Source organism: Allorhizobium sp. NPDC080224 (genome assembly GCF_050281005.1).
Classification (GTDB): domain Bacteria; phylum Pseudomonadota; class Alphaproteobacteria; order Rhizobiales; family Rhizobiaceae; genus Allorhizobium.
The window spans coordinates 1-57,671 of sequence record NZ_JBNNWJ010000006.1 but is presented as its reverse complement, the minus strand read 5'-3'; the positions used below and the strand labels follow the sequence as shown (position 1 = coordinate 57,671).

At 55.9% G+C, this 57,671-nt stretch carries 51 protein-coding genes, 1 tRNA gene and 2 pseudogenes (1 of these 54 running past the window's edge); 19 read left to right on the top strand and 35 right to left on the bottom strand.

Annotated elements, in window-relative coordinates:
- The 9 genes from ACQKP1_RS23175 to ACQKP1_RS23135 all read right to left on the bottom strand — a co-directional run.
- Positions 1 to 12: the beginning of an FGGY-family carbohydrate kinase gene (locus ACQKP1_RS23175; RefSeq protein ID WP_427277200.1), read on the bottom strand. It extends 1,611 nt beyond the left edge of the window; 12 of the gene's 1,623 nt are visible here — the first part of the coding sequence; it begins with the start codon at positions 10 to 12; its stop codon lies off the left edge, out of view.
- A gap of 16 nt (positions 13 to 28) precedes the next feature.
- A complete protein-coding gene (locus ACQKP1_RS23170; RefSeq protein ID WP_427277199.1) occupies positions 29 to 730 on the bottom strand; it encodes a class II aldolase/adducin family protein in 702 nt (233 codons plus the stop codon).
- Positions 727 to 2,160, bottom strand: a complete 1,434-nt coding sequence (locus tag ACQKP1_RS23165) for an FGGY family carbohydrate kinase (protein WP_427277198.1) — start codon at positions 2,158 to 2,160, stop codon at positions 727 to 729. The genes ACQKP1_RS23170 and ACQKP1_RS23165 overlap by 4 nt, the downstream gene beginning before the upstream one ends.
- Before the next feature lie 68 nt (positions 2,161 to 2,228).
- Positions 2,229 to 2,873, bottom strand: a complete 645-nt coding sequence (locus tag ACQKP1_RS23160) for a nucleoside triphosphate hydrolase (protein WP_427277197.1) — start codon at positions 2,871 to 2,873, stop codon at positions 2,229 to 2,231.
- A gap of 45 nt (positions 2,874 to 2,918) precedes the next feature.
- Complete coding sequence (locus tag ACQKP1_RS23155; RefSeq protein ID WP_427277196.1) at positions 2,919 to 3,767, bottom strand: sugar phosphate isomerase/epimerase family protein; 849 nt, start codon at positions 3,765 to 3,767, stop codon at positions 2,919 to 2,921.
- A gap of 11 nt (positions 3,768 to 3,778) precedes the next feature.
- Positions 3,779 to 4,765 (bottom strand): ABC transporter permease, encoded by a 987-nt coding sequence (locus tag ACQKP1_RS23150; protein WP_427277195.1) that lies wholly within the window; start codon positions 4,763 to 4,765, stop codon positions 3,779 to 3,781.
- Positions 4,762 to 5,793 carry an ABC transporter permease gene (locus tag ACQKP1_RS23145; RefSeq protein WP_427277194.1) on the bottom strand — a complete coding sequence of 344 codons (1,032 nt, stop codon included), beginning with the start codon at positions 5,791 to 5,793 and terminating at the stop codon, positions 4,762 to 4,764. The genes ACQKP1_RS23150 and ACQKP1_RS23145 overlap by 4 nt, the downstream gene beginning before the upstream one ends.
- Positions 5,786 to 7,300 (bottom strand): sugar ABC transporter ATP-binding protein, encoded by a 1,515-nt coding sequence (locus ACQKP1_RS23140; RefSeq protein ID WP_427277193.1) that lies wholly within the window; start codon positions 7,298 to 7,300, stop codon positions 5,786 to 5,788. The genes ACQKP1_RS23145 and ACQKP1_RS23140 overlap by 8 nt, the downstream gene beginning before the upstream one ends.
- Positions 7,301 to 7,440: 140 nt before the next feature.
- The gene (locus ACQKP1_RS23135; protein ID WP_427277192.1) at positions 7,441 to 8,418 is read right to left on the bottom strand and encodes a substrate-binding domain-containing protein; all 978 of its coding nucleotides are present in this window, start codon (positions 8,416 to 8,418) and stop codon (positions 7,441 to 7,443) included.
- A 246-nt stretch (positions 8,419 to 8,664) separates the two neighbouring features.
- On the opposite strand from ACQKP1_RS23135, the gene ACQKP1_RS23130 reads away from it, so the two are divergent.
- The 7 genes from ACQKP1_RS23130 (at position 8,665) to ACQKP1_RS23100 (ending at position 17,485) form a co-directional block, all read left to right on the top strand.
- On the top strand, positions 8,665 to 9,723 hold the full coding sequence (locus ACQKP1_RS23130; RefSeq protein ID WP_427277257.1) for a LacI family DNA-binding transcriptional regulator: 1,059 nt from the start codon (positions 8,665 to 8,667) through the stop codon (positions 9,721 to 9,723).
- A gap of 258 nt (positions 9,724 to 9,981) precedes the next feature.
- Positions 9,982 to 11,064: a glycosyltransferase gene (locus ACQKP1_RS23125; protein WP_427277191.1), complete on the top strand. Its 1,083-nt coding sequence runs from the start codon at positions 9,982 to 9,984 to the stop codon at positions 11,062 to 11,064.
- A complete protein-coding gene (locus ACQKP1_RS23120) occupies positions 11,061 to 12,551 on the top strand; it encodes an ArnT family glycosyltransferase (protein ID WP_427277190.1) in 1,491 nt (496 codons plus the stop codon). Before ACQKP1_RS23125 ends, ACQKP1_RS23120 begins: the two co-directional genes overlap by 4 nt.
- 22 nt (positions 12,552 to 12,573) lie before the next feature.
- Entirely contained in the window at positions 12,574 to 13,308 is a 735-nt protein-coding gene (locus ACQKP1_RS23115; protein ID WP_427277189.1) for a glycosyltransferase family 25 protein, read from the top strand.
- A gap of 81 nt (positions 13,309 to 13,389) precedes the next feature.
- Positions 13,390 to 14,742 (top strand): O-antigen ligase family protein, encoded by a 1,353-nt coding sequence (locus ACQKP1_RS23110; protein WP_427277188.1) that lies wholly within the window; start codon positions 13,390 to 13,392, stop codon positions 14,740 to 14,742.
- Positions 14,739 to 16,001 carry a glycosyltransferase family 4 protein gene (locus tag ACQKP1_RS23105; RefSeq protein WP_427277187.1) on the top strand — a complete coding sequence of 421 codons (1,263 nt, stop codon included), beginning with the start codon at positions 14,739 to 14,741 and terminating at the stop codon, positions 15,999 to 16,001. The genes ACQKP1_RS23110 and ACQKP1_RS23105 overlap by 4 nt, the downstream gene beginning before the upstream one ends.
- Before the next feature lie 56 nt (positions 16,002 to 16,057).
- Complete coding sequence (locus tag ACQKP1_RS23100) at positions 16,058 to 17,485, top strand: mannose-1-phosphate guanylyltransferase/mannose-6-phosphate isomerase (RefSeq protein WP_427277186.1); 1,428 nt, start codon at positions 16,058 to 16,060, stop codon at positions 17,483 to 17,485.
- Between the two features lie 77 nt (positions 17,486 to 17,562).
- On the opposite strand, the gene ACQKP1_RS23095 is transcribed toward ACQKP1_RS23100, so the two are convergent.
- Positions 17,563 to 17,823, bottom strand: coding sequence for a hypothetical protein (locus ACQKP1_RS23095; RefSeq protein WP_427277185.1), 261 nt, complete (start codon positions 17,821 to 17,823; stop codon positions 17,563 to 17,565).
- 240 nt (positions 17,824 to 18,063) lie between these two features.
- On the opposite strand from ACQKP1_RS23095, the gene ACQKP1_RS23090 reads away from it, so the two are divergent.
- From ACQKP1_RS23090 to rfbA, 6 genes are all read left to right on the top strand, one after another.
- Positions 18,064 to 18,630, top strand: a complete 567-nt coding sequence (locus tag ACQKP1_RS23090) for a sugar transferase (protein ID WP_427277184.1) — start codon at positions 18,064 to 18,066, stop codon at positions 18,628 to 18,630.
- A gap of 64 nt (positions 18,631 to 18,694) precedes the next feature.
- Positions 18,695 to 20,587 (top strand): polysaccharide biosynthesis protein, encoded by a 1,893-nt coding sequence (locus tag ACQKP1_RS23085; protein ID WP_427277256.1) that lies wholly within the window; start codon positions 18,695 to 18,697, stop codon positions 20,585 to 20,587.
- Complete coding sequence (locus tag ACQKP1_RS23080; RefSeq protein WP_427277183.1) at positions 20,571 to 21,500, top strand: NAD-dependent epimerase/dehydratase family protein; 930 nt, start codon at positions 20,571 to 20,573, stop codon at positions 21,498 to 21,500. The genes ACQKP1_RS23085 and ACQKP1_RS23080 overlap by 17 nt, the downstream gene beginning before the upstream one ends.
- 98 nt (positions 21,501 to 21,598) lie before the next feature.
- Positions 21,599 to 22,615 (top strand): UDP-glucose 4-epimerase GalE, encoded by a 1,017-nt coding sequence (galE, locus tag ACQKP1_RS23075; protein ID WP_427277182.1) that lies wholly within the window; start codon positions 21,599 to 21,601, stop codon positions 22,613 to 22,615.
- 146 nt (positions 22,616 to 22,761) lie between these two features.
- Positions 22,762 to 23,832, top strand: a complete 1,071-nt coding sequence (gene rfbB, locus ACQKP1_RS23070) for a dTDP-glucose 4,6-dehydratase (RefSeq protein ID WP_427277181.1) — start codon at positions 22,762 to 22,764, stop codon at positions 23,830 to 23,832.
- Positions 23,833 to 23,854: 22 nt separating this feature from the next.
- The gene (rfbA, locus tag ACQKP1_RS23065) at positions 23,855 to 24,739 is read left to right on the top strand and encodes a glucose-1-phosphate thymidylyltransferase RfbA (RefSeq protein ID WP_427277180.1); all 885 of its coding nucleotides are present in this window, start codon (positions 23,855 to 23,857) and stop codon (positions 24,737 to 24,739) included.
- 35 nt (positions 24,740 to 24,774) lie between these two features.
- Here rfbA and ACQKP1_RS23060 read toward each other — a convergent pair whose 3' ends face one another.
- From ACQKP1_RS23060 to ACQKP1_RS23005, 12 genes are all read right to left on the bottom strand, one after another.
- Entirely contained in the window at positions 24,775 to 25,908 is a 1,134-nt protein-coding gene (locus ACQKP1_RS23060; protein ID WP_427277179.1) for a glycosyltransferase family 4 protein, read from the bottom strand.
- Positions 25,898 to 26,680, bottom strand: a complete 783-nt coding sequence (locus tag ACQKP1_RS23055) for a glycosyltransferase (RefSeq protein ID WP_427277255.1) — start codon at positions 26,678 to 26,680, stop codon at positions 25,898 to 25,900. Before ACQKP1_RS23055 ends, ACQKP1_RS23060 begins: the two co-directional genes overlap by 11 nt.
- A 64-nt stretch (positions 26,681 to 26,744) precedes the next feature.
- A complete protein-coding gene (locus ACQKP1_RS23050) occupies positions 26,745 to 27,686 on the bottom strand; it encodes an NAD-dependent epimerase/dehydratase family protein (RefSeq protein WP_427277178.1) in 942 nt (313 codons plus the stop codon).
- Between the two features lie 2 nt (positions 27,687 to 27,688).
- Positions 27,689 to 29,170, bottom strand: a complete 1,482-nt coding sequence (locus tag ACQKP1_RS23045; protein WP_427277177.1) for a glycosyltransferase family 4 protein — start codon at positions 29,168 to 29,170, stop codon at positions 27,689 to 27,691.
- A gap of 14 nt (positions 29,171 to 29,184) precedes the next feature.
- Positions 29,185 to 30,171 (bottom strand): glycosyltransferase, encoded by a 987-nt coding sequence (locus tag ACQKP1_RS23040; protein WP_427277176.1) that lies wholly within the window; start codon positions 30,169 to 30,171, stop codon positions 29,185 to 29,187.
- Positions 30,168 to 31,007 carry an alpha-1,2-fucosyltransferase gene (locus ACQKP1_RS23035; protein WP_427277175.1) on the bottom strand — a complete coding sequence of 280 codons (840 nt, stop codon included), beginning with the start codon at positions 31,005 to 31,007 and terminating at the stop codon, positions 30,168 to 30,170. The genes ACQKP1_RS23040 and ACQKP1_RS23035 overlap by 4 nt, the downstream gene beginning before the upstream one ends.
- Before the next feature lie 78 nt (positions 31,008 to 31,085).
- Positions 31,086 to 31,763 carry a class I SAM-dependent methyltransferase gene (locus ACQKP1_RS23030; protein WP_427277174.1) on the bottom strand — a complete coding sequence of 226 codons (678 nt, stop codon included), beginning with the start codon at positions 31,761 to 31,763 and terminating at the stop codon, positions 31,086 to 31,088.
- Between the two features lie 84 nt (positions 31,764 to 31,847).
- Positions 31,848 to 32,561, bottom strand: coding sequence for an FkbM family methyltransferase (locus tag ACQKP1_RS23025; RefSeq protein WP_427277173.1), 714 nt, complete (start codon positions 32,559 to 32,561; stop codon positions 31,848 to 31,850).
- 5 nt (positions 32,562 to 32,566) lie between these two features.
- Entirely contained in the window at positions 32,567 to 33,454 is an 888-nt protein-coding gene (locus tag ACQKP1_RS23020; protein WP_427277172.1) for a hypothetical protein, read from the bottom strand.
- A complete protein-coding gene (locus ACQKP1_RS23015) occupies positions 33,455 to 34,312 on the bottom strand; it encodes a hypothetical protein (RefSeq protein WP_427277171.1) in 858 nt (285 codons plus the stop codon). It abuts the gene before it with no gap.
- Positions 34,309 to 35,637, bottom strand: a complete 1,329-nt coding sequence (locus tag ACQKP1_RS23010; RefSeq protein ID WP_427277170.1) for an ABC transporter ATP-binding protein — start codon at positions 35,635 to 35,637, stop codon at positions 34,309 to 34,311. Before ACQKP1_RS23010 ends, ACQKP1_RS23015 begins: the two co-directional genes overlap by 4 nt.
- Positions 35,627 to 36,412, bottom strand: a complete 786-nt coding sequence (locus ACQKP1_RS23005; RefSeq protein ID WP_427277169.1) for an ABC transporter permease — start codon at positions 36,410 to 36,412, stop codon at positions 35,627 to 35,629. Before ACQKP1_RS23005 ends, ACQKP1_RS23010 begins: the two co-directional genes overlap by 11 nt.
- A gap of 569 nt (positions 36,413 to 36,981) precedes the next feature.
- On the opposite strand from ACQKP1_RS23005, the pseudogene ACQKP1_RS23000 reads away from it, so the two are divergent.
- From ACQKP1_RS23000 to tnpC, 3 genes and pseudogenes are all read left to right on the top strand, one after another.
- Positions 36,982 to 37,775: pseudogene (locus ACQKP1_RS23000) on the top strand (transposase); the annotation flags it as partial.
- A 118-nt stretch (positions 37,776 to 37,893) separates the two neighbouring features.
- Positions 37,894 to 38,586, top strand: a complete 693-nt coding sequence (gene tnpB / locus ACQKP1_RS22995) for an IS66 family insertion sequence element accessory protein TnpB (protein WP_427277168.1) — start codon at positions 37,894 to 37,896, stop codon at positions 38,584 to 38,586.
- A gap of 73 nt (positions 38,587 to 38,659) precedes the next feature.
- Positions 38,660 to 40,171 carry an IS66 family transposase gene (gene tnpC, locus ACQKP1_RS22990; protein WP_427277167.1) on the top strand — a complete coding sequence of 504 codons (1,512 nt, stop codon included), beginning with the start codon at positions 38,660 to 38,662 and terminating at the stop codon, positions 40,169 to 40,171.
- A gap of 478 nt (positions 40,172 to 40,649) precedes the next feature.
- Here the strand turns inward: tnpC and ACQKP1_RS22985 are convergent, their stop codons facing one another.
- Positions 40,650 to 42,203, bottom strand: coding sequence for a hypothetical protein (locus ACQKP1_RS22985; RefSeq protein ID WP_427277166.1), 1,554 nt, complete (start codon positions 42,201 to 42,203; stop codon positions 40,650 to 40,652).
- A gap of 785 nt (positions 42,204 to 42,988) precedes the next feature.
- On the opposite strand from ACQKP1_RS22985, the gene ACQKP1_RS22980 reads away from it, so the two are divergent.
- Entirely contained in the window at positions 42,989 to 43,705 is a 717-nt protein-coding gene (locus ACQKP1_RS22980; RefSeq protein ID WP_427277165.1) for an acetyltransferase, read from the top strand.
- Between the two features lie 865 nt (positions 43,706 to 44,570).
- Here the strand turns inward: ACQKP1_RS22980 and ACQKP1_RS22975 are convergent.
- The 10 genes and pseudogenes from ACQKP1_RS22975 to ACQKP1_RS22930 all read right to left on the bottom strand — a co-directional run bounded on the left by ACQKP1_RS22975 (position 44,571) and on the right by ACQKP1_RS22930 (position 54,081).
- The gene (locus tag ACQKP1_RS22975) at positions 44,571 to 45,239 is read right to left on the bottom strand and encodes a class I SAM-dependent methyltransferase (RefSeq protein ID WP_427277164.1); all 669 of its coding nucleotides are present in this window, start codon (positions 45,237 to 45,239) and stop codon (positions 44,571 to 44,573) included.
- A complete protein-coding gene (locus ACQKP1_RS22970; protein ID WP_427277163.1) occupies positions 45,236 to 45,958 on the bottom strand; it encodes a WbqC family protein in 723 nt (240 codons plus the stop codon). The genes ACQKP1_RS22975 and ACQKP1_RS22970 overlap by 4 nt, the downstream gene beginning before the upstream one ends.
- Complete coding sequence (gene rffA, locus ACQKP1_RS22965) at positions 45,955 to 47,112, bottom strand: dTDP-4-amino-4,6-dideoxygalactose transaminase (protein ID WP_427277162.1); 1,158 nt, start codon at positions 47,110 to 47,112, stop codon at positions 45,955 to 45,957. Before rffA ends, ACQKP1_RS22970 begins: the two co-directional genes overlap by 4 nt.
- Positions 47,113 to 47,530: 418 nt before the next feature.
- A complete protein-coding gene (locus ACQKP1_RS22960) occupies positions 47,531 to 48,325 on the bottom strand; it encodes a class I SAM-dependent methyltransferase (protein WP_427277161.1) in 795 nt (264 codons plus the stop codon).
- A 127-nt stretch (positions 48,326 to 48,452) separates the two neighbouring features.
- Entirely contained in the window at positions 48,453 to 48,815 is a 363-nt protein-coding gene (locus ACQKP1_RS22955; protein WP_427277160.1) for an EamA family transporter, read from the bottom strand.
- A gap of 7 nt (positions 48,816 to 48,822) precedes the next feature.
- Positions 48,823 to 49,824 (bottom strand): glycosyltransferase family 2 protein, encoded by a 1,002-nt coding sequence (locus ACQKP1_RS22950; protein ID WP_427277159.1) that lies wholly within the window; start codon positions 49,822 to 49,824, stop codon positions 48,823 to 48,825.
- 457 nt (positions 49,825 to 50,281) lie between these two features.
- Positions 50,282 to 51,409 (bottom strand): GDP-mannose 4,6-dehydratase, encoded by a 1,128-nt coding sequence (gmd, locus tag ACQKP1_RS22945; protein ID WP_427277158.1) that lies wholly within the window; start codon positions 51,407 to 51,409, stop codon positions 50,282 to 50,284.
- Positions 51,410 to 51,451: 42 nt separating this feature from the next.
- Entirely contained in the window at positions 51,452 to 52,516 is a 1,065-nt protein-coding gene (locus tag ACQKP1_RS22940; RefSeq protein WP_427277157.1) for a GDP-L-fucose synthase family protein, read from the bottom strand.
- Between the two features lie 304 nt (positions 52,517 to 52,820).
- Positions 52,821 to 53,429: pseudogene (locus ACQKP1_RS22935) on the bottom strand (site-specific integrase); the annotation flags it as partial.
- A gap of 79 nt (positions 53,430 to 53,508) precedes the next feature.
- Positions 53,509 to 54,081: a hypothetical protein gene (locus tag ACQKP1_RS22930; protein ID WP_427277156.1), complete on the bottom strand. Its 573-nt coding sequence runs from the start codon at positions 54,079 to 54,081 to the stop codon at positions 53,509 to 53,511.
- A gap of 365 nt (positions 54,082 to 54,446) precedes the next feature.
- Between ACQKP1_RS22930 and ACQKP1_RS22925 the strand changes: the two genes are divergently transcribed.
- Positions 54,447 to 55,634 (top strand): IS481 family transposase, encoded by a 1,188-nt coding sequence (locus ACQKP1_RS22925; RefSeq protein ID WP_427277155.1) that lies wholly within the window; start codon positions 54,447 to 54,449, stop codon positions 55,632 to 55,634.
- A gap of 44 nt (positions 55,635 to 55,678) precedes the next feature.
- On the opposite strand, the gene ACQKP1_RS22920 is transcribed toward ACQKP1_RS22925, so the two are convergent.
- Positions 55,679 to 55,768 (bottom strand) — tRNA-Ser (locus ACQKP1_RS22920).
- 520 nt (positions 55,769 to 56,288) lie between these two features.
- Entirely contained in the window at positions 56,289 to 57,179 is an 891-nt protein-coding gene (locus tag ACQKP1_RS22915) for a LysR family transcriptional regulator (RefSeq protein ID WP_427277154.1), read from the bottom strand.
- Between the two features lie 110 nt (positions 57,180 to 57,289).
- On the opposite strand from ACQKP1_RS22915, the gene ACQKP1_RS22910 reads away from it, so the two are divergent.
- Complete coding sequence (locus ACQKP1_RS22910) at positions 57,290 to 57,553, top strand: helix-turn-helix domain-containing protein (protein ID WP_427277153.1); 264 nt, start codon at positions 57,290 to 57,292, stop codon at positions 57,551 to 57,553.
- Positions 57,554 to 57,671: the final 118 nt, after the last annotated feature.

The following is a 57,671-nucleotide window of genomic DNA, read 5'->3' as shown; positions in this document are numbered from 1 at the left end:
TTGTCGCGTCATAAGGCTCATCTCCGCATCATGCTTCAATCGATGCACGCGGACGTGGCACATCATTGGAGCCTTCCGCCTCTGGCCCAAGCCCATAACTCATGCGCTTCATCTGATTAAGAACACGGGCCATTTCATCATCTGAGAGGATCGGCGGTTCGCCAAGCGTCAGCACCTGGACATACATGCGTGACAGGGTCTCGACCTCGATCGCCAGCCACAGGGCCTGCTCAAGGTCCTTGCCAAGCGAGATCTGGCCATGCTGGCCAAGCAGGCAGGCAAAGCGTCCATCAAGCGCCTTCAAGGCATGATCCGACAGGGCCTGGGTACCGAAGGTCGCGTAGTCGGCGCAACGAACCGTCGTGCCGCCGGCAACCCCGACCATGTAGTGGAAGGCCGGGATCGTCTTGTGATGGCAGGCAAGTGTCGTGGCGTAGAGCGAATGGCAGTGCAAGACGACATTCATATCTGTGCGGTTCTTCAGGATATCCCGGTGAAACCGCCATTCAGACGATGGCCGGCGGCCAAGATAGGTGCCATCAAAATCCATCTCGACCAGATCATCCGGTGTCATGATGTCATAGGGCAAGGACGACGGCGTGATCAGGAACCCGTTGGACGTTCTGACCGACAGATTGCCGGCCGTGCCCTGATTGATGCCTGTGGAATTCATCCTGCGGCAGATGTCGACCATCTTTTCGCGCAAGGCCTGGTTATCGCTTACGGTCATGGGTTTTCCTTTCCAGTCTTTCTGGCGGCCCGACGCCAGTCTTGGTGATAGGTGGTGATGAGGTCATGCGGTGCTTCAAGCGGCTCGGGCCTTGAAAGATGCAGGCCTTGCGAGGCGAGGCTCTTGTCGTGCGAGGCAAGCAGTGCCGCCCCCGTTGCAACGCCATAGGCATCGAGGTTGAACAGGGTCTCAGCCTCTCCCCGAAACGCCTGAGCCAGGCGGGCAAAGAGGGGATCCTTCAGATAGCTGCCATCGAGGACTGCTGTCCCATAGGCTTGCAAAGCCTCAAGGCATTCGACGCTAAGAAGCGCCATATAGATCAGTCCGAGCGCACGACGCTCACGATCGTTTTGCGGTTCTGGGCCGATGATGCAGCCTTGGCCCGCACTGCCGGGAAAAAACCCGTCACCCTCACCAAAGCTTGGAAGCGCCATGGTGCCGCGGGCCATCAGCCTGATTGCGGTTTCTTGATCGGTGGCCAGGCCAGCACTCACGCCGGCGACATGAACGAATTCACGTCCGCCCATGGCAAGGGCGCCAGCGACGGGTTGCCCAAAGACGTCGCTGTTGATCGTCATGCCGGCGGCCTCGTTCAAACCTTCAAGCGGCGTCCTTGCGCTCATGCCGACAATCCAGGTGCCGGTCGACAAGATTGCAGCATCTGACAGACCGGCTGCCTGATAGCGGTAGAAATTGGCGCTGCTGTCATGGATGCCGGTGAGGACATCAAGCGATGGCGGCAGGGCAAAGCGGCTTGCCAATGAGGGCCTGACCTTGCCAAGGCTCGACCAGGCCGGCCGGAAGGGCGGCAGAAGTCGTTGCCAGTTGCGGGCGATCACGATCGGTGTCGGCCGATCATCCGGGATATTCCAAAGATGCGACTGCGCTCCAAGGCAGGTCGCTTCCGAGACGGCAATGCCCGTCATCTTCCAGGCAAAATATTGCGGCAGGCACAAAAACGCACGTCCCGCTGAAAAGCGTTCGGACTCCGCCATCTCCATCCAGAGGAGCTGTCGTGCCTGATGGGTCGCGCCATGCATGACGGCACTGCCCCGATCATGAAACGAACCCGCAAGCGGGGCATAGGCGTCGAGCACCTCCAGGGGCAGCGGCTGCTCATAGTCGATCATCGGCAGGACGGATCCATCCCCTTGATCGGGATCATCACCGACCAAGACCCCGCCTGAGCCATGGGCTGTCGCAACGAAGGTTCCTATCTGGTGCCTGCGGGACAGAACCGAAAGCTCGTCAAACACCCAGTCAGACAAACCCTCAAGGTCATGATGGCGCCAGGGAGGACCGGCGCGCGTCGGATTTGCGATTGCGAGCGTCTCAAGCACATCGCCCGTGGCGGTCATGGCGTTCAGCTTGACATTGGTCTTGCCGATATCAAGGACGCAGATAGAGGCTGAGGCTGCCTGTTCAGCCATGACCATGATCTCTCACGAGACGAAACCACCCAGGCAGGGCAGTGCTTGTCATCACGGCATCCTTTCGCTCAGTTCCTCAGCTTAAGATCCGGCTTCGAGCTTGAGGTGACGATCACCACCCCGTTTGGCAGGTCGTTTTCCTCCACCTTGGCGCGGATCTCATCGGGGGGGAGTCCATAGCCCTGCCAGCGCTCGACAAGCCGCTGGCGAAGTTCAGCCTCGTCAACATCCACCAGCACGGTGAAGTCGAAGAGTGGTTTCAGGCTGTCCCAGGGTCGCTGTTGAAGCAGGAGATAATTGCCCTCGCACAAGACAATCTCCACCTCGTGCGGGATCAGCCTGGCACCAGCCCTTGCAGTCTCGAGCTGACGGTCAAAGACCGGCACGGCAATCGCGTCTTCAGTATTTTGCTTGAGCCGGCCCAGCATGTGCTTCAGACCATCAACATCGAAAGTGTCAGGCGCCCCCTTCCTCGAGCGCCGTCCCATGATATGGAGAAGGCGGTCGTCGAAGTGATAGCCATCCATGGGAAAGACGGCAGCAATCCCTGATCTCTGTCGATTGATGGCAAGCGCTGCAGCGTCGGCCAGTGTCGACTTGCCAGACCCAGGCGCACCGGCAATCGCGACCAGCAGACGCCGGCCACCGCTCAACGAGTGCCGCTTAAGTATCTCGCGGACCAGGACCTCGACTGAACCATCGATTGTCGCCATCAGATCTTCCTCCGCTTTGTCACTTGCAGCATCCAAATCCACTGCTCAGATCAGCCCGTATTGGGCGGCCTTGTTGCGCAGGAAGGGAAGCCCGTTGCCCATGACCTCTTCCATGTCACGTGCCACCGGACGCCAGACGGCAAGCCCATAAGCGACTTCCGGCGGCATGTTGATGAAGCTTTCCATGGCAAGTCCGCCCTTGAAGCCGATGGCCGCAAGCGTGGCATAGATCTCGTCCCAGGGCACGTTGCCGTAGCCCGGCGTGCCACGATCGCTCTCGGACAGATGGATGTATTTGAGGTGCTCGCGGGCAACCAGGATGCCGTTTGCGGCCCCCTTTTCCTCGATATTCATGTGATAGGTATCGAGATGGACAAAGACATTGTCGGCACCGACGCGCTCCACGACATCGACCGCCTGCTGTGCAGAATTGACCAGATGGTTTTCGTAGCGATTGACGGCCTCGACACCAAGCTCGATGCCGAAACGTTTCGCATGGCTTGCCGCCTCCGACAGCACCCTTGTGATATTGTCATACTCACCCTGCGTTGGCGGAACGCCGGTGCGCTCACCAATGCCGCCATAAATGACGCCTGACAGAGCTTCTGCGCCCATTTCAGCCGTCTTTTCGATGGCCTGTTTCAAATGCTCGATCGCGGCATCCGGGCGAACAGAGGCCCAGGCAGCCTCAGGCAGGCCGAGCGAGCAGACGGCCCGCAAACCGTTCTTTTCGAGAAGTGCCCGGGTGTGGGCCGCATCGACGGCCGGCGCATTCAAAAGTGCTATTTCAATGAAATCCATCTTGTAATGGGCAGCACCGGCAATGGCTTTTTCAGCACCGGCCCGATCCCAGTTCATGGTCCACATGCTCGTATGGACGCCAAAACCCTGCATGATCATCACTCCTATCTGTTTTTCTTAAAGAACCTGACGGAGGTCCAGCGCAGCACCATCACGGTGATGAGCAGCAGACCCCAGACGGCTGTTGCGAGGTGCTGATTGGCACCGAGAAGATTGAGCCCCGAGGACAGCAATTGCAGCACGATCAGCGCCACGAAGACCGGGACCACCCGGCCGAAACCGCCAAAGGGATTGATGCCGCCGAGAAAGCAGGCAAGCACGGTGATCAGGAGATAGGATTCTCCATGCCCGATCCGGACCGAATTGAAGCGGGCCAGCATGATGATGCCGGCAATGGCGGCGATTGCGCCCGAGAGCACATAGACGAGGACGAGCACCTTGCGGGTATTGATGCCGGAATAGCGTGCAGCCTCGATGTTCGAGCCGATCATGTAGGTGGCAAAGCCAAGGCGGCTGCGCGACAGGATGATATGGGTGACGGCAACGCAGGCAATCAAGATCAGAAGCGGGATCGGAACGCTAAACAGGCTTCCATGGCCGATCGGCGCGACAAATGCCGGAAAGCCGGAGATATCACCACCGCGGGTCAGAAACTCACCAAGGCCACGCAGGAAGATCATCATCGAAAGCGAGACGAGGATCGGGTGAGCGCGGGTAAAGGCAATGACGAGGCCCATGACGAGACCGCTTGCAGCACCAACGGAAACGCCAAGCAGCGAACCAAGCACAAAGGCGATCGGGCCGGCATCTGGCCCCCCATTCGTCTGCAGGACCCAGGCTAGCGTCAGGCCGGCCACATTGGCGGTAAAGGTGATGGCGAGGTTCAGACCACCGGTGAGGATGGGCAAGAGCATGGCAAGTGTGAGAATGCCAAGCTCTGGCAGCTGGAAGGCGACCGAGCCGAAGGTCGCAGCCGTGAAGAATTGCGGCGAGGTCAACCCAAAGACAACAAGCACGATCAGGAGTGCTGCCAAGGGGCCTGCCATATCGGCACCCAGAACCTGTTTGAAGCTTGAATAAAGCCGCATCATTTCGGACCTGCCTTCCTGTCGTCATCTGACGGGCTGCCGTTGCGCAATCCCGCTCCACCAAACAGGCCGTCGAGGCGCAGGCTTGAAAGTGTGATAGCGCCAAGGATGATGGCACCGACGATCATCTTGAAGGCGAAGGGCGAAACACCCATCAGGTTCAGACCGTTCTGGGTGATCGAGACCAGGAGGACACCGAGCACACAGCCAAGTACCGAACCCTTGCCGCCGCCCAAGCGCGCACCGCCGAGGACCACGGCTGCCAGCACGTCCAGTTCGCGGCCGTAAAGGGCATTGGGCACGACTTCCTGGGCGTAATGGGCCTGCATCAGTCCGGCGATGCCGGCCATCAGCCCGAGCCAGCCAAAGGCGATATACTGCATGGCCCCGATATTGATGCCGAAGCGGCGCGCCCCTTCCGGATTGTCCCCGAAGGCATAGAGCTGGCGGCCTGTGGTGGTGCGGGTCACGAAGAACCAGGTAGCAACGACACAGACCAACATGACGATGACCGGCAAGGTGATCTCGGCCCAGCTTCCGTCTGCCATTTCGCGCTCGAAGACGATGACGCGCGTGGTCAGCCAATCAGGCAGATTGTAGATCGACACACCCCGAGTGAAGAACATCAACAAGCCGAAATAGACGTTGAAGGTCGCGATGGTGGCGACGATCGAAATGATCTGGAAGCGATGAATGAGAAAGGCGTTGATCAGGCCAAGCGCAATGCCGAAGAAGGCTGCAAGCAGGAAGCCTGACACCCAGTCGCCACCCCCAAGCTGGGCGAGCGCTAGAGCCGTCGCATATTGAACGACCGAGGCTGCCACCGCAAAGGAGATATCGATACCGCCCGCAATTAGAACGACCAGCAGGCCGACGGCGAAGATGATGTTGACCGCGCTGATATTCAGGAGGTCGAACATATTGCCGAGCGTCAAGAAGCGATCGGTGAGCAGGGAAAGGGCCAGGCTGATTGCGGCAATGACGAGGATCAGCACCAATTCGGTCGGATGAGAGCCGAGAAGCTTACGCATAGACCGCCTCCTCGATCTCATGGAGGCTCGTCATACGCGGATCAAAGCTTGCCTTGATCTCTCCCTTGTCCATATGCAGGACGCGGTCGGCGTTGAAGTAGACTTCCGGCACTTCGTCGGAGATCAGGATGATCGAAAGGCCGCTTAAAGACAGCTGAGCCACGATCTCGAAGATGCCGGCTCTTGCCCCGACATCGACCCCGACGGTCGGGGCATCGAGGATCAGGACGCGCGGATCGGTGGCCAGCCATTTGGCAATGGCCACCCTTTGCTGATTGCCACCGGACAGGGTGGAGATGGCATCTTCCGGCAGGCCGATCTTCACGCCGAGATCGGCAATCCAGCGCTTGACCAGCGAGGCTTTGCGATCGGGCGCAATCAGGCCACCGCGCAGGATCCTGTTTAGCGAGGCCATGACCAGATTGTCGGCGATCGATTGCGGCTGGTTGAGCCCGAGCGCCAGGCGGTCCTCGGAGAGATAGGCAATGCCGGCCTTGATCGCATCCCGATTGGACGAGAAGGACACCGGTTGGCCATCGAGAAAAACGGTCCCGGCATGGGGGCGGTGCATGCCAAACAGCGTCAATGCAAGCTCGGTGCGACCAGACCCGAGAAGCCCGGTGATCCCCAGCGTTTCGCCACGACGCAGGTTGAAGCTGATGTTTGAGAACTCGCCGCGACGGGAAAGCCCTTCGACGGACAAGACGACATCATTCCCCTCAACCGAGCGCGCACGCACGCTCTGGTCGAAAGTCCGGCCGGTCATCAGCTCGGTGACCCTGGACTGGGTCATGCCTTCGACAGGGAAAACGCCGACGAGCTTTCCATCGCGAAGCACGGTGATGCGCGAGGAGATCTCGAGCACTTCTGCCAACCTGTGGCTGACAAAGACCACGGCCACGCCGGATGACGAAAGATTGCGGACGATCTGAAGAAGATAGTCGGTTTCGGACTGGGTGAGCGAGGCCGTCGGCTCGTCCATGAAGACGATGCGGGCCTCACCGACCAGCGCACGGGCAATGGCCACGATCTGGCGCTGGGCAATGGCATAGTCTTTCAGCGGCCGATCGACATCAAGAACAACACCGAGACGCTTCAGCGCGTCTTCGGCAATCTTCCGGATGCTCGAATAGTTGACGAGACGCGGACGAGCACCGGCCAGCGTCTCAAAGGCGATGTTTTCGGCGACCGTCATTTCGGGAAAGAGAGCAAGATCCTGCCAGATCACCTTGATCCCGAGGCTTTGCGCCTTTGCCGGGCTCATCTGCGCAATCTCTTCGCCGTCGAATTCGATTAAAGCACCGCTTGCCGGACGATAGACACCGGTGATCACCTTGATCAGCGTGCTCTTGCCGCAGCCGTTTTCGCCGGCCAGGCAATGAACTTCTCCGGGCATAACGTCAAAGGAAACGTCGTTCAGGGCCCGAACGCCTCCAAAGGTCATGTTGATGGCACGCAGCGAAAGCAGCGGCCGGGCGGTGCTGCCCTGATCCGTCGCAATGGTCATGATACTGGCCTGTCTTGCAAAAATTCTGATGAGGTCCGGTGTCCGACCAAATTGTAGGGCCGGACACCGGTATTCAGCGAAGGTCCGCCATCTGCATGAAAAGATTGCAGACCGGGATCCGGGGAGGCCTTTCGCTGGGTTTAGAGCCCCATGGCTGCGAGTTCGTCGACCGTATCCTTGTTGATCGCGAGCAGCTGGTCGACGATGATGTCGTTGCCGACGGGCTGGATTACGCCGAGACCTTCGATCTCGTCGCCTTCCTTGATGCTTTCGCCCTTGATCAGGCGATCCGCCATGGTGACGAAGACTTCGCCGGCCTGCTTCGGGTTCCACATGAAGCCGCCAGTGATCGCGTCCGACTTGATCAGTTTCTGGCCCTGGCCGGGAGAGAAGGGACCGATGACGAAGATCTCGCCGGTCTTGCGGCGCTCTTCGACGGCACGCCCTGCCCCGATCGGACCCTGGCTACCAAAGGCGAGGAAACCTTTGAGGTCAGGATGCGCGGCAATCAGGTCAAGCGCTGTCGAGCGGCTCCTGTCGACGTCTTCGGCCACACCGTAGCGGTCACCGACGAGCTTCATCTCAGGATGGTTTGCTTTCAGATATTCGATCGCGGCATCGGCCCAGGCATTGTGGAGCGGCACGGTCAGCGAACCGACATAAACGGCATACTCGCCCTTGCCCCCGGTTTTTTCGGCCAGAAGCTTGGCATGGGCTTCACCGAAACCGGTCGAAGAAGCGAGCTCGAAATTCCAGTCGGCCCCCTTCTGGGAGGGCGATTCATGCGTGACGACCTTGATGCCGGCGGCTTGAGCCTTTTGCAGCACAGGCTCGAGCACCTTGGCATCATTGGGGACGACACCGATGACTTTGACGCCCTGGGCGATCAGATCCTCGATGGCGCGCACCTGAAGGGCGGGATCGGCGCTGGTCGGGCCGACCATGAAGGCGTCGAGTCCGAGCTTTTGTCCCTGCTCCTTGATGCCAGCCTCCATGGCATTGAACCACGGGATACCACCGATCTTGACGACGACGCCGACCTTGTCGGCGGCCGTTGCAATGGCGGCGCCACCAAGCGAAAGCGATGCAGCAAGGGCTGCCACGATAAACTTTTTCATGTCCATTCCTCCTCTTTCGGGATCGTCGCAACGATCCAGGACCGTGGCACTAAGCGCCCGGCCTCTCCCGTTTCCTCAAGGCCTTGAATATCCTCAAGCCTCCCAATCGCCTCCTCCGGCGAACCATAGTGCACAATCGATATTTCTTTTTTGCACAATCGATGGTGCAATCAATATCCGCCAGCGCTAGACTTTCGTCAAGAGGGGAATTTTTCTATGGAGAGCATCGAGGGAGACGAAGACCAGATGACGGAAATGACGAAGAAGAAGGCGACGATCTACGACCTCTCGGTCCTGTCGGGCTGTTCGCCCTCGACGGTCAGCGCGGTTCTGAACGGCAGCTGGCGCAAGCGCCGCATCAAGGAGGCGACCGCACAGCTGATCCAGGGATTGGCAGACGAGCATGACTATACGGCAAACCTTCAGGCGAGAGGCCTGCGCTCCTCGCGGTCAGGGCTTGTCGGGCTCTTGCTTCCCGTCCACGACAACCGTTATTTCTCGTCGATGGCGCAAAGTTTCGAGGCTGAGGTCAGAAGCCGGGGCCAATGCCCGATCGTCGTCAGCGCCTGCCGCGATCCGGATGAAGAACGCCAGATCGTCGAAACGCTGATCTCCTATTCGATCGACGAACTCTTCATTGCCGGCGCAACCGATCCGGATGGCGTGCACGAGATCTGCGCCAGGGCGGGCCTTAGACACGTCAATATCGACCTTCCAGGCACCAAAGCCCCGTCGGTCATCTCGGATAATTTTGAAGGCGCACGCATGCTGACGCGGGCGATCATCGAGCGCGCCCAGGAAGAGGGGCCACTTGATCCCGATGAAGTCTTTCTCTTCGGCGGCCGCGACGACCATGCAAGCCGTGAACGTATCCGCGGTTTCAGAGACATCAAGAACGCGCTTCTCAAAAGCGACAACGAGGCCTGCATCCAGCCGACGGGCTATTCACCCGGCATGACGGCACGGGCCTTCGAGACCTTTTATGAAAGCCATGGCAAGCTACCACGCTGCTTTTTCGTCAACTCGTCAATCAACCTTGAGGGCCTGATCCGCTTCTTGGGCCAGCATCCACACGAGACCTTCGCCGATATCATCGTCGGCTGCTACGATTACGACCCCTTCGGCTCCTTCCTCCCCTTCCCTGTCTACATGATCCGTCAGGACAGCGAGGCGATGATCGAGGAAGGCTTCAAGATCCTGAAGACGCCACGCCCACCGGCCATCACCCATCTCGTCCAGCCCATGCTGGTCAAACCACGAACAGCGCTCACCGGCCCGCTCGATGCTTTGAAGGATGTCGACTGAGGCACAAGCAACAAACACAACCTTAAAGAGCCGCGAGACGACGATCAAACCTCCTCAACAGACAAGACGCCTGCAGCCTGTTGCTGCATTAGCGCGCAGATGCTACCGAGCCACCGGGAACAAGGGATGGGCTTTGAAGCCCAGACGGGGTCGATGGAAGATAGCATGCGCAGCAGTCACTTCAGGCAGTTCATGACAGAGGCAGACATCCGTGCAAAAGGCTCTCTCGCGCCGCTCAACCGTCTATAGGCCAAGCCGGTGTCTTCAAAAAGCATCTCGATCATTGCCCCGACCTATAACGAGGTCAAAAACGTCGTGCCCTTCGCAGAGCGCGTGAAGAGTGCACTTGCCGATCACGACTGGGAACTGCTCTTTGTCGACGACAATTCGGCCGATGGCACCGCTCAAAAGGCATTTGACTATGGCAAGATCGAACCGCGCGTTCGTCCCGTCATTCGCTTTGCCGATCGTGGTCTTGCGAAATCCAGTATCCAAGGCCTGCTGAGCGCCAGGGGCGATCTGCTCTGCGTCATGGATGCCGACGGGCAGCATGACCCTTCCGTGGTGCTCGAGATGGTCGAGTGCATGGAGCGCGAGGGCCTTGACATCGTCAGTGCTGCCCGCCGGCTGGAAGACGACCAGACCATGGAAGGCCTCTCTCCGCCCCGCCGTCGCCTCTCGCAGATCGGCAACGCCTTGAGCAGCTTCGTGATCGGCCGAAAACTGTCCGACCCCTTGACGGGCTTTTTCCTGATCCGCCGCGATCGCTTCCTGAAGCTCGCACCCGAGCTCGGCGATCCGGGTTTCAAGCTTCTTCTGGACATCCTCTACACGGACAAGACCCTGCGCCATGGCGAAGTCTTCTTCGATTTCGGCACCCGCCTGCACGGCACATCGAAGCTTGACAGCCATGTCCTTTGGAAATTCGCGACCTTCCTGATGAGCAAGATGACGCGAGGCATCCTGCCGGCGAACCTCATCTCCTTCCTCTTCGTCGGCGGATCTGGGGTCTTCGTCCACTTTGCCGTGCTTTATGCCGCACTTGGTCTATCTGCATCCTTTGCGACGGCACAAACGGTGGCAACACTGGTTGCAGCCACCAGCAACTTTCTCTTAAACAATCTCCTGACCTTCCATGACCGGCGGCTGCGGGGACCGCGCCTTGTGTCCGGCTATCTCAAATTCCTTGCGGTTTCGGCCGTCGGCATCGTCGCCAATGTCTCGGCCGCTACCCTTGCCTACGAGAACCTCATCCACGTGGTCTTCATCGCAACGCTTGCGGGCATTGCGATCGACACTGTCTGGAAGTTCGTTATCGCCAACAGGTTCATCTGGAAATGAGCAGTAACACCGCTCAAAGCCCCCTGCCCTCACAAACGGTGATCAACGCCGTCTGGATCCTGCTATGCGCTGCAGTCTGCCTGCAAATCCTTGTTCAGCTTGTCCATGTCTCGATGTTCTTCGACGGGGGCATCTACGCGACTGTTGCAAGAAACCTGGCCGAGGGACGCGGGACAATGTGGGCGCCACATTTCTCAGAAACGCTCTTTCCGACCTTTGCCGAACATCCGCCGCTGATGTTCTGGCTGCAGGCGATCGGCTTTTCCCTCTTCGGTGACACGATCGCGGTCGAGAAGGGCTTTTCGCTGCTCACCTTCGTCATTTCAGCTGCGCTGCTGTTCAAGATTTGGATGCGGCTCAACAAGGATGACGTCGCCGTCCAGAAGGCCTTTCCAATTGCCCTTCTCATGGCCCTAATTGCCGGCAGGGTGAACTGGGGCTTTGCAAACAATCTCCTCGACAACCTGCTTGCCGTCTTCTCTCTGTCTGCGGTCCTACTCCTGGTCATCGCTTACGATCGACCAAGTCCCGCATTTTCCACGAAGCGCCTCGCACTCGTTACACTGGCAGGTCTCGCTATCTGCCTGTCGCTGATGACCAAGGGACCGGTCGGGCTCTTCCCGCTCGCCGCCCCCGCGATCTACTGGCTCGTGTTCCGCAGACCGGCATTCTTCACCATGGTGCTCGACAGCGTGGTCATCCTTTCTGTGATAGCGCTATTCGTCGCGACGCTCTACGCCTTCGACGCATCACGCGAAGCCGTGGAACGCTATGTGACCGCTCAACTTGCGTCGAGCTTGAGCGGAGCGCGTGGCCATTATGGCGGGGGGCTCTACGTTTTTCGCAAGATCCTGGGCGTCAACGGCTATTCTCTGGCAATCCTGGCGCTTGCCGCACTGGCAAGCTGGCGCTTCAAGCTCGGCAGAGGCGGCAGCTTGACTCGAAACCAACGCTTCAGGCGCGCCACCTTCCTGATCCTGATCGGAATGTCCGCGTCGCTCCCGATCGGGCTTAGCCCCCGTGTTGCCAACTTCTATTTCAACACCTCGCTTCTCTTCTACTCCGCTGGTTTCGCAATCCTGGTTGCACCGGTAATTATGGAAGGGCTGTCACGACTGCGAGACCAGCAGGCAAAGGTTCTCAGCCTTGGTGCGGTCGCACTTTTAACGGCTTCGATTGTCATCGTCACTGTCAATATCGGACGGTCAGGCGACGATCGACGCACGATAGAGCAGGCGAACGCCATCGAAACCCTGGTTTGCGCCAATCAAAGGACCTGCAAGCCGTCAATCAGCGCCTGCGAGAATGCCTGGCAGGATTGGGCTCTGCACACATACATGCAACGCTTCTACAAGATCAGCATTGCCAAGCAGGCCGATCTTGATGCCGAATATGTTATTGCGGACGCCAGCTGCGGTGCCTTACCCGGTTATCGACAAACCGAGACTGACATCACTCCTTATGTGCTCCTGAAGCGCGAGTCGTAAGCGGATGATCAGGAATACGGTCATGAGCATGCGAATATTCGCGATCAATCTCGATCGATCCGTCGATCGGTGGCAAAAACTGTCGGGCCGGGCAAGCGAGCTTGGCCTTGACATCAAGCGAGTTTCAGCCGTCGACGGCAAGTGGACAGCCGAAGAAGCACGCGAAGCGACCGACAACATCGCTTTCCGCCGCAATACCGGTCGCCTGATGCTCTCTGGTGAATATGGCTGCTACCGAAGCCATATAAGGGCGCTGGAAACATTCATCGACACCGGTGCCGATGTCGGCCTGATCATTGAGGACGATGTCGAGTTGAAGGCCGACCTACAAGACCGGGTAATGGCTGCTTTCAACGCCTTGCCAGATGCCGACGTCATCAAGTTCTTCAACCATCGGGTGGTTGGCTTCAAGAGAAGTGCGACGTCAGCACTCGGGGATAAGTTTGGTCGCGCCATCCACGGACCTCTCGGATCTTCGGCATGCTATGGCGTGACAAGGCGTGGGGCAAAGCTCCTCGTCAACCATTTGACCGTCATGCGCTATCCCTGGGATGCAGCCCTCGAGCGCGGCTGGGACCACGGTGGGAACGTCTATATGTCACGCCATAACGTCGCGACGATTGCCCAAGGCGGGACGACGATTGCAACGCGCGACATCTACAGATCAGTCAAGTTCCCGAGCTGGAAACGGCTCGGCACCTATCTCAGGCGGCTGCGAGACGACGTCGTCAGGCTGAGATATGCTCTTCGCGCTTGAGCGATGCACAGGATACGCACCGCGACCACTCACCAGACGCTACGAAATCATGCAGGCACAAATACGATTCGGAACGGAAACATGAAGCCCTATCTAGACCGCTTGTGGCAAGTCTCAGACTTCCTGTTTCTCGCAGGGCTGGCCATCGCATTGTTTCTGGGAAGCAAGGTCACGCCACTTCTCGTCGTCGCCGGCGTTCTGCCCATTCCTTTTCTGATGCACGCTCTCAAGTACAGGCACTACCACGTCTCAATCTGGGCGCTGCTAATCCCGTTCGGCATCTACTTCGCCTACGGACTTCTCACCCTCTTTTTCTTCACTGGCCTTGAGGCTTCAGATCCTCGTCCCGTCAATCCAAGCCTTGAGTCCTATGCGATCGCGATTGCCATGCTTGTCGTCGGGCTCGTTCGCGGGCTGCAGGTGAGACACCTCGCAGACTTGTTTCGCAGACTTATGCCCTGGCTGCTCGTCGCTTGTTTCCTCATTCTCTCATACATGATGATTGCAGGAATCCGGGATGCCTGTCGTGTCCGCGGCCTTGCGCCCTGGCCATTCATCCCTGCCCTTCTGTTCTCGACGCTGACATTCATCTGTCTGGTCGGCTGGGAAAGATTGACCGCGAGTGAACGCTGGCTCCGCCTCGCCCTCATGGCGCTCAGCATCGTGGTATCGACCACCTATACCGGCTCTCGCGGGGTCGCCGTCGCCCAGCTCGGCGTATTCGGCATTCTCTTCCTAATGGGGCTGTTTCCTTCCATGAGAGGCCGGATCCCTCGTTTTCATCATCTAGCCGCTGCAGCGAGTACCGGGCTGATACTCTCTTTCCTGGTCGGAATCGCAACCGACTGCGGACCGGCCTCCCGCTTCTCCTCGACATTCGAGACCCTCGAGACCATGGCATCGCAGTTTACCGCCAGCGGCGAAGAAACAGCCACCCCAGTCGCTCCAGCGCCAGCGACCGGAGATGAATCTGCCACGACTGCACCAGGACAAGGCACCGAGACAGGCAGCAACGATCCTGCAACAGTCTCGAAGGATGAAGCGATCGGACATCGTCTGGCAATGTGGCAAGCGTCGGTCGAAGCGATCCTTGAACGCCCTCTACACGGCCATGGCTCGCTTTATCTTCAAAAACTGATACACGCGACCTATGGCTATGAGCACAATCACAATCAGTATCTGACCTGGTTGGTGACGGGCGGGGTCTTTCAACTGTCGCTCGGCCTGCTCTTCCTTGCAATCCCCTGGTTTGTGTCGAAGGGTTTGTCGACGGTCGACAGGATCCTGATGACAACAGGCGTATCGCTGTTCTGGGGCATGGCCATGATGTTCGATTCATTCCTGAACCTGAAATTCTACACACATTATTTCTGCCTGCTCTGCGGCGTACTCTATGCCCTGTCAAACAGCATGCAGGATGAGGAATCCACATGAGCGGACCTCTCTATTTCGATCTCACCGAGGCATTGCTCTCTACGTCGGGCAAGCGCACGCAGTATTACGGAATCGCCCGCACCGTCCACGAGATTGGTCGAGAAGCTGCCCTGCTCAAGGACGATATCCGGTTTGTCGTCTTCTCCTTTGGCATGCGGCAGTTCTACGAAATCACCTGGCGCAAGCGACAGGACGGTAGTGTCGAGTTCGATCTGCCGAAGGATGTCGGCCAGAAATGGGTAAGGTCGTATTTCGGCAAGAACTCGATCCTGCCGTTCATCTTCCGCCTCCTGAACCGAGCAACACAAAGGAAAAACAGGAACAACTGGCTGAAACATGCGGGACATCTAATGCCCGTCGCGATCGATAGCGGCATTTTCTTCTCGGCCGCCCGCCCCAAACTGATCGTCGACATGGTCAGGGCACTCCGCGACAAAGGATCAATAGCATCCATTGTACCCCTGCTGCACGATTTTATGCCCCTGCATGACGGAGCAACGAAACGCTTCCGCAAGCTCGATCGCAACTTCCTGGCGGACAACCGCTTCCTGATCGAGCAGGCCCGTCAGATCCTGACGAACTCGAACTTTACCGCAAAAGAGCTTAAAACCTTCGTCGATAAGGGCATGCTCCCAGATCCACGCGGCCCCGTGAATGTGGTGCAGCTCGTTCACCACTGCCCTGACGGCACCGAACAGTCAGAGATTACCGTACCAAATGAACCCTACATCCTGACGGTGGCGCTTAATCTCGGCCGGAAAAACATCGAGGTTGTTCTGGAGGCTCTGCGACTGCTGAAGGCCGACGGAAAACCTGCTCCGAAGCTTGTCATCGCCGGCTCTCACAGAAAGCGCCTGCGCCGTTATGCATCAAGGCCAGTGTTCAGCGACATTCACGAACGACTGATCTTTATCGACAATCCCAACCAGACCGACCTTGTAAATCTCTACAAGGGAGCGCTTGCCCTCGTAATGCCAAGCAAGCTCGAAGGCTGGGGTCTGCCAGCCGGCGAAGCGCTCTGGTGCGGCACGCCAGCGATCTGCTCAACAGCGGAAGCGCTGCGAGAGGTTTGCGGCGATCTGGCCCTTTACTTTGAACCAGATGACGCATCTCGTCTTGCGGAGATCATCGAGAAGCTAGAGACGGATATCAAATTCCAGCATGAGCTTCGGAAACGCATCAACGAGGCGAGGCCGACACTAAGAACGTGGAATGCTGTGGCACGGGAGACGCTGGCTTCTATGCAAGCTTTGCGGTAGGGACCCGCCTCGCAGCACGACAAAACAGCGACAACGCATCTCAAAGGCATAAAAACATGAGCAACAAGATCGTGCCGGTCATCATGGCCGGCGGCAAGGGAACAAGGCTTTGGCCTCTGTCGCGCGCAGCCGCTGCGAAGCAGTTCATCCGGTTCCTCGGCGATGAAACCTTGCTGCAGAAGACGCTGGCCCGCGTCTCCGACGCGACGATCTATGAAGCCCCTGTCATCGTGACCAACGAGGACTTCCGCTTCCTCGTCGCCGAACAGGCCCGCGAGATCGGCGTTTCGCTCGACGGCATCATCCTGGAGCCGGAAGCACGCAACACCGCGGCCGCTGTCGCAGCCGCTGCGCTCATCGTCGGTGAGCGCCATGGCAGCGAAACGCTGATCCAGATCCTGCCATCAGACCACGAGATCACCGTCGATGACACCTATCGCGGCTGCGTGCAAAAGGCGGCCCACGCCGCACGTAACGGCAAGATCGTCACCTTCGGCATCACCCCCACCGAGCCCGCAACCGGCTACGGTTATATCGAGATCGGCGACGACCTCGGAAATGGTGTAAACAAGGTCACGCGTTTCGTCGAAAAGCCCAATGCCGAGGTCGCCGAAGAGATGCTTGCAAGCGGCAATTATGCCTGGAACTCAGGCATGTTCGTCTTCTCAGCCGGCCAGATGATCGCGGAGCTCGAGACGCTGGCGCCGGATGTTCTCGCAGCCGTCCGGACCTCGATCGAAAAGGCCAAGGGCGATCTCGACTTCACACGCCTCGACGCGGAGAGCTTTGCGGCAAGCCCGAGCATCTCGATCGACTATGCCGTCATGGAAAAGACGCCGAACGCCGCCGTCGTGCCGGCTCCAATCATCTGGTCTGACCTCGGCAGCTGGGATGCGATCTGGAAGCTCGCGGAAGGCGATCAAAACGGCAATGTGGTCAATGGCAATGCCACCGTCTCCGATACCAAAAATTCGCTCGTCATGTCGCGCAACGCCCATCTGGCCGTCCAGGGCATGGAAGGTGTCGCCGTGATCGCTTCGGAAGATGCCGTCTATGTCGGTCGCCTCGACCGGGCCCAGGATGTCGGCAATCTCGTCAAGATGCTCGCCGCCGACAAGAAGACGGCGCATCTCACCGAAAACCACCCGACGGCACTTCGTCCCTGGGGTGGCTATACTTCGATCCTCAACGGCGATCGCTTCCAGGTGAAGCGTCTCTTCGTGCACCCGGAAAAGAAGCTTTCGCTGCAGAAGCATCACCACCGCGCCGAACACTGGGTCTGCGTCAAGGGAACGGCAGAGGTCACCATCGACGACAAGGTAACCGTCTTGCACGAGAACCAGTCGATCTACATCCCGCAAGGGTCCGTGCACCGCCTCGCCAATCCCGGCAAAATCCGGCTTGAGGTGATTGAGGTCCAGACCGGTTCGTATCTCGGCGAGGATGACATCATCCGCCTAGTCGACGAATTCGGCCGTAGCTGAGTTCTTGTCAGCTGCAAAGCTGCTGCTAGCAGTTGCGAAATTGCAGAACGAGCATCCTCGCCTACAGTCAAGATGGGCTAATAAAAAAGACCATCCTGGTCTTCTTCCGACCCACGAGAGGCAAACGAGTAAACAATTAGCAGGAAAAAAGTCAGCGTCAGAAAAACAAGTTCGACAAACTTCAGACTTTCTGACCTAACGTTCGGTTTGAAAGTTGTCTCGGCGGCAGCCGGCGCGATCGCATTTTGAAGGAGGAGATTGGTCAGTTGACGATTCTCTTCCGCGTCCGTCCCATCGGCATCCGCCACGACAGACTCTACAGATGATTTTGCTTTCATAGGACGCCTCGCGCACAACGACAGACACACAATAACTAAAATGCAGTCGAATTAACAACAGAATATGCGTGGCCCGAAATTCGGCCAGATCGCTACCATTTCTTTCAAGGCCGAAATAAACATTTTCACGATTTCATCCCGAGGTACCCAATGTGCATCAATCAAAGCTGGCCGTCCGTAGAGATAATTCTAATACCGCAATGATGACAGGACAGGATCTTTGTTAAGCAGGCTTAAGAGATGAGATCTAAACGAATTTTCGACATCATCGTTTCGGTCGGTGCAATATTTTTATTCTCACTACCTATGGCTATGGTGGCCATCGCTGTGCGAATCTCCTCGCCAGGACCGGCATTATATTGGTCGAAACGTGTAGGACGAGAAAACCAGATATTCCTAATGCCAAAATTTCGAACAATGCGAACGGATGCACCCGTCGTCGCGACACATCTGCTAGGCGATCCGGGTAGTTATCTCACGCCGATTGGCAGCTTCCTTAGGAAAACCAGTCTCGATGAACTCCCGCAGCTATGGTCAGTATTACGCGGAGACATGAGTCTGGTCGGCCCCCGACCCGCGCTGTTCAATCAGCATGACCTAATTGCCGGACGGACCGAGGCAAATGTGCATCTTCTCACGCCAGGTCTCACCGGATGGGCTCAAGTCAATGGTCGAGACGAACTCGCTATCCCGCTGAAAGTGGCATTCGACGCCGAATATCAACAGAAACAGAGCTTCGTCTTCGACCTCCGCATATTGTGGCTCACCGTAATCAAGGTTATCTCGGCACGAGGTGTTTCTCATTGAGAAGCGATCATGAAACCGGAACTGGCTTTGCATTGTGACAGAGATCGAACTCAATGAGCATCCCATGGTGCGCTTGTTGCGGGAGGTAATCATCCGCACACCTCGCCGCTGGAAGCGTGTGGTATTGATCGTTATCGATTCCCTTTCTCTGATAGTGGCGCTTTGGGGAGCCTATGCCCTTCGGCTCTCCGACTGGACGCCAGTCTTGACCAATGAGCGGCTATTGTTGGCCGTGCTCGCACCTGTGGTGGCAATCCCGGTCTTCGCGCGCCTTGGCCTCTACCGTTCTGTTATCCGCTACCTGCCTGAGGCAGCCATCTGGACAGTCATTCAGTCCATGGTGGTTTCCACAATGTGCTGGGTCATTATTGTCTTCCTCATGGAGATGGCCGGCCAAGGAATTGTTCCGCGATCGGTGCCGTTCTTGTACTTCATTCTCGGCACGATCTTGATCTGCACGACCCGCTTCCTGGCAAAGTGGGTGCTGAACGTTGGAACTGGAATGCGCCGCGATGAAGAACCGATCTTTATATACGGCGCTGCATCGTCGGCTGCCCAACTCGCGCACACGCTACGCGGACATGGCAATCGCTATGTCATGGGCATTATAGACGATGAGCCCGCAAATCACGGAAGGGATGTGGCCGGATATCGTGTTTTTCCGCCACAGCAACTCCCGGGCCTGATCGAACGCTACGGCATCCGGGAAATTGTCCTGATCATGTCATCTATTACGCCCCACAGCCGGCAATCAGTTATTGCGCGCGTTACCGGACACGGTGTCAAAGTCCGAAGCATTCCTGACATTTCGGACATCGTCGATGGTCGCTACATCGTCAACCAAATCCGCGAAATAGAACTTGACGAGCTGCTGGGACGTTCCTTCGTGCCGCCAGATCGCGAGCTACTGGCACAGGCATTGGCTGGCAAGACAGTTATGGTGACAGGCGCCGGAGGATCCATTGGATCGCAGCTGTGTCGCCTAATTGCCAATTGGAATCCGTCAAAACTGGTCCTTTTCGAAGCGAGTGAGTACGCGCTCTACCGTATCGAACAGGAGCTCGCACATCGAAATGGTCCGATGTTGGTGCCGGTATTGGGTTCGGTCACGGACGAGCGGCTGGTGCGCAGAACGATGCGAGAACACAAGATCGACGTCGTCTATCACGCAGCAGCGTACAAGCATGTGCCTTTGGTGGAATCCAATGTGCTGGAAGGCATAAGAAACAATGTGTTCGGCACATTGACCGTTGCTCGCGTCGCCGCGTCTGAACAAATCTCCAACTTCGTCCTTATCTCATCGGACAAAGCTGTCAGACCGACCAATGTCATGGGAGCAACAAAACGCTGGGCAGAGCTCATCGTCCGCCAAATCGCCTTGGAGGCGCGAGACGCCGACAAGCCACAAGTCTTCTGCGCAGTCCGCTTCGGCAATGTTATCGGATCGAACGGCTCGGTAGTCCCGCTTTTCAAGGAACAGATTTCCAAAGGCGGACCCGTAACCGTTACCGACCCGGACATGACACGCTATTTCATGTCCATTCCAGAAGCGGCCGAGCTGATCGTGCAAGCTGGAGCCCTGTCGGAAGGCGGCGACGTTTTTCTACTGGATATGGGCGAGCCCGTTAGAATTGGCGATCTTGCGCAGAACATGATCCGCCTCGCTGGCTTTAAAGTGAAAGACAAGGCTGATGCGGAGAGTGGCATTGCCATCGAAGTCGTTGGCAAGCGACCCGGAGAGAAGCTTTTTGAAGAGCTTTTCTATGATCGCGACAATGCCAAGCCCACGCGACATCCTAAAATCATGCGGGCCGATGCATCAGGGATTGCGGACTACGGGATAACACTGGCATTAGAAGAGTTGCTTGAGAGGGTGAACGCAGAGGACGCCGAAAGTGCTAAGGCGAAGCTCTTTGAGCTGATCTCGCGGGAGAAACACCGTGACGAAGCCACCTAATCCGTCAGAAGCGAGCATTGTTGTCACCGGGGCATCAGGCTTCGTAGGTCAAGCCCTCGTCGCTCATCTTAGAAAGCTGGGCATTTCGCATAGGGCGCTCAGCCTCAGACCGTCCGGGGATCCAGCTACTGTATCCGGTTACGATAAAGCGCGTGATTGGGTACCCTTTCTTGCTGGCGCTGATACCGTGGTCCACCTCGCAGGTAGAGCGCACGTCATGAGAGAGACATCGAGGCACCCTCTGGAGATCTTTCGTGATGCAAATCTGCTGACAACGGTCCAGCTTGCAAACGCTGCCGTACTGGCGGGCGTCAAGCGACTCGTCTTTGTCAGCACCGTCAAGGTTCATGGGGAGTTCACCGAACCAGGCGCCGCATTCAAAGCGGATGACCCTCTGGAGCCGATGGGACCTTATGCGGTCTCCAAGGCGGAAGCTGAGTTCGCTTTGCGGAAGATAGAGGCTCAAAGCGGGTTGGAGGTCGTCATCGTGCGTCCGACACTCGTCTACGGCCCCGGCGCGAAGGGCAACATGGTACGAATTCAACGCTGGGCAGAGCTTGGTTTACCTTCGCCGTTCGCCAACATTGGGAACCTCCGCTCACGAGTGCATGTGACCAATCTTTGCGATGCGCTGTTGCTAGCGGCGCAGCATGCCGACGGTAAGGGCAGGGCGTTTCTGGTCAGCGACGGCATTGACGTATCCACGCATGCGATGCTTGAAGAGGCATTTTCGATGAGGGGGAAAAAGCCTGTATGCCTTTCTCTTCCAACACGATTCTGGAGCGTTATGAACCATGTGCCGAAGCTGAAGGATGTCTATCAAAAGCTGTTCCTGAACCTCCAGGTTAATATCGAGGATACGAGGGCCATCCTCGGCTATCGACCTGTTTCTACAGCGCTTTTGCCGAGATAGCGCTTCTACTCACGATGCTGCGGCCTTTGCAAAAAGCGGGTCCGATACGTTTCAATCGTTGGATCGAGCGATCCCAGACACCATAATAGGCGAACGGAATGCATGTCAGACAGAACATACTGCTAACCGGCGGAACCGGATACATTGGTAGCCACACCGCCTGTGAGCTCCTGTTGCGCGGTTACGACGTAGTCATTCTAGACAATCTGGCAAACAGCACTGCCAGCGTTGTAGAGCGGATCGAAGAAATTAGCGGCAAGAAGTGTTCGTTTGTTGAGGGCGACATCCGAGACAGGAAGCTGATCGTCGACACACTCCAGAAATTCGAGATATCTTCGGTCATTCATTTTGCCGGCTTGAAGTCTGTCAGCGATTCTTTCGATGACCCACTATCCTATTACTCCACTAATGTCGCGGGCACGGTCGTTCTCATTGAAGCGATGCAGGAAGTGGGTGTTACGAGGCTCGTTTTCAGCAGCAGCGCGACTGTCTATGGCGTGCCGCAATCCTTGCCGGTAGACGAACTCCACCCAACTACACCTGTCAATCCTTATGGTCGGAGCAAGCTTCAGGTTGAAGATATTCTGCGGGATATCTCCGAATCCTCACCGACCTGGTCGATTGCGTGCCTTCGCTACTTTAATCCGGCTGGTGCCCATGACAGCGGCCTGATAGGCGAACAGCCCTCCACTCGTCCGAACAACCTGCTGCCTGTGGTCGCTGAAGTTGCCACCGGCCAGAGGTCAAAGCTGCTCGTCTTTGGCACCGACTACCCTACGCCCGATGGCACGGGGGTCCGGGACTTCATCCATGTCATGGATCTTGCCGAGGGACACGAAGCGGCACTTCGATATATTGCAGGTCGGACGGGATTGGAGACATTCAATCTTGGTACAGGAACCGGGTACAGTGTGCTCGAGATGACTGCAGCCTATCATCGGGCGAGCGGACGGGACATCGCAATCGAATTTGCACCTCGAAGGCCGGGAGACGTCGCCTCCTGTTACGCAGATACGGACAAGGCCCGCAGAATGCTGAACTGGCAGGCGCGGCGTAACCTTGACGATATGTGTTCCTCCTCATGGAGATTCGTATCTCGTGCGGCAGGCACCTAGCAAACGGGGCTGGCCAGTGACTTGACGCTCTGGGAAACGTGCTTGAGCGTCCTGCACTGTTGACGATCAAGCTGGCATCCATCTGGATTTGCCGGCTACTCACACGGCCAGTTAACTCAGACGACTAAGATTGGAGTTTCTAAAACATGATCCTGGTAACTGGCGGCGCTGGCTTTATCGGCAGTAACTTCGTCCTGGACTGGTTCCAGCACAGTGATGAACCCATCATAAATTTGGACAAACTGACCTATGCTGGGAATCTGCAGAACCTCAAGTCGCTTGCGGGCGACGACCGCCATCGCTTCGTGAAGGGCGACATAGGGGACATCGAACTTGTCAAAACAATCCTCGCACAGGAACGACCACGCGCGATCATAAATTTTGCCGCCGAGTCTCACGTTGATCGCTCTATTCTCGGACCGGAAGAATTCATCAGCACGAATATTGTCGGCACATATCGACTTCTGGAGGCCACCCGATGGTATTTCACCCAGGCACCAAGTGCGTTGCAGGAACAGTTTCGCTTCCTCCACGTCTCCACCGATGAAGTCTATGGTTCCCTGAGTCCAAGCGATCCTGCTTTCGCCGAAACCAACAGGTACGAGCCGAACAGCCCATATTCGGCAACGAAAGCGGCATCCGATCACATTGTCCGGGCGTACCACCACACCTACGGCATACCTGTTCTGACCACGAACTGCTCGAACAATTACGGGCCCTACCACTTTCCTGAAAAGCTGATCCCGCTTTGCATCCACAACGCCTTGGCCGGTAAGGAGCTGCCGATCTACGGTGATGGCCAGCAGATCCGCGACTGGCTCTATGTGAAGGACCACTGCAGCGCCATCCGCTGCGTTGTGGAGCGCGGACGCGTCGGCGAAACCTACAACGTCGGCGGCTGGAACGAGATGGCAAATATCGACGTCGTCAAGACAGTCTGCTCTGTCCTCGACACCCTTAAACCGAAAGCGGACGGCTCAAGCTACGCCAGTCAGATCGTCTTCGTTAAAGACAGACCCGGTCATGACCGGCGCTACGCCATCGATGCATCGAAGATCTGCGAAGAACTCAACTGGAAGCCAGCCGAAACCTTCGAAACCGGCATCCTGAAGACCGTCAGATGGTATCTCGACAATCCGGACTGGATTGCAAATGTGACAAGCGGCGCGTACCAAAACTGGCTGAACCTCCAATACGGCAATAGCCCGCAGCCCTGAAACCTCGAAAGACCAGCAGACCATGTCCACACGTAAAGGCATTATACTGGCGGGCGGCTCCGGGACCCGCCTGCATCCGGCAACGCTGGCCGTGTCCAAGCAGCTCCTGCATGTCTACGACAAGCCGATGATCTACTATGCCCTGTCTACGCTGATGCTTGCGCGCATCCGAGAGGTTCTGATCATCTCGACACCACAGGACACGCCTCGCTTTTCCACCCTGCTCGGCGACGGCAGCCGATGGGGTATGAACCTGTCCTATTGTGTCCAACCCTCTCCTGACGGGTTGGCGCAAGCATTTGTCCTGGGGCGCGATTTCATAAACAAAGCACCTTCTGCATTGGTCCTCGGTGACAACATTTTCTATGGCAACAATTTCCAGGAGTTTTTGAGGTCCGCAACATCCCGTAGCTTGGGAGCCTCAGTGTTCGCTTATCATGTGAACGATCCCGAGCGCTACGGCGTCGTCGAGTTCGACAAGCAACGCAAGGCGATATCGATCGAAGAAAAGCCCGCGAAGCCGAAATCCAGTTATGCCGTGACAGGCCTGTATTTCTATGACGAACAAGTTTGCGACATCGCGGCAAGCATAAAGCCCTCCCCGCGTGGCGAACTGGAAATCACCGACGTCAACGCCCGCTACCTCGCCATGCAACAATTGCATGTCGAGATCATGGGACGCGGCTACGCCTGGCTGGATACAGGAACACACGACTCCCTGCTCGAAGCGTCGCAATACATAGCGATCGTTGAAAAGAGACAGGGCTTGAAGGTCGCATGTCCCGAAGAGATCGCTTTCCGAAACGGCTGGATTGACGCCGAGACGCTCGAAGGTCTGGCCCAACCTTTGGCCAAGAGCGGATATGGGGAGTATCTCATGAGAGTACTTGCTGAGTCGCACACTTAATTTGTGTGCGAAAAACTGCCCGCCGACACCACACCTCAACGCGTCACGAGGGAGCGGTAAAGTTTTACCGTCTCAATCTGCACTATTTCGGTCGAGAACTGCTGAGCTGCCATTGCTCTGCCTCTGGTTCCCATAACCTGCCGCGTCGCCTGGTCGACTATCAACCGATGCAATGCACTTGCCAGAGAAGGCATGTCGCGAGGTGACACAAGAATGCCGTTGACACCGTCGCTTACGGCCTCCCTGCACCCTGGGACATCTGTAGTCACGCATGGTAGCCCGGCCGCCATGCCTTCGAGCAAAGCTTTTGGGAGGCCTTCGCGATAGGATGGAAGGCAAACCACCGCTGCCTTGGCAAGCACAGCCGGCATATCGCTCCTGAAGCCCCAGAACTCTACCAAAGCCTCCTCTCGCCACCTGCGAAGCGTTTCCTCGTCGATCGAGGCGCGATTGCCAGGATCCAAGCCGCCGACAACGACAAAGCGTGCTGTAACACCGTCCCGCTTCAACAACCTCGCCGCGTCGACAAATTCACCGATGCCTTTGTCCCACAGCAACCTGGCAGGAAGCACAATCAGCGGAATGTCGGCGGCGACCTCGTTTTGCGTATATCGCGCCATATCGACACCGGCGCCCCGAATGAGCACCGCCTCGCGCGAGCGGACATAGCCAAGGCTGACGAAACTTTTGAGATCATCTTTGTTCTCAAACACTACGCGGCTTTTAGACGGGTTGAGAAGAAGCTTTAGAGCAAGGCCTATCGGAAACCGAAGCAAGCGCGCGACAAGGCCGTTCGAGCTGAATATGAAGCCGCCTCCGACGACAGCGTTTACAATCGGGACCCTGCCCGTCAGCCTAGTTGCGAGACTGCCAAGAATGATGGGCTTCAGCGCGACATTGTGCACGATTGAAGGCCGTTCATGCCGCAGGATTTTGCAAAGCCTGAACAATGCCACAAGCGCAAGGAGCGGATTTACCGACTTGCGATCCAAGGCAAGATGAATGACCTTCAGTCCAGCGGCTTCGATCTTCTCCCTGTGCTCGGCGACATGTGTCACCACCACGACGTCAAATCCCTCCCGAGCGGCCGCGACAGCGCGATCCAGAAAATGGGAGCAGAAGAACCAGTCAACAGAAACAAAGAGAAGGAGCTTTGGTCTATCTTTCATGAGTGCCACTCGATCTGGGTTTCAGATAGCGCCTTATGCCGGGAGCCCAGCGTGCCATGAGGCACTTGCCAAGTGATACCAGCAAACCTCCTACATTCCTGAAGGAAGGCCGCAGAAGACATTCCCTAAGCCAGTGCGAAGCCACTTCGGCGTAGCCGAGGGATGACATGATCGATTGATTTTGGTGGAGCCGATAGTGCAACAGGATGTCGGGAAGGTTTCCCATTCTTGCCCCTTGTCGCTCTGCTCGCAACCATAGATCTGTGTCCTCTGAGACAAAACCACCAAGGTAGCCTCTCATGTCTAGCAGAAACTGTTTTCGCAACATCACAGCGGGGTGGCAGAGAACTGTTCGTCTCGTCAATGCCCGAGAGATCGCCTTTGCGGATAGGGGGAAAGACATGCCTCCAATCTCACGGCTGTCTTCGTCGATGATAGCGACCGCTGATCCCAGAACATCTAGGCCATCGCGCTCCATCGCGGCAAGCAATGTGCTGAGCCTGTTCGGAAGGCACACGTCATCAGAGTCCATGCGCACCAGATAAGGTGTCATGGCCTGATCTGCGAGAAGGTTGAGATTGAAAGACAGCTGCCCGATCGATGACCGAGAGAGACGAATGCGAGGATCATGTGCGGCGTATTCCAGGAGCTTATGCCACAATGAGTCGTCACAGGCGTTCGCGCCAATCAAGAATTCAAATCTTGGCTCGTCTTGGGAAAGAACACTCTCGATAGCCTGGTCAAGCCAAGGATTATCCCGGTTGACGGCCATGATGAATGATGCACGAGGCTTACCCGTCTCGCGTTCACCAAATGCAGGCTGAGATTCTGATGGCTCAACCATTTGACGCGAACATCGCCTTCATAGCAGACCACATTTCCGCAACACGTTCTTCAAAATGTTCCTTTGGACACCAACCGGTTTGGGAAAAGAGCTTTTCATAGCTCAAGACATTTATAGGCACATCAAAACCTCGCGCCGGAAGCTGCTGTACCTCCAATGTGAGATTGTCCGCCAGAGCACGCTGCCTAAGGAAATCAAGTATATCGAGATTGGAGCGGCCAATCGATGTCCCGAGGTTGTACGCCTCCCCAAGGCTACCCATGTCAAGCACCGCAGCGATCCCGGCCGCTACATCATTGACATGGATATAGTCGCGAGTCGTCAGACCATCCCCGAATATGGCAATCGGCTCGTCTCTCAGAGCGTGACCGATCGCTGTGGCAATGAAGCCCTGCCCCGTAAATGCACGCTGCCCCACCCCATAAACATTCGATGGACGAACGATGGCGACGGGCAGAGATCTGAGCAGATGGAACATCAGAGCGTAGCGCTCGATAGCCAATTTGGTGATACCATATGGCGAAACAGGTCTGGTCGGAGCATCTTCCGAGATCGGCAGTTGATCTGCGACACCATAAACAGTGCCGCCGGATGATGTCACAATCAGCTTGCGCAAACCTGCGAGACGTTCCGCTTCCTCCAATAGAACCAGCACCGGCTGGAGGTTGGCGACATGATCACCCACCAGGTCTTTCGATCCCAACACGGGGGGCGTCGCATGAGCGAGAGACACAATCTCACCCACACCTTCAAGATGATAGCGTAAAGATATTCTGTCGACCAAATCGCAAGAAGCGTAAGCTGCGGCCTGGGGCAGTTCATCCGGACGATCGCGCCGACGCCCCAGCACAAGAACATCTCTGCCGCTCGACAGCAGGGCTCTCACAACATGTCGGCCAACAAAGCCGTGTCCGCCGATAACGCAGGTCCGCATTGTCACCGTCCGCAGTCGGACGACGAGGATCCGATCAGTATGGCTTCATAACGCTTTGTAATCGCTGCCCAGGTGAAACGCTCTCTCCAAGCATCCTGTCCAACCCTCCCCAAGGCAGAGAGCTTTGCCGGATCTTCAATCACTTTGGCAATCTGAGCCGCAAGTACGGGCGGAGCCGCTCGCGTATAGCCGCGCTCGTCTTTCTCTGCCTTACAGATGATACCAGCGCCAGTCCATGCCGCAATTTCCTCAGCATTGCCAACAGGCACTGAGAGAAACGGCGTTCCGGCGGCGACCGTTTCGTAAAGCACCAGCGGCGAGTATTCGATGTTCGAAGCGAAGACGAACAAATCTGCAGCCATGTAAGCTTGCACCAGTTCGCGTCTGTCAAAATCAGTGGTGAGAAGCAGCCTATCTTGGCCCAACTGATGCGCTTCGGCTTTCCAATAGGACAGCGGGTTGCTCGCCTCTCGAGCACTCGCCGGCAGGAAGCGCATCAATCCCGTGCCGTCCAGCCACGGTCCGATCCGGCGCAGAAGGCGCATCCTGATGCCGATCCACCCTTCTTCAGACCAAATCGTAGCCACCCTCCCACAAACAAATCTTAGTGACAACAACCGCTTCATTCGCCGAGCAATAAGCGTGCGGACGCCAGTCAGACCTTCGATCTCGTAAATTCCTCGCAACCGACCGTAGGGGCCACAAAGCTCCGCAACTTCGCGCTGATTCGAAGTGCCGACCCTAACACGATCTGGCTTCACAACGACCACTGGCCCAGGCGGAGCGTTCCCGTTCATGATGAAAGTAACATGACGCCGTTCGGTCCGGAGGCGGACAAAGGCCTCCAAGAGTTCACGATGCCCCTTCACGCCCGTCAGACTGCCTACGGTCAAAAGCACTGCGCTATCGGCAGGTATGCCATGCCGAGTTCTGAACTCCCGATCCCGCTCGACCCCAAATTCAATCTCGCTTGCTCCGTTGGGAAGAATCGAGAAGTTCGAGATTCCATGCTTGCGCGCAAAATCAACATCGCGATACTGCTCTGCATAAAAGATCAGATGATCGAACTTTCGCAGCACCTCTGGCAGTGCTTCAAAATACTCTCGGTAGCTAGGTTCGTATAATCCGGAAAAGCCGCAGGGAATGAAGACCTTGCGGCAGGTGATCTCGTCCAGCACCGGCCATAGCGCGTCGAATGTCCATTGCTGGGCAGCCTTGATCATGATCGCGTCACCATCAAACGCACGCACGAAATCTTGGTAGCGGTCGAGTTCTCCGTCCATCCCGCGCACTAGATTACCCGTGATGCCAAATTCGACAATGCGCACACCATTATGGCTATCGAAATCTCTATTCGCTAACCGTGTCGTTGCGACAGTGACTTCGTGTCCACTTTGCACAAGTCTCTCGGCGATTTGGCGCATGACCTCTTGAACGCCACCGATGCTGGGGAAATAGAATTCGCTACAGAATAGGAAGTGCATGAGAATTCTCCCGCTCAGCGCACTAGGTTGGCGAGTCGCCTGACCGCACCGCGGGCACGCTGAAGAAGCGGTTTTGCCCACTCCGATCCCGTCAGATGCATCATCCGTTGATAGCGAATGATGTTAGATCGTTCAGCGGCCTTGCACTGCACTTCGGGATCATCCGCACCGATCGACTTGGCTGCGTTGGCGATGATCGCTGCCATGGCCGTGATATCGGTTTTTTCTGACAATCGATGCAAGGCAGAATGGGTATAAGCCGCCAAGTTCTCTGCATGGATGTCCCCAACCGAACGGCCACTCGCAAGCGCGAGGTTTTCAGCACTGATGGTGACAAGACGATCCAGAAAAGGGTTCGGACCGGTGCGCGACATACTTTGCGGCACCTCCCTATAGATCAGCAGTCGCTCCTCCAGATTCGCGATCCGCCCCTTGCGCGCCATGCGGGACCAGAGTTCGTAGTCCTCGGGCGGCTGCCGACTGGGATCTGTCGTATAGCCGCCGACGCTCAGGACCGCATCGCGCCTCATCATGACCGAACTATGGACGAACGGATTGTTGAACAGCAGATCGAAAGCCAGCACCTCGTGCCGTGTCGGGTGGTCGTGGGTCCGATCCGTCGGTTCATCACCGACCCAGATCTCCGCAGCGGTCCCGAGCAAAATGCAGTCAGGGTTGTTGCGCATGTAGTCCAGTTGCCGGGCAAACCGCTCGGGATGGCTGAGATCGTCCTGGTCCTGCCGGGCGATAAACTCGCCGCGCGCCAGCGATATGCCTTTGTTGAGGGTGGCAGCAAGGCCCATGTTGTCCTGATGAATGACCCGGACGCGAGGATCGTTGACCCAATCGAGTAATCTGCCGGATTCATCCTTTGACCCGTCATTGATGGCCAGAACTTCGAAATCCGTGAAGGTCTGCGACAGCACGGATTGCAACGCCCTCTCGAGATCAGCGGCCCCGTTGTAGATCGGCATGATGACCGAGATTTGCGGCACACTCATAGGCGCACCCAATCCCCGGGCACCAAGTCGCGCGTATCATGGGTCGCTGCGCTGAACCATTGCTGCGGCGCCACAATGATCTTGTCGGAATGCGGGTTAAGCCAGGCACCCCACCAGCTGAATGAACTGTTGGCGATAATGTGGTGGCGACAGGCCATCATCAAGGCCATGTCCCAGGCACCACTATCCGGACCATTCGCATCTACGAGAACCATCTCCTGATCGATATGCAGGTTGTCTCTCACCCAATCGAGATCATCAGAAAACACAAAGAATCGCGGCGCTGGGCACCGTTCTGCAATATGGGTCACCGCGCGACGGTAATAGTCGAGCGAACAGACACCGTGATACTGCGCCGTATGGGCGTTGGTCACATAATCGCCACGGCGGATATGGAGCGAGACCGCAGATGCGCCGGATTCGCGGATCTTGCGGCGAACCTCCGCATTCCCGTCATCGACAGGAGCGCGCAAGACAAACTCCTCACGCAGCAGACCAGCGACATCTGCGAAGTATCGCGCGCTCTGGAAGTATCCGTCGAGATAGGCTGGATCTTTCACGGCGAGAATACGCGGATCATAGGCGAAGGACGCCTCCTGAAAGCGGTTCATGGGTAGCCCGAATCCCGCAGCCTGCATCAGCCGCCGAACGAAAGTCGGGGGTGCAGCGAAAACGCCGGCACGCGCCAGTTCGTCACGGGTTGCAGGTCGCGCACGGATTGCCCAGGAATCCAGCTCATAGCGCCGGAGGTCGTAATGCGTGAAGGCACTGACATCGAGCAGGAGCTCCGCATTCAAACGATGAGCAACAGCACGACCCGTTGCGAACTGGAACATCTGATTTCCCAGTCCACCCAGCAGCTTCACGATAATCAAAGATCCGTCCTTTTCCGTCTATCCTGGCGCCGGCCGTATTCAGCCGGGTTTTCTGGCCTTCATGTTGAGCGAGATATACTCACCGAATGGCTGGTTGGCCAGCGACGCATCCACCACACCCGGTATGAAATGAGGTTCATGTGGATACTCGCTGCAGTCAACATAGCCGACCTGTTCCATGAGGTGCCGCAACCAGCAAAAATTGTAGCCGGTCTTGTGGTAATCGTATGGCGTCGACTGCCCCCCATAGATTAGTCCGATCCAAGGAGAATTTCCCGGAGTCTGGAAATGCTGCGGGTTCTCCGAGTAAATTTTGACGATGCGGTCAATGTCCGGAACCGAAATCCGGATTTCGCCTCCAGGCATCAGGACATCGAACCAACGCCGCAGGATCGGCATGATTTCCTCGTGACCGAAATGCTCCATGACATGGCAGGCATAGATCTGGCTAGCGGAATTGCTGGGAAAGCGCTTCAGGAAACGAATGTCGTCCACGACATCGACGCCCAGCGTGTGCATCACGTCGACATTGACATAACCCGGCAGTCCGACGTTTCCGCATCCCAGATGCAGACGATAGGGCTTTTCAAAGTCGTCAGGCGACTTTCGCGTCGCGCCCGCCAACATCGACAGCCTGCTGGACTTTACCCTGTGTAGGAGGTTGTAGAGATAGATGCGTTGCTTCTGTGTCGTGACCGCCCTTACCAATTTTCGCATGACTTGCTCCCCATATCCCGATGGAGCAATCATTTCGAAAAAACGTAGCAACCGCAACCGCGAAAGAAGGGTGCATACACGGCGTCAACGACGGCGCCAATTCTCCCAGACATATGGGTAGTCATAAGTTCTTTCGTGGGTCCGCTCCAGACGCTCTTGAATTAGTCTCATTCGCTCGTCTGAATTCTCGACAAAGTCGTGGAACTGGACCTGGATATTGTCGATCCTCTCCACACAGCCCGTCGCCAACATGTGGTCAAGGAGGTCGTATTCTCCCCCTTCGATGTTGATCTTTAGAAGACCAACATGCTCTACTCCATTTTCTCTCATCCATACATCAAAGGGGACAACCTTTGCGGAAAGAGTGCTTTCGCCTGACTTGAATTGACTCGAGGCGTCGCCAGAAATCGACAGCTCCATAGTGCCGTAACCCGCTCCGAGTGCGCACTGGTGCACTCGGATACGGTCGTTACGTTCAAAACGCCGCTCGATCTGCTGGGAATAATCGCTCACCGGTTCCACCACGTGGACCGTGCAGACGTAGCGCGAAAAGATATCGCTGGCCCACTGCCCCTCGAATCCCCCCAGGTCGACGACGATGTCATCCGAATTCAGGTTATATTCGAGACGGAGGGTCTTGTCGCCAAGATCCGCGACCCATTTGGCATGCGCCATCTCTTTGGCTGTCGGCGGCGGTGGAACATGCACCTCTGGCGCCGGTGTGAGGAGGGGATCAATCGCATCGGCGATCGCACCGATGCGTCGCTCCATGAAACGCAGAAGTCTGCTTGCGAACATCGAGTTCACTCCCAATCGCGCATCGGCACAGCGCGGCCACACCTTCTGGCCAACTCAAGATCTGCGCGAGCACTGTCCAATGCACCTTCACGCTCCCAAACGAGCGAACGCCAGTACAGATATTCCCCCCCGATTCCGTAGAGCAGCGAATGGCTGAAGATGTTAGGTAGCGACAACAGAACATCTCGCTCTTCGCCCTGAGCGCCCGCGATAACCGCCTCAAGTTCGGTTCTTTCCGCATCAGTGACGTCGCCAGATCTCAGCTTATGCGTGGCAGCCAACACCGGGGATATTTCGATGCGCTCGCGAATGCTTACAGGGAAGATGAAAAGGATATCACCGTTGATCACCACGAAACGATCGGGCCAGAGTGCGCTAACCTTTTCGAGAAGGTCCCGAAGCAAAGGATAACCATGATTTGCTTCATGAACCTCAAACCCGGTCGGCACATCAATAAAATAGCGCAGGTCGTCGACCATGATGATTGATTGACCAACGTCAAATTCCCTGATGCTATCAAGCTCTTTTACAATCGGAGTGTTTTCGTCCGCCTTCGCAGTATTGCCGCCGCTCCAATGCGCATCCAGCCAGAATATAGCGCTGCGTCCACCCAGACCCTTGGCGGCATCAGCAATTCTTGTCGCCGAATTTCCCAGCAGAATTTGCACACCCTGCTTCTGGGCAAATCGGCCCTGTGCCTTGCTATGCAGCTCGGGTGACAGTTCGATGCTGACCACCTTTTCAAAGAAGCCGAGCATGGCGTCTACGGTGTCACCGAGATAAGTGCCGGTTTCGACAAATGCTTCAGCGGACACCAGCGCCCCGAGCGCAGAGACCTTGACAGGATCAAGGCCTCCATTCGGCAGCTTGAAATTGCAAAGTGAAAGCTTCATCTATTTCGTCACCGTGCTCTTGAACTCGTCCAGCTCTTCGAAAAATTTCTGGGACTGACCAACTGGAATTTTCCGCAATTTCTCGGGTATTACCTGTATCTTGTCTTCGCGGATCGGCACACCGTGCCAGACCAATGTGCGGTCTCCGGCCAGCTTCACCACACCGTTGTAGCCGTGGTAGATAAATGTCTCGTATTGCTGATCCTTGATCTCCCAAGGACGATAGTCAGGAATTAAGTGCTGAACGCAGTCGACTTCTCGGATGAAGAATGCGTTCCAGTCCGACGTCGCCACCAACTTGTAGCCCTTCGCTTTCCCGAGCTCCCAGAAGGCCGCCAGCGAATTTCCAAAGCAGGTCTGATCGTGTTCATCCTGGATGTGAACCACATTCGCAGGTATTGTAGGGTTATACTCGACAACTACCAGCATGGGTTCGAACAGGGACAAATGCTCCCAGATCGCGTAGTCGTATCCATCGATATCTATTGACAAGACGTCTATTTTTTTAGGCGCACCTATGCCGGTCAAGATTGAATCTAAGGATTGCGGTCCTTCGGGAACAACGAAGCAATTCACCGGATCAATCCGGCTATTGTCACCGTAATTGCGGACCAGATCCAAGAATCTGGTGCTGTCACCTTCAATAAAGCATCCTGCCCAGCCTTTTTCAGCAAGGTGGGCGCAGTTGGAGAGATGCTTGCCGTCCCATGCCCCGAACTCGACAAAGTACCCGGTTTCAATTCCCAACTTGCTCAGGAAGTACTCGATCAGACCGTCTTCGCCCGTCTGGGAATATACATTGCGTTTGAAGCTTTCGTACTCAGCAGTCAGCCGCTGCGAAATCACCCGAGTTGTCATACTTTTAACCCCGTCAAGCTGTTGTGCTTGTTGTAAGTCCAGTCTAGCCGAGGTCTCGACACGCCCGGCAATGCTCCGGTCCAGCCATGTCGGCGCATATCGGCAAACCCGTGCTCAGCCACCTCGAAACGAAGTGCGTTTTCGTAAGCGAAGTGAAGAGGCGCCTCAAGTCCGAAGCTGCTGACCGCGATCATCGCCGCAAAGCGCCCGTTGTTGAACTGGTAAGCAGGAATCTCGCATCTGGCGGTGTAGATCCCCTTCTCACGTGGAGAGGCGTCCGCCGGCAGCGATATGAAGACACGCCCGCCAAACTCGTCGTAGAAGTGGAAGTTCGGGGCTGCGGGCTGGTCGAGGTCCTGAAGCACCTCATAGGTCAGATCGATGAAAAACGGCCGGTCGATTGAAAGCTGGCTCGTGACCAGATCCTGCTCATCAACGATCCGCACATGGTGGCACCGGATCTTGTCCTGGTGGTCACTATGCGCCACCACGCCCTCATCGCCAGGCACGAATCGAGCCTTACCCCAACCGTCGGCATTACCAGACTCGAGGGATCTCACATATTGAGAGGCCGCATCATCGACCGAGCCGAAGTATACGGCTTGCCCACGCTCGAGAAACATTGCCTTCTCACACATGGCCTTCACGGCCGACATGGAATGGCTGACGAAGAGGACGGTGCGGCCAGCTCCCGTCAGCTCCTTCATGCGCTCGGCGCATCGGCGCTGGAATGCCTGATCGCCGACCGAGAGCACCTCGTCCACGATCAGGATATCCGGATCGAGCCAAGCCGAGACGGAGAAGGCAAGCCGCACGTACATGCCGCTCGAATAGTGTTTCACCGGCGTATCGATGAATTTTTCGACACCGGAAAAATCCACAATCTGGTCGAACTTGGCGGTGATCTCGCTGCGGCGCATACCGAGGATTGCGCCGTTCAGATAGATGTTTTCGCGTCCCGTCAATTCCGGATGGAAGCCAGTTCCGACTTCAAGCAGACTGGAAACCTTTCCGCGGATCGCTACCTTGCCGCTTGTCGGCTCGGTGATGCGGCTGAGGATCTTCAAAAGGGTGGACTTCCCGGCCCCATTGCCGCCGATGATGGCAACCCGCTCGCCTTCAGCGATCTGGAACGACACGTCGTTGAGAGCCCAGAAGGTCTCCTTCGGCATGTCTTCATCAGGCATTGCACCGACAGCATCCTGCCGCGCGAAGGGGTTGGCCAGCAATTCGCGCAGGCTTCTGGCCTTTCGCTTCGAGTTGTGACTGATCACATAGCTCTTAGAGAGGTGTTCAACCTCAATGGCGAGGGGTCTAGATGTCATCGGCAAACCGTGATTCAGCGGCCCTGAAATAGATCAGACCGACAAGCAGGAAAGACACCGTGATGATGAGCGAGGACACGATGCCATAGAGGCTTGGCACTTGACCGATGATGGCCCATCGAAAGGCATCGATGATGCCGGCGATCGGGTTCAGGTAGTAAAGTGGCGCCCATTGTGCGGGAATGAGAGCCGTACTGTAGCCTACGGGAGAGGCGTAGATGCCCAGCTGCAACATGAACGGCACAATATGCCTGAAATCACGATAGCGCACCGTCAAGGCAGAGAACAACAGCCCGATACCAAGCGACAGAAGCCCAACCCAGAAGCCAAGCAGCGGAATTAACAGAAGTTTCCAGTTCGGATCGATGCCATACCAGAGCATCAAAAGCACAAGGACGGAGATGGAGACGACGAAATCCACCGCTCCGACCAGCACAGTGCTGGCCGGCACGATCATGCGTGGAAAGTACACCTTCGACAGCAGGTTGCCGTTTATGACCAAACTGTTGCTCGATTCCGCCGTCGCGTTCGAGAAGTAGAACCAAGGCAGCAGTCCCGTGAAGACGAGGATCGCATATGGCACATCACCTGACGACAGGTTGGCAATCCGACCGAAGACAACGGTCAGGATCATCATCGTCAGGAGCGGACGAATGAGAACCCAGCTCACACCGATCACCGTCTGCTTGTAGCGGACCAAAATGTCTCGCCAGGCCAGAAACAGGAGCAGTTCGCGATGGCGCCATAGATCCCCCCAGTACGCCTTTGCGGACACTCCGTTCTCGATTACCAGCACACTTTTACTGAGTGTCATTGCTCAACCATAGACACGCTACTTGTCGGCCCCACTGTCACTTGATGGGCGCTCACACTCTGAGCAGCCATAGGACCCTCTCGTTGCTCGGATTCTGTGGTTTTGATCTCTTTTTTTGCTGGAGAGAAACGGAGAAAACTAGGCGCACTGCTATGCTGACACGAAGCCGTAGCTCTCATTTTCACCGCCTGATGCCGTCCTATTTCCGTCACAAATGCTTCGAGCATACCGTTATCAGCCTCTCGCTTTGGACTACGAAACCCGAGCAGCTCCGCATTAGACGGGCCATACACTCGGGGCTGGATTGGGTCAATAGAACCTCGCTGATGGAAACCGCCAAACAAGGCCGCCGTCGAGTGCTCCAAAAGCCTCGCTTTCTCCTTCTGTCCAGCACCATCTGGCCTCAAGAGCCTTCTCGGCGCTGGCCGTGTTTGGCGGATTCCAACAAAGCTTCCCCGTGAACTGCCCCCATTTCGACCGGACAGTCGGCATAAGCAGAAAGGCTCAAGCACAGGCTTGAGGTCAGGCTTATGTCTACCGAGTATCGACACGTTGAATTGCTGACGGGCGATGTCCGCCGTAGACGGTGGACAACCGAGCAGAAGCTGACAATCATCGAGCAGAATTTTGAACCTGGCTAGACGGTGTGTTCCACCGCTCGCCGTCATGGCGTTGCGCCCAATCTGCTTTACCGGTGGCGCAGGCTCTGGAGTGAAGGAGGTGCTGCAGCCGTGGATTCTGACGAGCCGGTTGTCGGCAATTCGGAAGTGAAGAAGCTGGAGGATCGTGTCCGCGAGCTCGAGCGCATGCTCGGCCGCAAGACGATGGAGGTCGAAATCCTCCGTGAAGCCTTGTCCAAAGCAGACCCAAAAAAGCGGATATCGCGGCCGATCTTGTTGCCGAAGGACGGTGCCCGATGAAGGTCGCAGCCGACACGCTGGGCGTATCCCGTTCCAACCTCGTCGAGCGGCCGAAAGGAAGATCAAAGCCGCGCGGGTCCTATCACAAGCCCTAGGATGCAGAGCTTTTGCCCATCATCCGCAGACTGGTGGATCAAAGGCCAACCTATGGCTATCGGCGGATCGCCGCGCTCCTCAATCGCGAAAGGCGAGCCGCCGATAAGCCTGTCGTCAACGCCAAACGGGTTCATCGCATCATGGGCCACCACGTCATGCTGCTGGAGAAGCATACCGCCGTTCGCAAGGGCTCTATCCATGACGGCAAGGTCATGGTGATGCGCTCGAACTTGCGCTGGTGCTGGGATGGGCTGGAGTTCGCCTGCTGGAATGGCGAGGTCATTCGTATCGCCTTCATCATCGACAGTAAGCGGCAAGGAGACCCCATCTGGCGTCGCTGATGCTGGGCAGGGTATCCCGGACATACGAGTTCTCTGATTGTGAGGATCTATGTCTAGGCCTGCGGCTAGCCTTGGGTTGATGCGAATGATTGAGGCGGTGCCCGATCGCCTTGACGGGTCGCCGCGACAGTTGCGGCGGTTCTGGTCCGACGAATTCAAGGCCACAGCGGTTGAGCAGGCCTGTCAGCCCGGTGTGAACATGTCGGCAATCGCGCGGCAGATTGGGATCCTGCCATCTCAACTCTACCGCTGGCGTAGAGAACTGTTGGCCAGTGAGGAGCCTGGGCAACCAGCGCCGGCAGTTGAAAGGCAGAGCGCCGCCACCTGGCCCCGACTCCGTCGTCGAAATCGTCATTGGCGGTATCGTCGTGCGGGCCGGCCGACATGTCGAAGAAGCGCATCTGCAGCGCGTGATCCGGGCGGTTCGCTCAGCATGATCCCTGCAGGTGTAAAGGTCTTCCTCGCCAGCCATCCTATCGACTTCCGCAAGGGGCCGGACAGCCTGCTGTCGTTGGTGCGCGATGCTGGCAGTGATCCATTCAATGGCTCCCTTTATGTCTTCCGGGCCAAACGGGCGGACCGGGTCAAGATCGTCTGGTGGGATGGATCAGGGGTGTGCCTCTACTCGAAACGGCTGGAGAAGGCGCAGTTCTGCTGGCCTCGGATCGGCCATAACCGGGTGCAGCTCAACCATGCCCAGCTCATGGCGCTCGTTGATGGCATGGACTGGAAACGGGTCCGTTCAGTCGCGGTGAAGCCGCCGGAGATTGTTGGGTAAAGGCCTGCGGCGAAGTGAATCAACCGCCTGAAAGGGCAGGAAAACCGGAGCAAAATGTGCTCTGGTAGGCGCTATGACGCCGCCCGATTTGCAGCTCCCGGATGATGTAGAGACCCTGAAGGCCATGGTCCTTGCCATGGCCGAGAAAGCTGCGCGCACCGATGCTCTCGAGAGCGAGGTCGCAGATCTGAAGGCGAAAAACGCCGATGCTGATGAACGCATCGAACGACTCACCCAGATCCTGAAAGCCTTCGATCGTGCCCGCTTTGGCCGGCGATCGGAGAAGCTCGCATCTCCGACGATCGATGATGAGCAGCAGGCTTTTGTCTTCGAGGAAATCGAGACCGGGATTGCTGCAATCCGAGCCCAGGTGAACAACAGCGTCACCCATCCCGATAGCAAAAGTCCGCCGCGACCGCGCAAGGGCTTTGCACCTCATCTGGAACGGGTCGAAGTCGTGATCGAGCCAGACGAACTGCCCGAGCATGTCGGCAAACAGAAGGTTCTGATCGGTGAGGACGTCTCGGAGCGGCTGGACGTCGTGCCGGCGCACATCATCGAGGGCGGCATTCCGACGGAAGCGCTTCTCGCCCAGATCGCGGTGTCGAAGTATGCCGATGGCCTTCCACTCTATCGGCAGGAGGCAATCTATGCCCGCGACAAGGTCGAGCTTGACCGGAAGCTGAGGGCCCAATGGATGGGCAAGCTCGGCTTTGAGCTCGATATCCTGGCCGACTACCTCCTCGCCGAGATCAAGAAGGCGGAGCGCATCTTCGCTGACGAGACGACGTTGCCCACGCTCGCGCCCGGATCCGGATCGGCCAAGACGGCATGGCTAGGGGCTTATGCCCGGGATGACAGACCCTTCGGTGGCAGCGGTCCGCCGATGGTCGCCTATCGCTTCGAAGATAGCCGTGCTGGCGATCGGGTCGCCCGGCATCTGAGTGGCTATCGCGGTATCCTTCAAGTTGACGGGCATGGTGCCTACAACAAGCTTGCCCGATCCGACGGCGGCAATGATGGCGTGATACTGGCCGGCTGCTGGTCCCATAGCAGGCGCAAGTTCTATGAGCTCCACGCTTCGGATAGTTCCAGGATCGCCACCGAGACGGTGGAGCTGATGGCAAAGCTCTGGGAGGTGGAAGCAGCGGCCCAGGGACAGAGCCCTGACGGCCGTGTCGCGGCAAGCCAGGCGACATCTGCTGCTGTAGTCAACGAGCTCTTCGCCCTCTGGCAGAAGACCCTGCCGCGGATCTCCGGCAAGTCGAAGCTCGCCGAGGCGATCCGCTATGCCACCTCGCGTCGCTCCATCTTCGAGCGCTTCCTCTCCGACGGCCGCATCGAGCTCGACTCCAACATCGTTGAGCGCGCCATCAGGCCCCAGACAATTACGCGAAAGAACAGTCTCTTCGCTGGCAGCGATGGCGGCGGAAGGACCTGGGCGACAATCGCCACGCTCCTTCAGACGGCGAAGATGAACAACGTCGATCCGCAGGCCTGGCTCAGCCTAACCCGCGAGCGCATCGCCAACGGCTGGCCCAGCAGCGATCTCGAAGCACTCATGCCGTGGAATTACGCGGGCTGAACGGTCGCAGCTTGCCGCTTACCATCGACGTTCATCAGGGCTAAATGAAACTAGCCGAGATGTCCGGTCAAACGGGGTGCACTCCACCCCGCCACAGTGGCGGAAATCGAAAGCGGAGCGGCACAAGGAAATGAATAGAAATCTGCTACCAGAATAAGGCCCGGATTGCTCAAAGAACGAGATCGCCCGCCCCGCACGACTAGCGAACCCGCTCTGTCCATATCATCGGTGCCATCTGCCCCAGCAAGGCTAGGAAGCGGTACTGATCGTGCCGTGGTGCGGACACCTAGGCGATGACGCAGCACCTGGCCGAAATCTCCCGGCATGTGGCCGATGATACGCATGCTGTCGTCATTATGGATCAGGCCAGCTGATCAGTGAGGAGACGTGTAAGGCCCAGCTTAGAAACCCGCTAAAGGTGGGATAGTTACCGCGATTGTCTCAAAAGCATGCGCAAAATTTCAGTGGACCAATAGAGTCATTTTTCGCATCCTAAATTGGTTGGATTTTCAAGACGTGACAGCCGACGAGAGGCGTGCGACCACAAGTAGACTTCGGTAGGCGCTGGTAGCCGCCATAGAGCTATGTCGGGCGAGTGGCACCAAGATTGAACAATTTCAACACCATCCCAAGTTGTCTGCATATTATTGCGATTCAACATTGTCGCGAAACGCCGTGGACGCCCCGGAATGACTTCTCTAGCAATGCGGGCTTGCAAAGCAGGATATCTAACCAACAACGCCCCACCCAAATCCCAGAAGGCCTCTAGTCCTTCTACAGAATTTTCCGGCTTGACCGCATCAACTAGGATGAATGCATCATATTCTGCCTGCTCAATAAGATTCTCTGCAGGAAATCTATCCAATAAATCCGTCTGAAATTTCCAACTACGCACCCAACTCTGCAAGTTATAAATTGACGAAAATGAAAAAATGACAAGAAAACCAATCAAAATACTAAATACAAAAAATTTCACATGATGTTTGCACTTCTCAACAACCGCCCAAGAAACGGCAGGAATTAGAACCAGCCAAAGAGTGATTACGACCGTAGTTCGAGAGAATACTCCAGTTGACTGAATCCTGTAGTGAGCAAGCGCAAACAAAATTATTGACGTCAAGCATCCAACAGCAATCGCAATCAGCACCAAGAAAACCTGAGCACGCTTTTCATAAAAAGATACGAAAGCAAAAAGTCCGAATAGAAAGATTACTATGGCAATGCCTAATATATCAGGAAAAACAACGGAATTCAAAATCTCAGAAGGCAGCAAGCGGATACTTAACAAGGCTGTATCGAAAAACGAATAATTAAATGACCTGTCAATAGAAGCGCCAACGTACGCAATACCTCGGTTAAACATTACCAAAATGAATTGCGCGACAACAAATCCACTTAAAACAACAATTATGTCCTTTGGTTTTTTTAGATGAAAAGGTCCACCGCCAATTGCAACCAACAGAATAATTAATGGAATAAACGATAACCAGAAAAGTTCTGAGATTAAGGATATTCCTACAAAAATGGGCAAAGCCTTCAGGAGCTTCGACCGCGTAGTGCTAGTTCCCAGGATGACGATTCCAATAATACAAAAACCAATCACACTGATCTGCGCCGCAAACGTTGTTGGCCAGACCGAGAAGCCGAGCCCCCATGGAGCAGCTAGCCAGAATGAAGCAGCAAGTGAACCAGACCATAAAGCCGTCGCAGAATTAGCCACAAAGTAGCTTGCTATTGTCTTTGCAAGTAAGCCAACGGATGCGGAACAAACGGCAGTGATCACCACTAACGCAACCTGATAGTAGAAGGGATCAAGCGGCAGAATCAGAGCAAGCGAGACCAGAGCTAGCGCGTATATGGGTCTTGAAGCCTGCTCCAAAAATATATTTGGAATGTTACTTTGCGATACATGTACAAAAACCGCCCAATCGTCGTGATAGAAGCCCGTCACCCATGGGCGCCAAGCAACAACTAATATCCAAACAATACATGGAAGAGCCAGCGACGACAATTTGCTTTTTTCAGCGATCAACTTTATAACTCTAATGCTACTCACTTACTGCCACCGCCTTTATTCCGATATCGAAGTGGTCCGTCTACTTGAAATTCAACAAAATATCTAAGTATAATACGTAAACATGTGGTACGCATATAGTTGAGATGGCAGCCCCCTCAGATCGGAGCTTCTTGAACGCAGCATGCCCATCCTCTCCCCTCAGCGAGGCAAATACACCATAGGCACGCTAGAGTATATAGATGGCCTCATGCTCTGAGCCTAGGGCAGTCCGCTTAAGGGCGTTATAATGGCCTCGTCAAGCCTTATCTTATGAGCTTAAATCGAACTTCTAGAATGCGTTCCATTATTGGCCCTGCGCTTGGTGGACACGCTCGGGTTAGATCATCTGCCGTTCGGCAACCTCGACGGGCAACAGCATCCTGTTTCTGGGAGAACTCCAATTCCCAGAGGTCGAAGGTTTGGTGCCAGAGCACAAAGGACCGGACTCTCGTCAGTTTTGGGGGAAATTTTCAGTAGCGGGTCACTCCGCAACCGAATAACCTCGCTCGGCCAGCGAAACGTGTCCCGTTGGTACTTTTGCATGAAATTGGCTTTGCCCAATTAGCCCTCCTACCCAAATTTAAGGACATCGTCAGGGAAAAGCAGACGGCCACTTTTCGTTGTCAAGTCAACTCTTATGGAGTCGTTTTTTTGGTCTCCCCAAATATTGGATATCTGTTAGTTTCGCGTGCTGGCGCTCAAAACCTATCGAAACTCGAAATGCAGGTAATCGGCTGATACAATGCTGGGCTCGAAATGCCTTGAATGATTTTGCCATTCGTTTAGAGCAATACTCACTGAACAGGGAGAGTGAATTGAAAGATGTCCTAATTTTCGGTTTAAGCGACATAGCCGAAGTTGCCGCGTTTTACTTTTCCCAAACTACTAATCGCAACGTCGCAGCGTTCACGGTCGACGCGGCGTACGCCTCAACTCCATATAAAGACGGGAAGCCTGTTGTCGCATGGGAGCAAGTTGAAACCCTTTATCCACCCGAGAGTTTTGAAGTATTTGTTGCGTTAAGCTACGCAAAGCTCAACAAGGTACGGCGCGAAAAAGTCACTGAGGCCAGATCGAAAGGTTACTCTTTAGCTAGCTACATCAGCCCCCGCGCTACAACTTTCGATGGTTTCGATATTCGACCAAACCAGTTTATTCTCGAGGACAACACCATACAGCCTTTCGCGAAGATAGGCGAAAATGTAACGCTCTGGTCAGGCAACCATATCGGCCACCATAGCTATATTGCTGAAGACACGTTTGTCGCTTCGCATGTTGTAGTTTCAGGTGGCGTAACGATCGGACCGCGATGCTTCATCGGCGTGAATGTGACAATTCGTGATCACGTCAAGATTGGCGCCGACTGTGTCATCGGTGCCGGGAGCTTGGTCTTGACGGACATCCCCGATGGCTCCGTTGTAGCAGCCACGGGAACAGAAATATCAAAGGTGCCAAGCCACCGTTTGCGGCAGATTTAACGAGCATGAGGTGGCGTAAACTTGGCTTAGTGTTCTCACCGTTGGGTCAGCATCCAGCACTACTTACTCATGCAGCGCTGCCCGTGGCGGCCTCTTTGTCGAGCGACCTGGTTAGGGTGTTTTTCTCTGGCCGGGATGCCATGAACAGATCTTCTGTCGGCTCGGTCATTTTACGGATAGGCGATCGTCCGCGCGTAGAGGATGTCCCCTCAGATCCGGTCTTACTTCCCGGCGCCACGGGCGCTTTCGACGATAGTGGCCTGGGAGTCGGATGCATTGTACGCGGCGAAACCGAAGACAGACTGTACTACATGGGATGGAACGTCGGAGGCTCGGTCCCTTGGCGGAACGCCATTGGGGTAGCCGTCGGCTCGGTTGAAACTGGACATTTTGTCCGGCTCTCCGATGGTCCAATCATGGACCGCGACACGGTTGACCACTACAGCCTGTCATACCCTTGGGTTTGCCAGTCGGCTCGAGGTGTATGGACCATGTGGTACGGAACGCATTTAGCCTGGGGAGCCGAAAAAGCAGATATGTCGCACGCCATAAGGCGAGCCACCAGTACTGACGGAATCAACTGGACCAGGTCCTCAAAAGTAGTGTTGGGCCCACAAGGGAGTGACATTGCTGTCGTACGCCCATCGATAGTAGAGTTCGGTGACGGCTTTCAGATGTGGTATGCGCGGCGAGGATCAGGCGCCTATGGCATCGCCCACGCCATCTCTTCGGATGGTGTCACGTGGCAGCGTAGTTCTGAACAGGTATTGGAAACGGAACACAGCGGATGGGAACGCGGCGCTGCGACCTATCCAAGCGTATTCAACCACGCCGGTCGCCTCTGGTTGCTTTACAACGGAAGTGGCTACGGTGAAACGGGCTTTGGACTTGCCGTGTGGGACGAATGACGGACAAGCACTGTGAATTCCCAAAGTCCATAGTCCTGGAGGATCGCGACGTGGCGACCATAACGCTCGATACAGGTCTTTAGCACATCTACTGGATCAGCATAATAAAGATCCTCACGTCGCTTTTCTGCATCAGAGCAGAGTGAAAGCATATTGAAGCCGAAGCCCAGCTTACTAAACCGCGCGAGTTTATCAATTGTCGCATCGACATGGCTTGCCCATCCACGGACATCTGTTCCGCGGCGGACGTTGAAGATACCACTTGCCACCGTAAAGTCACAGATCGTTGGAGGCGTATCCCCGACACACCAGCGGACACCAGGCGCGTCACCAAATACAGAGCTGGCCGCATCAATCATCGCAGGTGACAGATCGCATCCGACGTAGTCTCCTTGATGGCCGTCTTCTCGGAGAACCCTCAGAAAATCCCCGTAACCGCACCCAAGGTCAGCGACCGAGGCAGCACGGTCTTGTTGAAATAAGCGCAAGAATTGTTCATGTCGGATTCGATGAGACCACTCATCGCCCCAATCGACGCCTTTAGGGGTGGGCCCATGCTGTTCTATAGCTGCAGTGTAATATTCTCTGACAGCAGAATTGATCACCTCGGCAACATCGGCATTCATGCAGCACCCCTTTGAAGCACGAGTTCTCTCGTCTGCTCCAAGCCCAAGTTCAGAATTGTATCTACAATCGACACAGAAGGAACAAACGCACCCCAAAGTTGACGGTATGGCTCTTGGAATTTACTATATTTCATCCACTCAACCGACATACCCATGGCGTTGAATTCATGCTCATCAAGATAATTCTTCGCGGAAGGACCAGATAAATAGATACTTGCTCCAGTTGCCATCGCAAGCTTCACTAAGCGATCTGTCGGAGACATTTGCACAAGTACTTCTCGTGGAACCAAATCGACGTCACGACTGAACTGGGACCTGATGCCGAGCATCTGACATATTGCCATTGTCATTGTCTGATTCATTTCGGACAGCGTCGGAGTATTGGCTACGCTTTCAAACAACTGCTCAACGAGCGGAAAACTCTCTCGGAAGTGGTGCGCGCGCCTGTAATTCAATTCGATACTTTTCAGATGAGTCTTCCACCAGTTTGGCTCTGCTATGTGGACTTCATCGATGGACGAATGAAAGTTCCCCTTTTGCATCACAGGAACAGAAAGCCAGTGGACGCCTTGAGGAGTCTTGATGGTATTCCTTGTTCGCCAATCGCGTCGTGTAAATTGCACGCTGTCAAGAAAAACAAAACAGTCGCACTGTGCAATGGCCGCAAACAAACCCCTCCATGGCAAGTAACTCGACTGGATGATCGCAACTCTTTTCATCTATTTTTTGGCCCAAAAAAACGGGCGATCACGTCGATCACTCTATGAACCTCACGATCGCTGAGCTTGTAATAAAGTGGCAATCGTAGAAGACGGCTGCTTATATCATCCGTGACTGATAGTGCGCCCGAAGCACGGCCATATTTACGTCCCGCCGGCGCCGAGTGGAGTGGCACGTAATGGAACACCGCGTTTATGTCATTTCGATTGAGATGCTGGATGAGATCTGACCGCACCGTTTCCGACTCCAGCAAAATCCAGAAGATATGACCGTTTACATCTGTCCCCGTTGCAGATGGTATTTCAATGTCACCGCTCATGGACAACGGAGCGAGAAGATCCCTATACATGTCATAAATTTCTCGCCGACGTTTACATATGCCATCAGCGCACTCGAGTTGGGCCATAAGAAATGCGCTAACGATCTCACCCGGGCAATATGACGAACCTATGTCTTGCCAGGTGTACTTGTCCACCTGACCACGAAAGAATCGACTGCGATCGGTACCCTTTTCTCGGATTATCTCTGCCCTCTCAATTAGCGCCTCATTGTTTATAATGAGCGCACCACCTTCTCCGGAGATAACATTCTTGGTTTCATGGAAAGAAAGACACCCTAAGTCACCTAGCGTCCCGAGAGGCTTGCCTCGATAAGATGAGAGATGTGCCTGTGCCGCATCCTCAACGACTATGAGGCTTTTGCGCCGCGCTGTGTCTAGAATGGGATCCATATCACAGCCCAAGCCCGCGTAGTGGACAGGGACGACAACCTTGCTACGTTCGGTGATCGCAGGCTCTATCAATGCCGGATCAATGTTCAAAGTCGCAGGGTCTATGTCAACAAACACAGGGGTGGCGCCGCGCAAGACGAACGCAGTCGCGGTGGCCGAGAAGGTAAATGACGGCATGATGACTTCGTCACCGGGCCCCACATCGGCCAGCATGGCGGCCATTTCCAACGCGGCCGTGCAAGAATGCGTCATCAGGACGCGCCGGGCAGCGAGAGCATTTTCGAGCCACTCTTCACAACGCCGCATGAAAGGGCCACCACCCGCGATCGTGCCGTTTCTTATGGCCTGCGCAATATACTCCATTTCGTTACCGACAATTGCCGGCCGGCCGAACGGTATTCTACCTTGCGAAGAGTGATTCATGATAAGGCTTCCAGAACGCCCCTACGGCGTAGTCGGGTTGTTTTGCCAGCCGAGGCCAGCCATGTCTAGTCGAGTGCGCCACATCATTGACTTCTCCTCCAAGATAACGCCGTCGGAAGAAAACCCGCCTTTCGGTTTTACTCAAGGCTCTTTCGTTCTGCCTGTGGATTCAGTGACGTCGCCTCAGTGACCTGTGCAAATTTGGTTCTGCAACCTCGCTAAGGCGCTTCGATGTTTCAGGATTTTGCCTGAAGCGTCGGATCGCACCGCTGCTACGTCGCTTCTACTTTATCCAGCATGACGTTGCAGGGTGATGAGCGAAGAGAAACGCGACGTAACGATACAGAAAGAGGAGCAATATACCGAAATCTAGTTTAGTATCCTGCTGCCGCTAGCTTCGTCGAAATCACTTAAAATTTCAATGATTTGGTTTTCGGGCAACGACAACTCGACTGCCGCCGACCGGCCACTTCAACCCAAAAATGGCTAACGACACTTCAATATTGAGAATGCAACGCAAAAGTCGATTGACCCATGCCGGCGCATCAAATTCCCTTTTCAGGATAGCCTCTAGCGGCTCTGGCCCGCGTCGGCGAAGACGACTTGCGGCCATGAGCGGGAGAAGTGTAGCTGTGTAAGAAGTCGAGAACAAGATTTCGAAGCCAACGGCTCTCATTTTCGCTTCCAACTCACCCCGACGATATCGACGCTTATGGTGACCAACTTCGTCCGCCTGACTCCACAGAAAGGGATGCTGCGGCACCGCAACTACGACGCCCCCACCTGAAGTCAAGCTGCGATAGAACTCCTTCAACACCAGCTCATCTTCTTCGATATGCTCTATAACATCGTAGGCTCCAACTAGGTCAAACGCACTGCACGCAGGAATGTCGCGGGCATCCATCTGGATAAACTGCACTGTGTCCGAGCCGGCGAGCCTATCTCGGGCATGCCGCAGACCCGAAGGATGAATCTCAGATGCGACCAAGTTTGCTTCGGGCAGCACTTGCCTGATACCTCGCAGCACAAAGCCGGTTCCACAGCCGATTTCCAAGTACCGACGGCAGGCGGGGAAAAATCTTAGGATGAGCTCCGTAATAAGGCGATTACGAGGCTCGAACCAGTAGTGACCATCTTCCTTGATGTACAAGTCCTCGAACCGGGTGGGATCAAAACCCGTCGCGGTGTCGGCAAGCTCGGGTGCGAATGACATTACTCCCCCCACCTGAACCGGTGCATGTCCGCAACTTGCGCACTGCCACCCCTCAGGCCATACGCTCTCCCGCTCCATGACAGCGAAACTCTCTCGGCAACGAGGGCAGATACGAGTACTATTCAACTCAAGCTCCGATCGCACTTACTGTTACGCCCGCTACAATCGTTACCATCCCGATAACTTGTAACATCGAAAGGCGCTCGCCAAACAACAAGACTGAGCCAATCGGAACAATCACGAAGGTCAATGCCATAAAGGGATATGCGACACCCAGTGAGGTTCGTTGAATAGCAAGCGTCCAACAGGCGCTTGCTACAACGGCCGCAACAAGTCCAGATATCACACCCGGATCGGTGAACATGGCGACAAGATAGTCAGTTCTGGTCGACGGCCCCTTGCCAATCATTGCGATTGATCTCGCCTTTACGACCAGTTGTCCATACGCTGTCAGTATAAGCGTAGCTGCAATGAAAAGATACTTCTCCATAAAGACCTCAACCTCGCGAATCAGTGGTGGTCAGTGCTACGCTTGGCTGCCCACGGTGTATACGTCTAATTACCGTGTAAGGCCGTCTTTTGGATTCGGTAAAAATATTGGCGATGTAAATTCCAATAATTCCAAGCAGAAGGACGTTAAGTCCGCCGAAAAAGGAAACCGTAACAATCAGCGAGGTCCATCCATCGGTTGCGACACCTGTCGAGATATATCGACCGATGGTATAGAGTATCATCACAGCGGAAAAAGACGCTGTGGCAAGTCCCAGATAAAGTATCATGTAGAGTAGGCGTGTCGATGTCGTCGTTACGTACTTCACGAGCATCTCCAACCTACGGGAGAAGGAGTAAGTCGTCGGCGACAGTGATAGCTTTCGCACTTTCAAGGGGACTTGACGGAATCCCGTAAGCAGCCAAAGATGGGCAATGAAGAATTCGCGGTCGCGGTGACGGACTAGGGCTCGAACGTAGTCCCGGGTCATAAATCGAGCTGTAACCAAGTTGCGCGGTAATTTTTCATCGCTGAGTCTTTCCACAAGCCAGAAAAACACTTCGCCAGTTACGCGCTCAACTCTGCCTCCTTTCCGCCGCTCTTGAACACCGTAGACTACATCACAGTCGCCAACGTTGAACCGGGACACGAACATGTCGAGTAGCTCTGGCTCCTCTTCCAGATCACTATCTATAAGAAACACGTAGTCACCGGATGCAACCGCAAGCCCGGTCATCATAGCCCGGTGATGCCCGAAGTTACGCGAAAGCTCCACCACGACCACCCGCGGGTCGCGGTCTTTCAGCTCCAGAGCAAGTTTCAAGCTTCCGTCACGCGAACCGTCATCGACAAACACGATCTCAAATTCAGCGAAGTGTCTAGATACGGCATGAACGCAACGTTCGTAGAACTCAACGACTGTAGCTTCCGATTGATACAGCGTTGCGACAACTGAAAGCTTACTTTGTCCGCCCATTTTTCCCCAACCAGTGTCAAACCCATAGCGCATTTTGCATGCTGTTAGCGCACCTAAACAGCTTATTCAAACGTAGGTTACCGACCGACTTCCGATCCACAAACTGGCAAAGGCAGCAGGTAGACCAGAGGAGCTTTATTCTTCTTCAGTGCATCTGCCAAAAACACAGACTCGCCCAATCTCAGTTATCTCCGATCCTGTTTCTCGCCCAGGTTGGTTTTGGCCTGCTCCAAATCTTTTAGCCTATTAAGTAGCCTTGATTTAAGCGGAGGGCACCTTTGGGGAGGTGCTTTAGGGCAACAACTGAAAATAGCTTGCTAAAGCATGTCGCATGCAGAACGCAGAATTCCTGCAGCTCGAGGAAAACACGCTTGAGAGACATAGTCCGAGATCGTAGAGGAAATCATTTACCAAAATGATGGCGCCGACAGCTTTCAAGCAGGCCGGCGCCAAACCTTTAGACCCAAATCAAGGTAAGAGCTGGCACTGATCATTCATGGTGATCATAGGCCTTGAAGCCGCCCTTCTTGACGAGCGAGTCACGCTTGGCTGCCGTGAAATCGGCGTCGACCATTTCTGTGACCAGCTCCTTCAGCGTCGTCTTCGGCTCCCAGCCCAGTTTTTCCTTGGCCTTCGTCGGGTCGCCAAGCAGCGTCTCGACTTCAGTGGGACGGAAATAGCGCGGATCGACACGAACGATGAGCTGGCCCGGCTTGAGCAGCAACTCGTCGTTCGAGACTGTTTCGACGATGCCGATTTCACTCTCGCCCTCGCCTTCGAACCGGAGGGTAAAGCCGAGGGCCTCTGCGGCGAACTGCACGAACTGCCGGACGCTGTACTGGACACCGGTGGCGATGACGAAATCCTCGGCCTGCTGCTGCTGGAGCATCAGCCATTGCATCTCAACATAGTCGCGAGCATGGCCCCAGTCACGCAAGGCGCTGAGATTTCCGAGATAGAGACAGTCCTGCAAGCCGAGCGCTATACGGGCGATCGCGCGCGTGATCTTGCGGGTGACGAAGGTTTCGCCGCGAACCGGGCTCTCATGATTGAAGAGAATCCCGTTGCACGCGTAGATCCCATAGGCTTCACGGTAGTTTACGGTGATCCAGTAGGCATACATCTTGGCGACAGCATAGGGACTGCGCGGATAGAAGGGCGTTGTCTCCCGCTGAGGGGTCTCTTGCACCAGCCCATAGAGCTCGGAGGTTGATGCCTGATAGAAACGGGTCTTCTGTTCCAGCTTCAGGATCCGGATCGCCTCGAGAATGCGCAATGCGCCAATGCCATCTGCATTCGCTGTGTATTCCGGCTCTTCGAAACTGACGGCAACATGCGATTGCGCCGCCAGATTATAGATCTCGTCAGGCTGCGTCTGCTGAATGATCCGGATCAGACTCGACGAATCCGTCATGTCCCCATGATGAAGGACGAAGCTCCGATTCTTCTCGTGCGGATCCTGATAGAGATGATCGATACGATCAGTATTAAACAGGGAACTGCGCCGCTTGATGCCGTGGACTTCGTAACCCTTGTCCAGCAAAAACTCGGCGAGATATGCGCCATCCTGGCCGGTAACGCCCGTAATCAGGGCAACCTTCTTCTTCTGGTCTGACAAGGCAAGTTCCCTTGAAAAATTGTTCGATCTCGGTCGCGCAGCTCAGCTGCGACCGCTCAAGTAGTCCTCATAAGCTTCACGCAGGCCGGAGTCGAGGGTGATCCTGGCTTTCCAACCCAACCGTTCCAATCGGCCGCTATCCATCAGCTTCCTGGGGGTGCCATCCGGCTTTCCGCTATCAAACTGAACAGGTCCGCTGTAGCCTACGATGTCTGCCACAAGGTACGCGACATCTCGTATGGTGATATCCTGCCCGTAACCGACATTGATGTGGCTGGACATGGGCAGCGTGACGGAATCGTAGGTTGCTTTGTCTAGTTCCATCACAAAGACACTCGCTTCTGCCATGTCTTGGACATGCAGAAACTCACGATAAGGCGTGCCCGTACCCCACAGTAAGACTTTTGGTTCGCCAAAGAATTGGGCGCGAGACCCATCGAAGCCAATCATCTGAAGGATGTCGGCTGGAATTGGTCCGTACCGATTCACATCAGCCTGCAGCTCGGCAACATCCTTGTTCGACGCGAGCTTCGCCAGATGAAACTTGCGTATCATCGCAGGCAGCACATGACTGTTTTCCAGATGGTAGTTATCCCCCGGACCATAAAGATTGGTCGGCATAACGCTTCGATAGTCGCGACCATATTGCCGATTATAGCTCTCACAGAGCTTGATGCCCGCGATTTTGGCGATCGCATATGGCTCATTGGTCGGCTCCAGGGTGCCGGTCAGCAAAGCGTCCTCGCGCATGGGCTGCGCAACGGCCTTGGGGTAGATGCAGCTCGAGCCAAGAAAAAGAAGCTCCTGAACATCATGGACATGGGCCGCATGGATGACGTTGGCCTGGATCATCAGGTTTTGGTAGATGAAGTCGGCAGGGTAAGTGTTGTTCGCGTAGATGCCACCGACCTTGGCCGCCGCGAGATAAACCTGGTCCGGCTTCTCTGCGGCGAAGAATTCGAGCACAGCCGCCTGGTTTGCAAGGTCCAGCTCGCTGTGACTGCGGCATATGATGTCGCAGTCACCCCGCGACTGCAGGACCCTCATGATAGCCGATCCGACCATTCCGCGATGACCGGCAATATAGACCTTTATTCTCTTCGCCATATCCGCCTATTCCATCAACCGAAGCCCCGTCCCGTCGTGCTGGCCGTCAGCAAGGCTGGGCAGTCATTGAGAGGGACGAGATTTATGCACGCGACCTACATCCTGTCTTATCGAGGGTCAACAGAGATGGCAGTTGCGCCGCCTTTGCTGCGTATGGTGACTGGCGAGCTTCATCGCGTGAAAGGTAGTCGTGACAGTTGCCGCGATGACTCATTGAGTAAACCAGATTGTGGTGCGAGTAACCGATCTCAGCAAGCGTTGTTAGACGCGTGAGATCGTGTCCCAGGACGTGATGCAGCCTAGGCATCTCCAATCGCCGCATCCCTATCTCAATCGCGAGGATGAGCAGCGTTTGAAATATGGCGTCTGTCCGCCGTCGCAGCCATCGAGAAGCCTTTGCTCTTCGTCGCCAGTCAGTCTGCGGCTGCGCGTGTTTCGGATCAGCGGACGGCGAACCAGCTTCATCACGTTCTTTGCGAGCGGCAGACCCCAATCACGAATGGCGACCTCAAGGACGTGGGTCAGGATCGCAAGCTCGCGGACGGTCGTAGACGCAGCTACCGACTGAAGTCGCAAGTCACGGAACGACGCGATGTCCTGCCGGCTCAGTCCGATCAGCGTCCGGCAAGAGAGATCATGACGGCGCAGCACATCGATCCGCTGGCTCTGCTGCACGGACCCGCGCTTGGTGGGCGAGATCTCGCGCTGGTAGCGCTCCAGGAACTGACCGAGTGTCGTGCTTTCCAGGATCTTCGTGTCTGGAGCTGCACCGAAGCGGTCAACCTGGGCTTCCAGATCGCGCGCCCACTTCTCGGCTTCCTGCTGGGTGTCGAAGGACTTGCACCGAGGCTTCATGCCACGGCGACGCACCTGCGCTTGCCAGGTGTCCTCTGAGCTTCCAGATCGTCGCCATTTGACCTCCAACGTAGATGAAGATCACGCGTAGGATGCCCCGGAGAGATGTGAAGGATTATACCCTGCGCACTACTGCACTAGATTGCTTTACCACCGCTGGATAGCTGATTTGCCATCTCCGGCATTGTCCGTGGTTTTGCCCAGATAAGCCAGACGGCCAACGAAACCGTGAGACACGCCGGGATGTTCCAGCCCCCCGTCAGACCCAGTTCCGTTCCTTTGCAAAGAATAACAAGCCCCACGGCATCTGCAGCAACTAGTGCCGCCCGCCATCGCAGTTTTTCATCTCTTACGGGCCAAGCGCCGAAAGAATTGCCGAAGATAAAAAAGCCAAGATAAGCCGCTACCAATATCTGTAGCTCTGGCGGGTTATTTCTGGACAAAATCGCGATCGCAGCCATAAAACTGAGATGAATTCCCTCGCAAATCACGCCGAGAACTGAAATCTCGGCTGCCGACCTCGCTAATATTAAAATGTAGTCTAGGATCAAATAGACTGAAAGAAGGAACAGGGTAGCGACCACCGGTAGGAGTGCAAATACGCCAACTCCTTGACGATTGAACAGAGCGTCGAACAGCGTCCATATAATGTTGCCTGCAACAGCGGGAGTCAGCAGGCCAGCGAATAGTGTTAATGTCAGCTGCTTCATGGAGATTCCCCTTAATGAGGTGAAGGCCATTCAATTTATCTATGTATAAATTTCTTGAAAGCTTGCTGCAATTCTCTTGCAATTTCTTATCTGCAAGGGCTGTCAAACTTCGACACCATGAACGCCGGGAAAAGCGCGTCCGCTCCCGCCGGCAACCGACGGGTCTGCATATACGAGTTTCGGAAAATCGTCGGGCAGTGCCTCAAGAGTAGGCCTGGCGAACTTCGTCGCAAGCATCCAACGTTCGGTCAAATCAACAAACCGCGGAAAGACCTTGCACCCCAAAAGGGTGTCCGACCTGAGAGATAGGTGACGTTTTGTACCGGAGACATGGGTAACACTTTTCGCTTTGGCGGGAGGTGTTGATGCCGTGGAGAGAGACTTCGGTCATGGAAGAGCGTCTTCGTTTTGTCGCCCGGCTTCTGGAGGGCGAAGGAATGAGCGAGGTATGCCGAGACTTCGGCATATCGCGCAAGACTGGCTATAAGATCTTCAATCGCTATAGGCAGGAGGGTCTGGAGGCGTTGACGGATCGGTCGCGCCGTCCGGTGCGCTATGCCAATCAACTGCCAGATCAGATTGAGGCGATGATCGTCGCGTCAAAGAGAGACAAGCCGCATTGGGGTGCGCGCAAGATCAGGGAGCTGCTTGTCCGCAAGCTCGCAGGTGATATGCGCATCCCCTCGACCAGCACTGTTCATGCGGTTCTCGATCGCCACGGGCTGGTAGCCCAGGCCCGCAAGCGCCATCGTAACAAGGCCGAGGGCACGGACCTCTCTCATGCGATCACTCCCAACGATCTCTGGTGTGTCGACTTTAAGGGCGAGTTCAAGCTGGGGGACGGACGATACTGTTACCCCTTGACGGTCACCGACCAGGCGTCACGCTATCTTCTTGCCTGCGAAGCCTTTTCGTCGAACAAGGAGCTTCCCGTCATCGAGGCCTTTCGCCGGCTGTTTGCCGAGCGTGGTCTGCCAAACGCAATCCGCAGCGACAACGGCGTGCCCTTCGCCAGCCCGAACGGCCTTTATAATCTGTCGAAGCTCTCCGTCTGGTGGTTGAGGCTGGGCATCGCCATCGAACGTATCAAGCCCGGCCATCCGCAACAGAACGGCCGGCACGAGCGCATGCACCTGACATTGAAGAAGGAAGCCACACGGCCTGCGGGCATGAACATGCTGCAGCAGCAGGCTCGTTTCGACGCCTTCGTCAGCGAGTTCAATACAGAACGCCCGCATGAGGCCTTGAACATGCGAACCCCGCAAGACATCTACAGCGCCTCGACCCGAACCTACCGGGGCCTGCCGCAGGTCGATTATCCCTTCCACGACAGAGATGTGCTGGTCACTACCTGCGGACGTATCTGCATGCATCGCAAGAAGATCAACATCTCCGTCGTCATGGCAGGCCAGAAACTCGGCATCAAGGAAGTCGACGACGGCATTTGGCTCGTCAGCTTCATGCGCTATGATCTAGGATATATCGACCTCGAGCAAAGGACATTGCAAACCATCGACAACCCGTTCGGCACGAGGTTGTCACCCATGTCTTAGGTACATGATGTTACCTATGTCTTCGGTATGGACAAAGTTCACGATGGCGGAGAGGGTGGGATTCGAACCCACGATACCCTTGCGAGTATGCCGCATTTCGAGTGCGGTGCTTTCGACCACTCAGCCACCTCTCCGGTCACATTGGTCGGCGCTCGATGGCGCGGGCTGTCTCATAGCGGCAACTTCTCCCGCATGCAAGAGCGAATGTGGTGCTTTCTACATTCAGCTACCAGAACATGGAACTACCGGGCCGTGCCCTATGCAAGCCTGCGTTCTTCACCGATATCATATCTGGCAAACAGCCGCCGATCCGGCGTTCCGAACTCTCCTCCACCGTCTTGAGCGGCCACTTCACGCACGTAGCGCACACAGCGCACAGACCGCGCCCGACGCCTGGAATCGGCCCGAATCAAAGCCGCGCCTGCGCGAGATCCGGGCCAGACAATGAAGAGCATCGGAGGCGTCAGCATAGCGACGGGCCAAAGCCTGGGACGCCGGGAATTCTCGACACGTCAGGGCCGGACAAAGGGAAGCCGCAGGAGCCTGAGCATAGCGACCCCAGTGGGGGTCAGGCGGGACCGCCTTCCCCCGGCCATGGCGTACCGCATGAAGGGGCCGTGAGCTTAGTCGGAGAAGCCGCACCCACCACCGCCCTCACCTGCCCGACCGTCCCAACGTCTTTGCAATGTCGATGATGTCATCACGGGCTGCCGTCGGATCATCCTTGCTCCAAGCGACACCGAGCCCGATCTTAAGATCGATCCCTGTCACCTTCTTCAGCGCCACATCCCTACCCGGCAGATCTCCCGTCCATTCAGGCGCGAAGCCGACACCAAGGCCTGAAGACACAAGCGAGATCAGCGAGAAGGTGTCGTCACAGGTATAGGCGACATTGTCATTCAGCCCATGCTCTTCGAAGGTCTCGGCAAAATAGCGCTCGGTGTAGGAAAGGTTCTGCCGTTTGAAGGCGATGATCCTCTCGCCCCCCAGATCTTCGATCGTCACCTCGTGCTTCGAGGCAAGCGGGTTTCCCATCGGCACCGCCAGCAGATAGCGCTCATGGGCAATCGAGAAGAAGCGCAGCGAGCCGATATTCTCGACCGGCCAGATGAAGCCGAGGTTCAGCTTGCCGCATTCGAGCTGCCGGATGATCTCTGATGTCGAGCCATTCGAGACATGCAGCCGGATATCGGGAAACTTCCGGCCGATGCGCGCGAGGAAGGCTGGCAGCACACCTGTCGTTGCCGGATAGATCGTGCCAATCCTGATCTCCCGCATGGTGCCACCTCCTGCCGCCCGCGCCATCTCTGCTGAGAGATCCAGTTCTCCCAGCATTCTGACACAGCGATCGTAGAACACCTCCCCTGCCCGCGTCAGTTCCACCTTGCGGGTCGAGCGCGTCAGCAACTGCACCCCGAGCCCCTTCTCCAGCGCCTGGACCTGCGTGCTCAATGCCGGCTGGGCAATGTTCACCCGCATGGCGGCACGGCCAAAATGCAGCTCCTCGGCCACGGCAACGAAGTAGGAGAGTTGGCGGAGTTCCATGTATGCCTCCAGCCACACTGCGGCTCACAGCACGACAGAGGGCATCAGAAAACGCATTATGTCGGATATATCCGATGGTTTAATGCAATGCAAGATGGTGGCCATGCTTCATGGACACTCGTACTCGCATTGCCTGGAACCTGAGACGCCTGCGGATCGCCAAAGGCCTGACGCAGGAGAATTTGGCAGTCGATGCGGGTGTTGACCGAAGCGTCATCAGTGACCTTGAACGCTCCAGACACAATGTATCCATTAACCTGCTCGACAGACTCGCTTCAGCTCTGTCAGTGGATATTTCAGTGTTTTTTGTTGTGCCGTCGGCGGACGAGCAAGCAGCACGTCCACTGAAAGTCGGACGGAAAGCGAAAAGCTGAGCGGTTTTCGATCGTGTCCCAGCGCGTTCTCTAATCGCGGTTGTCAAGCTGGTCGGAGCGGGCATCGCAGGTCAGGCTCATGGTTCTCTTCGAGGTCGGCACTTTGACCGCCTCATCA

What these genes read in the sequence shown, in the direction of transcription:
- ACQKP1_RS23170 (WP_427277199.1), bottom strand. Translation starts at nt 730, where the DNA reads ATGACCGTAAGCGATAACCAGGCCTTGCGCGAAAAGATGGTCGACATC.
- ACQKP1_RS23165 (WP_427277198.1), bottom strand. Translation starts at nt 2,160, where the DNA reads ATGGCTGAACAGGCAGCCTCAGCCTCTATCTGCGTCCTTGATATCGGC.
- ACQKP1_RS23160 (WP_427277197.1), bottom strand. Translation starts at nt 2,873, where the DNA reads ATGGCGACAATCGATGGTTCAGTCGAGGTCCTGGTCCGCGAGATACTT.
- ACQKP1_RS23155 (WP_427277196.1), bottom strand. Translation starts at nt 3,767, where the DNA reads ATGCAGGGTTTTGGCGTCCATACGAGCATGTGGACCATGAACTGGGAT.
- ACQKP1_RS23150 (WP_427277195.1), bottom strand. Translation starts at nt 4,765, where the DNA reads ATGATGCGGCTTTATTCAAGCTTCAAACAGGTTCTGGGTGCCGATATG.
- ACQKP1_RS23145 (WP_427277194.1), bottom strand. Translation starts at nt 5,793, where the DNA reads ATGCGTAAGCTTCTCGGCTCTCATCCGACCGAATTGGTGCTGATCCTC.
- ACQKP1_RS23140 (WP_427277193.1), bottom strand. Translation starts at nt 7,300, where the DNA reads ATGACCATTGCGACGGATCAGGGCAGCACCGCCCGGCCGCTGCTTTCG.
- ACQKP1_RS23135 (WP_427277192.1), bottom strand. Translation starts at nt 8,418, where the DNA reads ATGAAAAAGTTTATCGTGGCAGCCCTTGCTGCATCGCTTTCGCTTGGT.
- ACQKP1_RS23130 (WP_427277257.1), top strand. Translation starts at nt 8,665, where the DNA reads ATGACGGAAATGACGAAGAAGAAGGCGACGATCTACGACCTCTCGGTC.
- ACQKP1_RS23120 (WP_427277190.1), top strand. Translation starts at nt 11,061, where the DNA reads ATGAGCAGTAACACCGCTCAAAGCCCCCTGCCCTCACAAACGGTGATC.
- ACQKP1_RS23115 (WP_427277189.1), top strand. Translation starts at nt 12,574, where the DNA reads ATGAGCATGCGAATATTCGCGATCAATCTCGATCGATCCGTCGATCGG.
- ACQKP1_RS23110 (WP_427277188.1), top strand. Translation starts at nt 13,390, where the DNA reads ATGAAGCCCTATCTAGACCGCTTGTGGCAAGTCTCAGACTTCCTGTTT.
- ACQKP1_RS23105 (WP_427277187.1), top strand. Translation starts at nt 14,739, where the DNA reads ATGAGCGGACCTCTCTATTTCGATCTCACCGAGGCATTGCTCTCTACG.
- ACQKP1_RS23100 (WP_427277186.1), top strand. Translation starts at nt 16,058, where the DNA reads ATGAGCAACAAGATCGTGCCGGTCATCATGGCCGGCGGCAAGGGAACA.
- ACQKP1_RS23095 (WP_427277185.1), bottom strand. Translation starts at nt 17,823, where the DNA reads ATGAAAGCAAAATCATCTGTAGAGTCTGTCGTGGCGGATGCCGATGGG.
- ACQKP1_RS23090 (WP_427277184.1), top strand. Translation starts at nt 18,064, where the DNA reads ATGAGATCTAAACGAATTTTCGACATCATCGTTTCGGTCGGTGCAATA.
- ACQKP1_RS23085 (WP_427277256.1), top strand. Translation starts at nt 18,695, where the DNA reads ATGGTGCGCTTGTTGCGGGAGGTAATCATCCGCACACCTCGCCGCTGG.
- galE (WP_427277182.1), top strand. Translation starts at nt 21,599, where the DNA reads ATGCATGTCAGACAGAACATACTGCTAACCGGCGGAACCGGATACATT.
- rfbB (WP_427277181.1), top strand. Translation starts at nt 22,762, where the DNA reads ATGATCCTGGTAACTGGCGGCGCTGGCTTTATCGGCAGTAACTTCGTC.
- rfbA (WP_427277180.1), top strand. Translation starts at nt 23,855, where the DNA reads ATGTCCACACGTAAAGGCATTATACTGGCGGGCGGCTCCGGGACCCGC.
- ACQKP1_RS23060 (WP_427277179.1), bottom strand. Translation starts at nt 25,908, where the DNA reads ATGAAAGATAGACCAAAGCTCCTTCTCTTTGTTTCTGTTGACTGGTTC.
- ACQKP1_RS23055 (WP_427277255.1), bottom strand. Translation starts at nt 26,680, where the DNA reads ATGGCCGTCAACCGGGATAATCCTTGGCTTGACCAGGCTATCGAGAGT.
- ACQKP1_RS23050 (WP_427277178.1), bottom strand. Translation starts at nt 27,686, where the DNA reads ATGCGGACCTGCGTTATCGGCGGACACGGCTTTGTTGGCCGACATGTT.
- ACQKP1_RS23045 (WP_427277177.1), bottom strand. Translation starts at nt 29,170, where the DNA reads ATGCACTTCCTATTCTGTAGCGAATTCTATTTCCCCAGCATCGGTGGC.
- ACQKP1_RS23040 (WP_427277176.1), bottom strand. Translation starts at nt 30,171, where the DNA reads ATGAGTGTGCCGCAAATCTCGGTCATCATGCCGATCTACAACGGGGCC.
- ACQKP1_RS23035 (WP_427277175.1), bottom strand. Translation starts at nt 31,007, where the DNA reads ATGTTCCAGTTCGCAACGGGTCGTGCTGTTGCTCATCGTTTGAATGCG.
- ACQKP1_RS23030 (WP_427277174.1), bottom strand. Translation starts at nt 31,763, where the DNA reads ATGCGAAAATTGGTAAGGGCGGTCACGACACAGAAGCAACGCATCTAT.
- ACQKP1_RS23025 (WP_427277173.1), bottom strand. Translation starts at nt 32,561, where the DNA reads ATGTTCGCAAGCAGACTTCTGCGTTTCATGGAGCGACGCATCGGTGCG.
- ACQKP1_RS23020 (WP_427277172.1), bottom strand. Translation starts at nt 33,454, where the DNA reads ATGAAGCTTTCACTTTGCAATTTCAAGCTGCCGAATGGAGGCCTTGAT.
- ACQKP1_RS23015 (WP_427277171.1), bottom strand. Translation starts at nt 34,312, where the DNA reads ATGACAACTCGGGTGATTTCGCAGCGGCTGACTGCTGAGTACGAAAGC.
- ACQKP1_RS23010 (WP_427277170.1), bottom strand. Translation starts at nt 35,637, where the DNA reads ATGACATCTAGACCCCTCGCCATTGAGGTTGAACACCTCTCTAAGAGC.
- tnpB (WP_427277168.1), top strand. Translation starts at nt 37,894, where the DNA reads ATGATTGAGGCGGTGCCCGATCGCCTTGACGGGTCGCCGCGACAGTTG.
- tnpC (WP_427277167.1), top strand. Translation starts at nt 38,660, where the DNA reads ATGACGCCGCCCGATTTGCAGCTCCCGGATGATGTAGAGACCCTGAAG.
- ACQKP1_RS22975 (WP_427277164.1), bottom strand. Translation starts at nt 45,239, where the DNA reads ATGAATGCCGATGTTGCCGAGGTGATCAATTCTGCTGTCAGAGAATAT.
- ACQKP1_RS22970 (WP_427277163.1), bottom strand. Translation starts at nt 45,958, where the DNA reads ATGAAAAGAGTTGCGATCATCCAGTCGAGTTACTTGCCATGGAGGGGT.
- rffA (WP_427277162.1), bottom strand. Translation starts at nt 47,112, where the DNA reads ATGAATCACTCTTCGCAAGGTAGAATACCGTTCGGCCGGCCGGCAATT.
- ACQKP1_RS22960 (WP_427277161.1), bottom strand. Translation starts at nt 48,325, where the DNA reads ATGTCATTCGCACCCGAGCTTGCCGACACCGCGACGGGTTTTGATCCC.
- ACQKP1_RS22955 (WP_427277160.1), bottom strand. Translation starts at nt 48,815, where the DNA reads ATGGAGAAGTATCTTTTCATTGCAGCTACGCTTATACTGACAGCGTAT.
- ACQKP1_RS22950 (WP_427277159.1), bottom strand. Translation starts at nt 49,824, where the DNA reads ATGCGCTATGGGTTTGACACTGGTTGGGGAAAAATGGGCGGACAAAGT.
- ACQKP1_RS22940 (WP_427277157.1), bottom strand. Translation starts at nt 52,516, where the DNA reads ATGGCGAAGAGAATAAAGGTCTATATTGCCGGTCATCGCGGAATGGTC.
- ACQKP1_RS22930 (WP_427277156.1), bottom strand. Translation starts at nt 54,081, where the DNA reads ATGAAGCAGCTGACATTAACACTATTCGCTGGCCTGCTGACTCCCGCT.
- ACQKP1_RS22925 (WP_427277155.1), top strand. Translation starts at nt 54,447, where the DNA reads ATGCCGTGGAGAGAGACTTCGGTCATGGAAGAGCGTCTTCGTTTTGTC.
- ACQKP1_RS22915 (WP_427277154.1), bottom strand. Translation starts at nt 57,179, where the DNA reads ATGGAACTCCGCCAACTCTCCTACTTCGTTGCCGTGGCCGAGGAGCTG.
- ACQKP1_RS22910 (WP_427277153.1), top strand. Translation starts at nt 57,290, where the DNA reads ATGGACACTCGTACTCGCATTGCCTGGAACCTGAGACGCCTGCGGATC.